This window comes from uncultured Algibacter sp. (assembly GCF_947490405.1).
Lineage (GTDB): Bacteria > Bacteroidota > Bacteroidia > Flavobacteriales > Flavobacteriaceae > Algibacter_B.
In genome coordinates this window covers 230686-288356 of record NZ_CANLGU010000004.1, presented here as the reverse complement: position 1 = coordinate 288356, position 57671 = coordinate 230686, and the positions used below count along the sequence as shown (strand labels likewise).

At 33.3% G+C, this 57671-nt stretch carries 48 protein-coding genes and 3 tRNA genes (2 of these 51 only partly in view); 16 read left to right on the top strand and 35 right to left on the bottom strand.

Features of this window, described 5'->3' with window-relative positions; all coding sequences use genetic code 11:
* Both Q0772_RS11005 and katG read right to left on the bottom strand, forming a co-directional pair.
* Positions 1-348, bottom strand: the 5' portion of a protein-coding gene (locus tag Q0772_RS11005; protein WP_298344340.1) for an ankyrin repeat domain-containing protein. The gene continues 123 nt to the left of window position 1, outside the view; 348 of the gene's 471 nt are visible here — the first part of the coding sequence; the start codon lies at positions 346-348; its stop codon lies beyond the left edge, outside the window.
* 67 nt (positions 349-415) lie between these two features.
* On the bottom strand, positions 416-2635 hold the full coding sequence (gene katG, locus Q0772_RS11000) for a catalase/peroxidase HPI (RefSeq protein ID WP_298344337.1): 2220 nt from the start codon (positions 2633-2635) through the stop codon (positions 416-418).
* A gap of 502 nt (positions 2636-3137) precedes the next feature.
* Here katG and tpx point away from each other — a divergent pair.
* The 6 genes from tpx to ribB all read left to right on the top strand — a co-directional run bounded on the left by tpx (position 3138) and on the right by ribB (position 10306).
* Positions 3138-3644: a thiol peroxidase gene (gene tpx / locus Q0772_RS10995; RefSeq protein ID WP_298344334.1), complete on the top strand. Its 507-nt coding sequence runs from the start codon at positions 3138-3140 to the stop codon at positions 3642-3644.
* On the top strand, positions 3637-4005 hold the full coding sequence (locus tag Q0772_RS10990) for a diacylglycerol kinase family protein (protein WP_298344329.1): 369 nt from the start codon (positions 3637-3639) through the stop codon (positions 4003-4005). The genes tpx and Q0772_RS10990 overlap by 8 nt, the downstream gene beginning before the upstream one ends.
* Before the next feature lie 111 nt (positions 4006-4116).
* Complete coding sequence (locus Q0772_RS10985; RefSeq protein ID WP_298344326.1) at positions 4117-6507, top strand: DNA translocase FtsK; 2391 nt, start codon at positions 4117-4119, stop codon at positions 6505-6507.
* Positions 6508-6516: 9 nt separating this feature from the next.
* Positions 6517-7152: an outer membrane lipoprotein carrier protein LolA gene (locus tag Q0772_RS10980; protein ID WP_298344323.1), complete on the top strand. Its 636-nt coding sequence runs from the start codon at positions 6517-6519 to the stop codon at positions 7150-7152.
* A 9-nt stretch (positions 7153-7161) separates the two neighbouring features.
* Positions 7162-9126, top strand: coding sequence for an LptF/LptG family permease (locus tag Q0772_RS10975; protein ID WP_366105598.1), 1965 nt, complete (start codon positions 7162-7164; stop codon positions 9124-9126).
* Between the two features lie 16 nt (positions 9127-9142).
* Entirely contained in the window at positions 9143-10306 is a 1164-nt protein-coding gene (gene ribB / locus Q0772_RS10970; RefSeq protein ID WP_298344320.1) for a 3,4-dihydroxy-2-butanone-4-phosphate synthase, read from the top strand.
* Positions 10307-10315: 9 nt separating this feature from the next.
* Here ribB and Q0772_RS10965 read toward each other — a convergent pair whose 3' ends face one another.
* The 3 genes from Q0772_RS10965 to Q0772_RS10955 all read right to left on the bottom strand — a co-directional run bounded on the left by Q0772_RS10965 (position 10316) and on the right by Q0772_RS10955 (position 13918).
* Positions 10316-11863 carry a family 16 glycosylhydrolase gene (locus tag Q0772_RS10965; RefSeq protein WP_298344317.1) on the bottom strand — a complete coding sequence of 516 codons (1548 nt, stop codon included), beginning with the start codon at positions 11861-11863 and terminating at the stop codon, positions 10316-10318.
* An 86-nt stretch (positions 11864-11949) separates the two neighbouring features.
* Positions 11950-13143: a DegT/DnrJ/EryC1/StrS family aminotransferase gene (locus Q0772_RS10960; protein ID WP_298344314.1), complete on the bottom strand. Its 1194-nt coding sequence runs from the start codon at positions 13141-13143 to the stop codon at positions 11950-11952.
* 145 nt (positions 13144-13288) lie between these two features.
* Positions 13289-13918, bottom strand: coding sequence for an NAD(P)H-dependent oxidoreductase (locus Q0772_RS10955; protein ID WP_298344312.1), 630 nt, complete (start codon positions 13916-13918; stop codon positions 13289-13291).
* A gap of 189 nt (positions 13919-14107) precedes the next feature.
* Between Q0772_RS10955 and Q0772_RS10950 the strand changes: the two genes are divergently transcribed.
* Positions 14108-14192 (top strand) — tRNA-Ser (locus Q0772_RS10950).
* A 239-nt stretch (positions 14193-14431) separates the two neighbouring features.
* Positions 14432-15679, top strand: coding sequence for a site-specific integrase (locus Q0772_RS10945; protein WP_298344309.1), 1248 nt, complete (start codon positions 14432-14434; stop codon positions 15677-15679).
* Here the strand turns inward: Q0772_RS10945 and Q0772_RS10940 are convergent.
* Positions 15676-15873 (bottom strand): hypothetical protein, encoded by a 198-nt coding sequence (locus Q0772_RS10940; protein ID WP_298344306.1) that lies wholly within the window; start codon positions 15871-15873, stop codon positions 15676-15678. The two genes, Q0772_RS10945 and Q0772_RS10940, sit on opposite strands and share 4 nt — an antisense overlap.
* A gap of 158 nt (positions 15874-16031) precedes the next feature.
* Here Q0772_RS10940 and Q0772_RS10935 point away from each other — a divergent pair, with 158 nt between their 5' ends.
* Genes Q0772_RS10935 through Q0772_RS10920 form a run of 4 tightly spaced genes read left to right on the top strand, consistent with a single transcriptional unit; the run spans position 16032 to position 17607 of the window.
* Positions 16032-16787 (top strand): hypothetical protein, encoded by a 756-nt coding sequence (locus Q0772_RS10935; protein WP_298344303.1) that lies wholly within the window; start codon positions 16032-16034, stop codon positions 16785-16787.
* Positions 16787-17182: a DUF5675 family protein gene (locus tag Q0772_RS10930; protein ID WP_298344300.1), complete on the top strand. Its 396-nt coding sequence runs from the start codon at positions 16787-16789 to the stop codon at positions 17180-17182. The genes Q0772_RS10935 and Q0772_RS10930 overlap by 1 nt, the downstream gene beginning before the upstream one ends.
* Before the next feature lie 4 nt (positions 17183-17186).
* Positions 17187-17432: a hypothetical protein gene (locus tag Q0772_RS10925; protein WP_298344298.1), complete on the top strand. Its 246-nt coding sequence runs from the start codon at positions 17187-17189 to the stop codon at positions 17430-17432.
* Positions 17422-17607 (top strand): hypothetical protein, encoded by a 186-nt coding sequence (locus Q0772_RS10920; RefSeq protein ID WP_298344295.1) that lies wholly within the window; start codon positions 17422-17424, stop codon positions 17605-17607. The genes Q0772_RS10925 and Q0772_RS10920 overlap by 11 nt, the downstream gene beginning before the upstream one ends.
* Positions 17608-17831: 224 nt before the next feature.
* On the opposite strand, the gene Q0772_RS10915 is transcribed toward Q0772_RS10920, so the two are convergent.
* From Q0772_RS10915 to Q0772_RS10820, 20 genes are all read right to left on the bottom strand, one after another.
* A complete protein-coding gene (locus Q0772_RS10915; RefSeq protein ID WP_298344292.1) occupies positions 17832-18167 on the bottom strand; it encodes a hypothetical protein in 336 nt (111 codons plus the stop codon).
* A 785-nt stretch (positions 18168-18952) separates the two neighbouring features.
* On the bottom strand, positions 18953-20311 hold the full coding sequence (locus Q0772_RS10910; RefSeq protein ID WP_298344289.1) for a hypothetical protein: 1359 nt from the start codon (positions 20309-20311) through the stop codon (positions 18953-18955).
* Between the two features lie 5 nt (positions 20312-20316).
* A complete protein-coding gene (locus tag Q0772_RS10905; RefSeq protein WP_298344286.1) occupies positions 20317-22671 on the bottom strand; it encodes an ATP-binding protein in 2355 nt (784 codons plus the stop codon).
* The gene (locus tag Q0772_RS10900; RefSeq protein ID WP_298344283.1) at positions 22668-23888 is read right to left on the bottom strand and encodes a DNA cytosine methyltransferase; all 1221 of its coding nucleotides are present in this window, start codon (positions 23886-23888) and stop codon (positions 22668-22670) included. Before Q0772_RS10900 ends, Q0772_RS10905 begins: the two co-directional genes overlap by 4 nt.
* 112 nt (positions 23889-24000) lie before the next feature.
* On the bottom strand, positions 24001-24684 hold the full coding sequence (locus tag Q0772_RS10895; protein ID WP_298344280.1) for an ATPase: 684 nt from the start codon (positions 24682-24684) through the stop codon (positions 24001-24003).
* The gene (locus Q0772_RS10890; protein WP_298344277.1) at positions 24681-25337 is read right to left on the bottom strand and encodes a hypothetical protein; all 657 of its coding nucleotides are present in this window, start codon (positions 25335-25337) and stop codon (positions 24681-24683) included. Before Q0772_RS10890 ends, Q0772_RS10895 begins: the two co-directional genes overlap by 4 nt.
* 8 nt (positions 25338-25345) lie before the next feature.
* On the bottom strand, positions 25346-25618 hold the full coding sequence (locus Q0772_RS10885) for a helix-turn-helix domain-containing protein (RefSeq protein WP_298344273.1): 273 nt from the start codon (positions 25616-25618) through the stop codon (positions 25346-25348).
* 355 nt (positions 25619-25973) lie between these two features.
* Positions 25974-26681 carry a DUF2490 domain-containing protein gene (locus tag Q0772_RS10880; protein WP_298344270.1) on the bottom strand — a complete coding sequence of 236 codons (708 nt, stop codon included), beginning with the start codon at positions 26679-26681 and terminating at the stop codon, positions 25974-25976.
* A gap of 2 nt (positions 26682-26683) precedes the next feature.
* Positions 26684-27517 (bottom strand): RteC domain-containing protein, encoded by an 834-nt coding sequence (locus tag Q0772_RS10875; protein ID WP_298344268.1) that lies wholly within the window; start codon positions 27515-27517, stop codon positions 26684-26686.
* Positions 27518-27666: 149 nt separating this feature from the next.
* Positions 27667-28689, bottom strand: a complete 1023-nt coding sequence (locus tag Q0772_RS10870) for a UDP-glucose--hexose-1-phosphate uridylyltransferase (RefSeq protein WP_298344265.1) — start codon at positions 28687-28689, stop codon at positions 27667-27669.
* A 15-nt stretch (positions 28690-28704) separates the two neighbouring features.
* Positions 28705-29736: a UDP-glucose 4-epimerase GalE gene (galE, locus tag Q0772_RS10865; RefSeq protein WP_298344262.1), complete on the bottom strand. Its 1032-nt coding sequence runs from the start codon at positions 29734-29736 to the stop codon at positions 28705-28707.
* A gap of 26 nt (positions 29737-29762) precedes the next feature.
* Positions 29763-31118, bottom strand: a complete 1356-nt coding sequence (locus tag Q0772_RS10860; RefSeq protein ID WP_298344260.1) for an MFS transporter — start codon at positions 31116-31118, stop codon at positions 29763-29765.
* 129 nt (positions 31119-31247) lie between these two features.
* Complete coding sequence (locus Q0772_RS10855; protein ID WP_298344258.1) at positions 31248-32192, bottom strand: glycerophosphodiester phosphodiesterase family protein; 945 nt, start codon at positions 32190-32192, stop codon at positions 31248-31250.
* A 66-nt stretch (positions 32193-32258) separates the two neighbouring features.
* The gene (locus Q0772_RS10850; RefSeq protein WP_298344256.1) at positions 32259-32516 is read right to left on the bottom strand and encodes a hypothetical protein; all 258 of its coding nucleotides are present in this window, start codon (positions 32514-32516) and stop codon (positions 32259-32261) included.
* A 60-nt stretch (positions 32517-32576) separates the two neighbouring features.
* Complete coding sequence (locus Q0772_RS10845; protein ID WP_298344253.1) at positions 32577-34055, bottom strand: PQQ-binding-like beta-propeller repeat protein; 1479 nt, start codon at positions 34053-34055, stop codon at positions 32577-32579.
* A gap of 86 nt (positions 34056-34141) precedes the next feature.
* Positions 34142-35638, bottom strand: coding sequence for a PQQ-binding-like beta-propeller repeat protein (locus tag Q0772_RS10840; protein ID WP_298344250.1), 1497 nt, complete (start codon positions 35636-35638; stop codon positions 34142-34144).
* A gap of 11 nt (positions 35639-35649) precedes the next feature.
* Positions 35650-36759: a glycerophosphodiester phosphodiesterase family protein gene (locus Q0772_RS10835; protein WP_298344248.1), complete on the bottom strand. Its 1110-nt coding sequence runs from the start codon at positions 36757-36759 to the stop codon at positions 35650-35652.
* A 19-nt stretch (positions 36760-36778) separates the two neighbouring features.
* Positions 36779-38197 (bottom strand): RagB/SusD family nutrient uptake outer membrane protein, encoded by a 1419-nt coding sequence (locus Q0772_RS10830; RefSeq protein WP_298344244.1) that lies wholly within the window; start codon positions 38195-38197, stop codon positions 36779-36781.
* Between the two features lie 12 nt (positions 38198-38209).
* Positions 38210-41596, bottom strand: a complete 3387-nt coding sequence (locus Q0772_RS10825) for a TonB-dependent receptor (protein WP_298344242.1) — start codon at positions 41594-41596, stop codon at positions 38210-38212.
* Positions 41597-41752: 156 nt separating this feature from the next.
* Positions 41753-42919, bottom strand: coding sequence for a FecR family protein (locus tag Q0772_RS10820; protein WP_298344239.1), 1167 nt, complete (start codon positions 42917-42919; stop codon positions 41753-41755).
* A 125-nt stretch (positions 42920-43044) separates the two neighbouring features.
* Here Q0772_RS10820 and Q0772_RS10815 point away from each other — a divergent pair, with 125 nt between their 5' ends.
* Entirely contained in the window at positions 43045-43629 is a 585-nt protein-coding gene (locus tag Q0772_RS10815; protein WP_298344236.1) for a sigma-70 family RNA polymerase sigma factor, read from the top strand.
* Between the two features lie 268 nt (positions 43630-43897).
* Here the strand turns inward: Q0772_RS10815 and Q0772_RS10810 are convergent, their stop codons facing one another.
* The 4 genes from Q0772_RS10810 to Q0772_RS10795 form a co-directional block, all read right to left on the bottom strand.
* The gene (locus tag Q0772_RS10810; RefSeq protein WP_298344233.1) at positions 43898-45145 is read right to left on the bottom strand and encodes an FAD-dependent oxidoreductase; all 1248 of its coding nucleotides are present in this window, start codon (positions 45143-45145) and stop codon (positions 43898-43900) included.
* Between the two features lie 7 nt (positions 45146-45152).
* Entirely contained in the window at positions 45153-46163 is a 1011-nt protein-coding gene (locus Q0772_RS10805) for a 4-hydroxyproline epimerase (RefSeq protein ID WP_298344230.1), read from the bottom strand.
* 19 nt (positions 46164-46182) lie between these two features.
* Positions 46183-47706: an aldehyde dehydrogenase (NADP(+)) gene (locus Q0772_RS10800; RefSeq protein ID WP_298344227.1), complete on the bottom strand. Its 1524-nt coding sequence runs from the start codon at positions 47704-47706 to the stop codon at positions 46183-46185.
* Between the two features lie 198 nt (positions 47707-47904).
* Positions 47905-48861 carry a dihydrodipicolinate synthase family protein gene (locus Q0772_RS10795; protein ID WP_298344224.1) on the bottom strand — a complete coding sequence of 319 codons (957 nt, stop codon included), beginning with the start codon at positions 48859-48861 and terminating at the stop codon, positions 47905-47907.
* A 131-nt stretch (positions 48862-48992) separates the two neighbouring features.
* Here Q0772_RS10795 and Q0772_RS10790 point away from each other — a divergent pair, with 131 nt between their 5' ends.
* A complete protein-coding gene (locus Q0772_RS10790; protein ID WP_298344221.1) occupies positions 48993-49835 on the top strand; it encodes an AraC family transcriptional regulator in 843 nt (280 codons plus the stop codon).
* A gap of 90 nt (positions 49836-49925) precedes the next feature.
* Here the strand turns inward: Q0772_RS10790 and Q0772_RS10785 are convergent.
* The 3 genes from Q0772_RS10785 to Q0772_RS10775 form a co-directional block, all read right to left on the bottom strand.
* Positions 49926-50000: transfer RNA gene (locus Q0772_RS10785), tRNA-Pro, on the bottom strand.
* A 30-nt stretch (positions 50001-50030) separates the two neighbouring features.
* A tRNA-Ser gene (locus Q0772_RS10780) sits at positions 50031-50119 on the bottom strand.
* A 97-nt stretch (positions 50120-50216) separates the two neighbouring features.
* Positions 50217-52271, bottom strand: a complete 2055-nt coding sequence (locus tag Q0772_RS10775; RefSeq protein WP_298344219.1) for an HDIG domain-containing metalloprotein — start codon at positions 52269-52271, stop codon at positions 50217-50219.
* Positions 52272-52390: 119 nt separating this feature from the next.
* On the opposite strand from Q0772_RS10775, the gene Q0772_RS10770 reads away from it, so the two are divergent.
* Both Q0772_RS10770 and Q0772_RS10765 read left to right on the top strand, forming a co-directional pair.
* On the top strand, positions 52391-53569 hold the full coding sequence (locus tag Q0772_RS10770) for an acetyl-CoA C-acyltransferase (protein WP_298344216.1): 1179 nt from the start codon (positions 52391-52393) through the stop codon (positions 53567-53569).
* A gap of 9 nt (positions 53570-53578) precedes the next feature.
* A complete protein-coding gene (locus tag Q0772_RS10765) occupies positions 53579-54328 on the top strand; it encodes a C40 family peptidase (RefSeq protein WP_298344213.1) in 750 nt (249 codons plus the stop codon).
* Positions 54329-54381: 53 nt separating this feature from the next.
* Here the strand turns inward: Q0772_RS10765 and Q0772_RS10760 are convergent, their stop codons facing one another.
* Together Q0772_RS10760 and gyrA are read right to left on the bottom strand one after the other, a co-directional pair.
* Complete coding sequence (locus Q0772_RS10760; RefSeq protein WP_298344210.1) at positions 54382-55635, bottom strand: tetratricopeptide repeat protein; 1254 nt, start codon at positions 55633-55635, stop codon at positions 54382-54384.
* Between the two features lie 30 nt (positions 55636-55665).
* On the bottom strand, positions 55666-57671 hold the 3' portion of the coding sequence (gyrA, locus tag Q0772_RS10755; RefSeq protein WP_298344208.1) for a DNA gyrase subunit A. 532 nt of this gene lie beyond the right edge of the window; 2006 of the gene's 2538 nt are visible here — the last part of the coding sequence; its start codon lies beyond the right edge, outside the window; the stop codon is at positions 55666-55668.

Here is a 57671-nt window from a genome sequence, read left to right as displayed (position 1 = left end):
AGTTTGATTGTACATGGTTGCAAAAATTAGAGATGTCACACCATTATTATTTTTAGCATTAATATTTGCTCCGTGTTTTATCAATAACTTTGCTAAACTTGTATTTCCTTTAAAAGAAACACCAATTAAGGCTGTATTTCCTGAAGCATCAGTTGCATCAATAGGCGTATTATGATTCAATAATAGTTTAACAATAGCCTCTTTATCAAAATAAGAGGCAAAAATTAAAGGCGTAAAACCTCTAGTGTCTTTTACGTTTACTAATTCTGGATTTCTTTCAAGTTGCGCTTCAATATTTTCAATATTTCCTTGCTGAATAGTATTAAAAAACAATTCTGTTTCGTTCATAGTTATATTTCAAAAATAAAAAGGATGAGCATAAAAACTCATCCCTTTCAATCTATAAATTCAATATTTATTTTAAATCAAATCGATCTAAATTCATCACTTTAGTCCAAGCTGCAACAAAATCGTTTACAAATTTATCTTGTCCATCGTTAGCGCCATACACTTCGGCAACAGCTCTTAACTCTGTATTCGAACCAAAAATTAAATCTGCTCGTGTGCCTGTGAATTTAACGGCTCCTGTTCTTCTGTCTCGTCCTTCAAAAATAGTATCATCATCAGAAGTTGCACTCCAAGTGTAAGCAAAATCTAAAATATTTGAAAAGAAATCGTTAGTTAAACTTCCAACATTATCAGTAAAAACACCATAATTAGAACCATCATAGTTTGTTCCTAATACTCGTAAACCACCTACTAAAGCTGTCATTTCTGGAATTGACAGTGTTAATAAATTTGCTCTATCTACCAATAAATCTTCGGCAGCTACTTTTAATTTTGGATTCATGTAATTTCTAAACCCGTCAGCTAAAGGCTCTAAATATCCAAAAGATTCTAAATCGGTTTGTTCTTGAGACGCATCTCCTCTACCTTGTGTAAATGGTACAGATATATCATGCCCTGCATTTTTAGCTGCTTCTTCAACACCCGCATTTCCAGCCAAAACAATTAAATCTGCCATTGAAATGGTAGTCGTTATATTGTTTTGAATACCTTCTAAAACATGCAATACTTTATTTAACTCCGATGGGTTATTAACTTCCCAACTTCGTTGAGGTTCTAAACGTATACGAGCACCGTTGGCACCACCACGCATATCTGATCCTCTAAATGTTGAAGCCGAAGCCCAAGCCGTTTTTACTAATTCTGACACACTTAAACCAGAAGCTAAAATCATTTTCTTTAAAGATTCAATATCTGAATTACTTAATGTATAATCTACTTTTGGAATTGGATCTTGCCATAATAATTCTTCTTTTGGTACTTCAGGTCCTAAATAACGATTTATAGGCCCCATATCACGATGTGTTAATTTATACCATGCTCTTGCAAAAGCGTCTTCAAAAGCTTTATGGTCTTTATGAAAACGTTTAGAGATTTCTAGAAACCCTGGATCTTTTTTTAGAGCCATGTCTGCTGTAGACATCATTAAAGCTTGTGTGCCGTTTCCACCAGCTGCTGGTGCTTGTTTAGCGTCTGCATTTTTAGGCGTCCATTGATGTGCTCCTGCTGGACTTTTCGTTAATTCCCAATCGTAATTTAACAGCACATCAAAATACTCATCATCCCATGTTGTTGGACTTGGTGTCCACGCACCCTCCAATCCACTGGTAATTGTATCATCTAACACTCCAGAATTGAAAGTGTTTTTCCAACCTGTACTCATTTCTTCAATAGAAGCACCATGTGGCTCTACCCCAACATATTTACCTGGATCTGCAGCTCCATGGGCTTTTCCAAATGTATGACCTCCAGCAACTAAGGCTACTGTTTCTTCATCATTCATAGCCATACGACCAAAAGTGATTCTAATATCGTGTGCAGATTTTAGTGGATCTGGCTCGCCATTGGGGCCTTCTGGATTCACATAAATTAATCCCATATGTACAGCTCCCAAATGGCCTTCTAAATCACCATCACTTGTATCATATCTATCATCATTATCTAACCAACCTGTTTCACTTCCCCAATAAATATCTTGTTCTGGTTCCCATACATCTTCTCTTCCAGCTGCAAATCCGAAGGTTTTAAAACCCATAGACTCCAATGCACAGTTTCCTGCAAGAATCATTAAATCTGCCCAAGATATTTTATTCCCATATTTCTTTTTTACTGGCCATAATAATAATCTGGCTTTATCTAAGTTTCCATTATCTGGCCAACTATTTAAAGGTGCAAAACGGTGTGTACCTGTTCCTGCTCCTCCTCGACCATCACCTACACGATAAGTACCAGCACTATGCCACGCCATACGAATCATAAAGCCTCCATAATGGCCATAATCTGCTGGCCACCAATCTTGCGAATCTGTCATTAAATTAATTAAATCTTGCTTTAGCTCATCGTAATTAATACTATTAAACGCCTTAGCATAATCAAAATCTTCTCCTAAAGGATTTGATTTTGGCGCGTGTTGCCTCAAGATATTTAGCTTTAATTCATTAGGCCACCAGTCTCTATTACTAGTTCCTCGACCTGCAGTTTTCTTTTGGTCGCCACTTAAAAAAGGGCATTTGCTGGCATCAGAGTTATTAATATCAAATGCTTCTCCATGATGATTGTTGTTATCCATTTTTATGTTTTATAATTTAGTGAGTTATTCTCAGTTGTAATTGAATGAAATAAAATTAAGGATTATATGCCCTCAAAAAACATGAATTATATTTTTTAAAGCTATATTTGGATTGATAAAACTTATCACTAAATACTATTTAATAGTTTTTGAATATCATTGATTCATTTTTTACTAGTTTAAAAAAGCAAAACAAAAACAAAAAATACTATTACTGGTACATTAGTATATAGCCTAATACCTTTGGGATTGTAGTGAAATATTAATATTCATGAACTCATTAATATGAAACATAAAATAATGAATAAAATCTCACAAATTTTAGGTTTTAGTGGAACAGCGAGGACTTGTAGTGAATTACACGCCAATTGTAATAAGATCAAAAAGATTTTAATTTTTATCCATCAATATATCAGTATGCCTTTATAAAATTTATTAAGTAATAATGAATGAATAAGATTAAATATTCATATTTTAGAAGCTTAAATTTAAACATAAAAAAATGGCTGCAATTACATTAAAAGGAAACGCAATAAATACATCGAGTAACTTACCTGAAGTTGGCACCAAGGCTCCAGACTTTTTACTAACCACAACAGATTTGGACGTACATAATCTGACGAATTATAAGGGAAATAAGGTTGTTTTAAATATATTTCCGAGTGTGGATACTGGAACTTGTGCTCAATCTGTAAGAACATTTAATCAAGAAGCTAGCGAATTGGATAACACGAAAGTACTTTGTATTTCTAGAGATTTACCGTTTGCTCAGGCTCGTTTTTGTGCTGCGGAAGGTTTAGAAAATGTTGTTAATTTATCGGATTTTAAAGATGGTAGCTTTGGAAAATCATATGGTTTAAACATTGTTGATGGTCCACTAGAAGGTTTACATTCGCGCTGTGTTATTGTTTTAGATGAAAATGGTACTGTAAAATACACTGAACAAGTTGGTGAAATTGTTGATGAACCAAATTACAAAGCTGCTTTAGAAGCGCTACAAGATGCCTAAAAAAGACTCTTTTTTAGTAAACCGATTAAAAAGTGTTAGTTATGCTTTTAAAGGGGCGCTACTTCTTTTAAAAACTGAGGCTAGTATAAAAATTCAGTTTGTTATAGCTTTAATTGTTACTATTGCCGGGTTTTACTATGAAATTTCTCATAGTGAATGGATAGTTCAAATTTTAGCGATTGGTTTAGTTATGAGTGTTGAAGGTGTAAATACAGCCATAGAAGAAATAGCTAACTTTATTCATCCAGAACGCCACCATAAAATTGGCTTAATAAAAGATATTGCTGCAGGGGCTGTTTTTATAGCCTCTGTTTTTGCTAGTATTATTGGGCTTGTTATATACCTACCTAAGATTTTTTAAAATACTAATACCTTAGGATAAACGTTAGTAATTTGTATTTTTGTTGCATTGCTAAAATCATTCAATAACAATCTTATTTTTAGATTATTTTTTGAAAACAACAAACCGTTAATGGCCAAAAGCAAACCCAAAGCTAAAAAAGCACCTAGAAAAAAAATAAAAGCGCCTAGTTTTAAATTATCTAGCCAGCAAAAGTTGGTATTAGGTAGTTTTTTAGTTATAGCGGGTTTGTTACTATTTATAGGGTTTGTATCCTATCTTTTTACAGGAGAGGCAGACCAGAGTACACTGTCTAATTTCACTTCTAGAGACGTAAAAACACAAAATTGGTTAAGTAAATCTGGAGCTTGGTTAAGCGATTTTTTTATTAATCGCGGGTTTGGTGTAGCGTCTTTTATATTTTCTGGTTTAATCTTTTTATCTGGTGTTTATGTTTTAATGAATATTAGTAAAGCAAAACTAAGAAAACACTGGTTTTGGGGTGTTTTAATAATTATTTGGCTATCTATCCTCTTAGGTTTTTTCGGAAACAAAAACGATATTTTAGGAGGCACTATAGGGTATGAGGTTAATAGTTTTCTTCAAGATTATATAGGTAAAATTGGTACTGTTTTATTACTTGTATTTGGCTTAATAACTTATTTAGCTATGCGTTTCAAAGTTACTTTTGAAAGTATTGCCAATATTTTTAAGTCGGCTAAAAAAGATATAAAAGATGAGCTTTCTGAAATGAAAGAAGATATTGTTGTGCCTTTTGATAATAATTTATCTGAAGAAGCTGAAGCTATAAAAACAGCGCATGAATTATCTTTAGAGAAGATAAAAGTTGAGACTAAAAAACCTATTGAGACTAAATTAGAAACAGCTCCCCTGGAGGTGAAAATTCCTGAAGCTGAAATTGAAGAAGAACCCGAATTACAAATAAAAGTTGAAGACGTAAAAGAAGAAAAGTCTGAAACTGATAATCTAGCTGATAAACTTGTTGAAGATTTTGGGCAGTTTGACCCTACTTTAGAACTCGCAAAATACCAATTCCCTACCCTAGATTTGTTAAAGAAATATGACACTGAGGGCATCACCATTAATCAAGAAGAATTAGAAGAAAATAAAAATAGAATTGTTGATACTTTAAATAATTATAAAATTGGAATTTCAAGTATTAAAGCAACTATTGGCCCTACTGTAACACTTTATGAAATTGTACCTGATGCAGGAATTAGAATTTCAAAAATCAAAAACCTTGAGGATGATATAGCTTTATCACTTTCTGCACTAGGAATTAGAATTATTGCTCCAATCCCGGGAAAAGGCACTATTGGTATAGAAGTACCAAATAAAAATTCAACAATCGTTTCCATGCGCTCTGTAATTGCTTCTAAGAAGTTTCAAAGTTCAGAAATGCAATTACCAATAGCTCTGGGTAAAACAATTAGTAATGAAACTTTTGTAGTCGATTTAGCAAAAATGCCTCACTTACTTATGGCTGGTGCTACTGGTCAAGGTAAATCAGTTGGATTAAATGCGGTTTTAACATCACTACTTTATAAAAAGCACCCAGCCGAAGTCAAGTTTATTTTGGTTGACCCCAAAAAGGTTGAATTAACACTTTTTAATAAAATTGAACGTCACTATTTGGCAAAACTACCTGATAGTGAAGATGCTATAATAACTGACAATACTAAAGTTATAAATACATTAAATTCATTATGTATTGAGATGGATAATCGTTATGAACTTCTTAAAAATGCATTTTGTAGAAATATTGCTGAATACAACACGAAGTTTAAAGCTAGAAAATTAAACCCAAATGATGGGCATCAATTTTTACCATATATTGTTTTAGTTGTTGATGAGTTTGCAGATTTAATCATGACGGCGGGTAAAGAGGTAGAAACACCAATAGCACGTTTAGCCCAATTAGCTCGTGCTATCGGGATTCATTTAATTATAGCAACGCAACGACCATCAGTAAACGTTATCACTGGTATAATAAAAGCTAATTTCCCCGCACGAATAGCCTTTAGAGTAACCTCTAAAATTGATTCACGTACTATTTTAGATGGTTCTGGAGCAGACCAACTTATTGGTAGAGGTGATATGCTATACACACAAGGAAATGATTTAATACGTGTACAATGTGCATTTGTAGATACCCCCGAAGTTGAAAAAATAACAGATTATATTGGCTCTCAAAAAGCTTACCCAGAAGCCTACATGTTACCTGAATATGTTGGAGAAGAAAGTGGCACAAGTCTTGATGTAGACATATCAGACAGAGACAAACTATTCAAAGATGCTGCCATAGTTATTGTAACCGCACAACAAGGTTCTGCTTCTTTATTACAACGAAAACTAAAACTAGGTTATAATAGAGCAGGCAGATTAATTGATCAGTTAGAAGCCGCTGGAATAGTTGGTCCTTTTGAAGGCAGTAAAGCGAGACAAGTTTTAGTCCCAGATTTAACTGCTCTGGATAAACTTTTAGAAGATGAATTATTATAAATTATAACCATGAAAAGATTAATTGCAGTAATATTAATAACACTATCAGTAAGTACTTTTGCCCAAAATAAAGCCAAAAGCTTATTAAATGAAGTATCGGAAAAAGTAAAAAATTACGATAATATTTCTTTGGATTTCAAATATGCTTTAGAAAATCAATCTGAAAACATAAAACAAGAAACTAAAGGTGATGTTGTTATGCAAGGTGATAAATACAGATTAAATATCCTTGGTGTTACTCGTTTGTTTGACGGAAATAAACTCTATACAATTAGTACCGAAGATGAAGAAGTTACCATTTCTTCAGATAGTGAAGATGAAATAGATGCTATTACACCCAGTAAAATGTTATCATTCTATGAAGATGGATACACTTACAAACTTGATATTACTCAGAATATAAATGGAAGAAAAATCCAATATGTAAAACTTACACCTATTGATTCAAATTCTGAAATTAAGAGTATTCTTTTAGGTATTGATGCACAAACAAAAAACATATACAACTTAATTCAAATAGGTAAAAACGGTACAAAAACAACACTTACTGTTAATTCTTTTAAAACTAATATACCGTTATCAAAAACCTTATTTACCTTTGATGCCAATAAATATAAAGATTACTACATCAATAAATTAGATTAGGTTCTTCGTTTGAAAATACTAGACCGTTACATACTAACCACTTACCTTAAAACTTTTATCAGTGTGTTTATAATACTCATGCTGATTTTTGTTTTACAAACTATATGGCTTTACATTAAAGAACTTGCTGGCAAAGACCTAGATATTATTGTAATTGTAAAGTTTTTAGCGTACTTCATGCCAAAACTTATACCCTTAGTACTACCCCTAACCATTCTTCTAGCATCAATAATGGTATTTGGTAGTTTTGCTGAGAACTATGAGTTTGCTGCAATGAAATCTACAGGTATTTCATTACAACGTGCCATGTCTGGATTAAGTGTTTTTATTGTTATATTAGGAATTACGACGTTCTTCTTTTCTAACAATGTCATACCCTGGGCAGAATTAAATTCTTATAATCTTAGAAGAAACATAGCAAAGCTAAAACCCGCCATGTTACTTGCTGAAGGACAATTTAACACTGTTGGAAATTATAATATCAAATTTGTTGACAAATATGGAGATCGTGACCAATTCCTAAAAGATGTCACAATTCATGTCAAAGGAAAAGATAATAGATCTAACGCTACAGTTATTAAATCTAAAACTGGTGAACTTGCTAGCGAAAAAGACTCAAACGTCCTCAAACTTATTTTGAATGATGGACATTATTACAGTGATGTATCTCCAGAAAATAGAAAATCTCGAATTAGAAAACCTTTTGCTAAAAGTACGTTTGAGACCAAAATAATCAATATAGATTTATCCAAATTAAATAATGTTGATTTTGATGAGCAATCTAAAACTGACAAATACAACATGTTAGATGTTAGCGGATTGAACAAAACTATTGACTCGCTAGTTGTTAAATATGGAGATGAACACAAAACGTTTTCAAAAAATTTACATTTAAGATCTGGTCTCAACAGAAATCAAATACCAAATAAAAAAGAAATCGATTCCATTAGCTATACCGGACCAATACTGGATCTATTTAATACCAAAGAGAAAGTAAAAATGGTTGATGTTGCTAGTAAATCTATGATTAGCTCTAAGCAATTGGTTATTTCGAAAGATAATACCATGAAAAACTCAAAAACATGGCTTAATCGCCATGTTATTTCGCTTCATGAAAAATTTGCTTTAGGTTTTGCTTGTGTTATTTTATTTTTTGTAGGCGCTCCGCTTGGAGCATTAATTCGTAAAGGCGGTATAGGTTTGCCTATGGTCATTGCCATTTTATTATTTTTAACCTACCATTTCATTGGAATATTTGCAACAAACAGTGCAAAAAATGGAGGTTTCAATCCTATTATTGCACCGTGGTTTTCCACTTTGGTTATGCTTCCTCTTGGTATATTTTTAACCAAAAGAGCAACTGCTGATAGAGGGTTATTTGATTTTGACGGTATATTAGAACCTATAAAACAAGTCTTTAATATTAAAGGAAAGAACAATGTAGACTATAAATTTCTAACTGATTATAAAGAAGATGAATTAATAGATACTATTAATAACTATGACGCTTTAGGTCATGACGAGAATGTAAGATTCAGTGCAATTGAAATATTACACTCAAAAGGGCTATCCACATTAGATTTAAGAATAAAAGGTTTAAAAATCAGTAAAGATTATGATACCACAGAAGCTTTAAAAAAGGATTATAATGAACATTCTAGATTTGCTTGGGTACTGTATCTTATTGGAATTTCATTATTGATTTTATTCTTTGTATTTAAAAATAATAAGTTAAACTCATTAATATCACCAGCTATAGAATTAAGTATCACATCACTTGTAATGTATGTTATCTATTATATCAAGTCTATTATAAATACTTTTCAGTTTTACACATACATTGGTAAAACTAAGAAAAAACCTAACATACTACTTTTAATTCTTGGGCTTCCTTTTTATTTTATCACCTATTTGTTTTTAAATCAAAAAATGAAAGACGACCTTAGGTTAAATTGTTTAGAATCTTTAAAATAAGCCATATCTTTGCATTATGATGGCAAATACTATGACACCAAAGACAATAAAACAAGAATTTAAACTAGATGCTATTCAAGAAGCTATAGATGATATCAGAAATGGTAAAGTTATAATTGTTGTTGATGATGAAAATCGTGAAAATGAGGGTGATTTTGTTGCTGCCGCTGATAAGGTGAGTCCGGAAATGATAAATTTTATGGCAACCCATGGTCGGGGTCTTATTTGCGCTCCATTAACTGAAGGCAGATGTAAAGAGCTAGAACTTAATATGATGGTTAGGAATAATACTGACCCCATGGAAACCGCCTTTACAGTATCAGTAGATTTAAGAGGCCATGGCGTTACCACTGGTATTTCTGCAAGTGATAGAGCTAAAACTGTACAAGCACTAATCAATGATAATACAAAACCTTTTGAGCTAGCTAGACCTGGTCATATTTTTCCTTTAGTTGCAAAAGATGGTGGTGTTCTTAGGCGAACAGGACATACTGAAGCTGCTATAGATTTTGCAAGATTAGCGGGATTAAATCCTGCCGGAGTCATTGTAGAAATTATGAATGAAGATGGCTCTATGGCTCGTTTACCTCAACTTTTTGAAGTCGCAAAAAAGCTAAGTTTAAAAATCGTTTCTATTGAAGATTTAGTGGCTTATAGAATGCAACACGACTCTTTAATTGAGAAAAAAGAAGATTTTCAAATTGAAACACGTTTTGGAAGTTTTAGATTAAGGGCTTATAAACAAACTACTAATAATCAAGTTCATATTGCTTTAACTAAAGGACATTGGAGCCCCAATGAAGAAGTCCTAACCAGAATTAACTCTACTTTGTTTAATAATGATATTTTAGGTACACTTACCAACAATGCAGACCAGCAGTTAGAAAACATGTTTAAGGTAGTTAATGAAGCAGGGAAAGGTGCTGTAATTTTTATTAATCAAGAATTACAATCAATGAATATATTAAGTCGCCTGTCTTTTTTGAAAGAAAACCAAGTTGAAGCTCATGTTGCCAAAGCACCTAGGATAAATATGGATACTCGTGATTTTGGCATTGGCGCACAAATATTACATGACTTAGACATTCATAAACTACTGTTAATTTCTAATACAAAACATACTAAACGTGTTGGTTTAATTGGTTATGGATTAGAAATTGTTAATTATGTAAATTATTAAAGAATCTTTTTACTCAATAATTATTCTTTTTGTAATAATGTTCTGTTCGCCGCTATATGCTTTTAAAATATATAACCCAGGTTGTAATTCTGATACATCTATTGATTTTTTAGGATCAACTTTTGTTACTATTTTCTTTCCTAGCATATCAAAGATTAAAATCTTATCAAGATTTAGATGAGTTTGCACATGAAGTGTGTCTGAAGTTGGGTTTGGGTAAAAATTTATATTATTTATACTGTTGGAATCAACACTCAAAGCGTTATTTTGATAAACTCTTACATAATCAATAATCATTGCACTTTCTGTAAAACCTGAATCAATAGTTCCAGATATACCGCCCATAGCCACATTTAATATGAGGTACTGTTCTAAATTAAACGGCCAAGTACTAGCATCTTTAACTGCTGGGTTGTAAGTGTAGTAACCAATACCATCAACCATAAACGTAATTTGATTTGGTGACCAGTTTACTGAATAAACATAAAAATTATTAGCTACATCATTTAGAACTTGAGATTCTGTATTTACAGTGTTACCAGAACTGGAAGGTGTATGAATTGCACTTGATGTATGATTAGTAGCACCTAAGCCATGTTCCATAATATCAATTTCTCCGCAAGCTGGCCAACTTGTTGTACCAAAACCTTGCGTTTGCCAATACGCCCCAGTTTCATTAATATTTTTACCAAGTGTCCATATTGCGGGCCATGTTCCATTTCCAAAAGGCAATTTAGCTCTTACATCAACTCTTCCATGAGTAAATGCTAATTTAGAATTTAATCTTGCAGACGTGTAATCTAAAATAACCCCATTTTGCTCAAAACCTTCTTCTTTTTTGGCCACAATATTTAAAAATCCATTTTCAACAAAAGAATTATCTAAACTGTTTGTATAATGTTGCTCTTCTCCATTGAACCATCGTCCGCCATTAGGTCCAAAAGTTTGGTGATGCCATTTGGAGTTATCTACGGGAGTCTTTCCTGGTGTGTTAAATTCATCTGACCATACTAAATCTGAATATATTACATCCAGTGCATTAGGGTCTGTTGCTATGTTGCCATCATTAATATCGTCGATTCTAAATGCTCCTGGTATAGTACTACCATCATCAATTCTAATCGTTAATCTACTATATTGACCTGTACCACCAACTGTTGAAAAATCAAACGTTAGATCTGACCACGCATTTTGATTTGAAGGCGCAGTTACAAGTACTTCAACGTCTGGATTGGTTCCATTCTCTAATTTAACTATAACATCGTGCGGATTTGTGTCAAATGAGTGAAATCTTAAGGTAATCTCATCTTCAGTATCCAAATCAATAGATCTACTCAAATCTATATAATTACCTTGTTCTAATGCTGAACTACTGCGAAAAAATTGTCCAGTATCATTATTAGAATCTACTGGTCCTGGGAGAATAATAAATGTACTACCGCCCCATGAACTAAAGTTATGTGAATTAGATGAAAAGTCTATAGGTGTTTGCTGCGAAAAGCAAAACAGCGAAACTAAAAGCATGGTTGCTATGTAGTGCAAGGTGTTTTTTGGCATGGGTTTACTTTTATTGTAAAATTAGTTAACCTATGCCTTTAAAAAAGAATTTTTAACCCATACAAAACCAATACAAATCCTAAAAACTATACGTGATCTCTAATAACTTTAGCCATTTTTAAAGCTCTAGACAATACTTCATCTTCAGTCCAAGAGAGTTTTATTAAACAGGATATGTTTCTACCTATATGATAATCGGATTTTGAGAAATCTTGTTTATTTAAATTTGACAACCCTTTTTTTATCTCCTCAGAGATGGGGTAAAGTGATTTTAAATCTTTAAGATGCTCCCATTTTCTGATATAATGCCAGCTATTATTATAGTAATTCCAACAAACATCAATACCATTTGTTTTGAAGGCTTCTGATACTTTTGTGGCTATTTCTAGATCTGGTAACGAGAAGTTTAAAAAGGCACAACTTTCTTCGCCACCTTCTGGAACCGTTCTAAAAGTCACTTCTGGAATTTGTGATAAGGCCTCTCTGAGTATATTGAAGTTTCTTTTTTGAATTTCTAAAAATTCAGGCAAACGTTTTACTTGTGCCAGCCCAACTGCGGCATGTAGTTCTGATATTCTAAAATTATAACCCAGAAATGGATGAGATTCAGCTCCCCTATCATTACCGATATGATCATGTCCGTGGTCGCTATAATGATCTGCATTTATGTAGTAATCTTTGTTGTTTGTTACTACTGCTCCACCTTCACCACAAGTAATGGTTTTAACAAAATCGAAGGAAAAGCATCCTAAATCGCCGATGCTTCCTAGTGGTTTTCCTTTGTAAGTGCCGCCAATAGCTTGACATGCATCTTCAACTAAGATTAGATTATGTTCAGTAGCAATAGTTTTTAATGCGCCCATATCTGCCATACTTCCACACATTTGCACCACCATAATGGCTTTTGTTTTTGGTGTAATGGCTTTTTCCACGGCTTCAGGATTTAAACAAAGTGTATCATCAATATCTACTAAAACAGGTATGGCTCCCAGCATCATAATGGCCTCAAAACTGGCCACGAAAGTAAACGTTGGCATGATGACTTCATCGCCTGCACCAACACCTGCTGCTGCTAGTGCTACGGATACTGCTGCGGTTCCGCTTGATACTAATTGCACATGTTTAGATTGAAAAGTGTTTTGAAGTTCGGATTCTAACTCTTTAGCTTTCCAATGGCCTTTACGCATACCATCGAATCCATAGCGCATAAGCACGCCATTATCAAGCACATCGTTTACTTCTTTTCGTTCTAAATCTCCAAATAATTCAAATCCTGGCATATTGTATGTTCTTTAATGTTGAAATGGGCCTACTTACTGCGTTAGGGATTGAGGTTTTGTTGAAGCTCTTTTTGTGTTGTTGCACCTATGCAACACAAAAAAGCGACTACCGAAAGCCCGACCCTTGCGGTAACGCCCAAATACTTTATATTTTTATTACGGCTTCTTCTATTGGCTTTCTAACTTTTTTGAATGTTGAAAACATATCGTCTTCTGCACGATAACCGATTGGAAGAAGTAATACTGATTTTAACCCTTTTTTGTCTAATTTAAGAATTTCATCGTATTGATCTGGTAAAAACCCTTCCATGGGGCATGCGTCTATACCCTCGATAGCACAAACGGTCATTAAATTCCCGAGAGCTATATAGGCTTGATTGGTTGACCATTGCTGCCGCTCTTTTACCGTTTTATCTTGCATCATTTTAATTAATTCGTCTCGGTAGGGTTTTAATATGGTTTCTGAGGTATTACGTATAGATTTTATGTTGTTGTAGTAGGTAGTTACATCGGTATCTTCAATGTTTTTCTGTATACAAATTACTAGTAAATAAGATGCATTTTGAACTTGTTTTTGACCAAATGCAGGAGCTACTAAAGCTCCTCGGATGTCTTTATCTTCTATAACAACTAGCTTTATGGTTTGAAGCCCAAACGAGGTTGCAGTAAGGTTAAATGCTTGTAATATAACATCTAACTTAGCCTTTGATAAAGTTTTAGTGGTATCAAATTTTTTTGTTGCATACCGCCACTTGAGCTGTTTTATTGTATCCATTTATGGTGTAATATGTTTTTGCAAAAATAAGGTATGTAGTTTTCATTTTTAGTGTATTGGCCAATAAAATCTAAGCATTGGGAAATACTCAAAATTTATTGTGAAAAAGTTAGATTTTTATTTGATAGAATGAAAAAGGACATTATATTTGCACCCGCATTCAAGCAAATAGCTTGATGAGGCACTCAAGGAGAAATGGCAGAGTGGTCGAATGCGGCAGTCTTGAAAACTGTTGAGGGTCACACCTCCGGGGGTTCGAATCCCTCTTTCTCCGCTAAGAATTTACTAAATTCTACTAAAAGCCCACAAACACTATGTTTGAGGGCTTTTTTAATTCTTAGTACAATCATCTAAAATCATCTAAAATCAATCAAAAAGTAACCTATTCGGTTGCCTATTTTGATTTTATACATAGGTAACCGAATTTCATTAAACACCTATAAATACTATGATTAACAGTAGGTTGTAAATATAAAAATCATTATATTTATGTAGAATTTATATAGGTAACCGATGTATCACACTTTTTCTATTCTTTTCTTCTTGCAGAAAAACAAAGCGACTTTAGATGGTAAAGCCCCTATTTATGCACGTATAACGGTAAATGGCAAAAGAGCACAGATAAGTATTCAACGAAAGGTACTTGTAGAAAAATGGGATTCTACCACTGGTAAATTAAAAGGTACTAGTGCTGAATCCAGAACTATCAACTCATATATTGACAGTATTAGACATAAGCTTCAAAAACTACAAGAGCGCTTTATAGATGAAGGAAAGACCGTTACTGCGTTAGCCATTAAGAATCGATACTTAGGGAAGGACAGAGTAAATAAAATGCTTATAGAGATATTCCAGGAGCATAACAATAAAGTAAATAGTTTGGTTGGAAAAGACTTTGCCCCTGGTACTGCTGAGCGTTATAGAACAGCGAAAAGACACATACAAGAGTATATTCAAAAAGAATATAACACGGATGATATTCCTGTAAAGGATGTTAATCACAAATTTATTACTGGATTTGAATATTATTTAAAGACTACCCGTAAGTGTAGTCATAACACAGCTATTAAATACATTACTAACTTCAAAAAAATCATTCGCATAGCTTATGCTAACGATTGGATAAGCAAGGATCCATTCTTTAATTGGAAAGCTAAATTAAAAACGATAGACCGAGAATTTCTTTCAAAAGAAGAAATACAAGTAATGGTTGAAAAGGAATTCTCCATCCCTAGATTAGAATTAGTAAAAGACATATTTATATTTTCTTGTTTTACTGGTTTAGCTTATGCTGATGTAAAAAAGCTATCTAAAGACGATATAGTTGTTGGAATAGATGGCAAACGTTGGATTAAAACTAAAAGAAGTAAAACAGATACTAGAAGCAATATTCCAATTTTAGAGATACCAAAAGAGATTATTAGGAAGTATGCTGAGCATCTAGATGTAATTGATAGTGATAACTTATTGCCTGTTCTTAGCAATCAAAAAATGAATTCTTACCTTAAAGAGATTGCAGATAGTTGTGGTATTACAAAAAATCTTACGTTTCACTTGGCACGTCATACATTTGCAACAACAGTAACCCTTACCAATGGTGTACCTATAGAGTCCGTTAGTAAGATGTTAGGACATAAATCACTTAAGACTACACAACATTATGCCAAAATTTTGGATAAAAAAGTCAGTGATGATATGGCCACACTTAGGGAAAAGTTTTCATCTAACCCTATTGCAACAATAAATAAGCAAACTTCTTAGTCTTTAAGGTACTTTTCTATGGTAATCATATTTATACCGCTATACTCTGAAAATTCTTCTGCTGTGATAAATTGATATGGCATCTTGCCAAAGTGTGCTTTAATGTCATTTAAAAGCTTACGTCCGTAGCGCTCACTTCTTCCTGTGATGCGTTGGATGTCTTTCGGATATATGCAAGCTCTTATTATTCTCATTTAATACTTTATCTATACTTAGTCCATACCTCATCTTGGTATCGTCTATATGTATTGTATTGGCATAAAACGAATCAATCGGAATGGATGTGTAGATGTTTTTGAATTCTTTTATAAAACTACTGTCTTTTGTTTCAAAATCAAAATTTTAGAACATTATGGCTAAACAAACAGGTATTATTAAATTGAAAGGAACTATCGGTGATATTTCCTTCTACAAAAGTGCTGACGGACACCTAGCACGTTCAAAAGGTGGTGTCGATAAAAATCGTATTGCTAATGACCCAGCATTTCAGAGAACGCGTGAAAACGGTTCTGAATTTGGACGTGCAGGAAAAGGAGGAAAACTGATTAGAAATGCTATTCGTGTGCTTTTGCAGAATGCAAAAGATAAACGCGTAGTAAGTCGTTTGACAAAAATCTTAGTTGCAGTTACTAAAACTGATGCAGTAAACGAGCGTGGACTTAGAACCATCGAAAATGGTGATATGAACACTTTACTGGGCTTTGAGTTTAACATCAATGGTAAATTAGGTGCGACCCTTTTCACGCCATATGTGACAGCATATGATCGTGTTGCAGGAAATGTAGATTTGGATATTGCTGCATTTGCACCAACGGTGCGAATTGCTGCACCAAATGGTACAACGCATTTTAAAGTTGTAATGGGTGCTGCAGAACTTGATTTTACAAATGAAGCCTCTGTATTCGAAAGCGACGAAACTGCAATCCTTCCTTATAATGGCGCAAACACAGCTCCAATAGACTTATCTGTAGCTCTTACAGCTAACTCAGTACTTCCAGTATTACAAGTTGTTGGTATTGAGTTTTACCAAGAGGTAAACGGACAAATGTATCCGTTGAAAAACGGTGCATTTAACGCTTTATCTATTGCGCAAGTAGATACAATCTAATGAATGTATTGCTCCATAGGACCTATTTTGAAGAGGGCACGAATAGTGCTCTCTTCTATAATGGTCAATTTTTAGGTTTTACTATTGAATTGCCCTGGTTGAATAACCAAAGAAATGTGTCTTGTATTCCGGAAGACGAATATGAGTTGAAAGCGAGGTATTCTACAAAGTTTGGACATCATTTACATATTGCAAATGTGAAAGGTCGTAGCCTTATACTTCTGCATCCAGCCAACAATGCGAAACGTGAGCTTCGTGGTTGTATTGCACCTGTTACGCAGTTAACAGGCATTGGAAAAGGTAGTAATTCAAAACCATTACTTCAAAAATTAGTATCGCTATGCTATCAAGCATTCGATAGAAATGAAACTATATTATTAACTATTAAATCTTAAACAAATGAATATCGTAGATCGTTATAAAAAACCAACACCAAAGTTCTTTAGAACTTTAAGAAATATTGGCATCGCATTGGCTACAGCTGGTGGTGCAATTATCGCAGCACCTATTAGCATGCCTGCTTTAGTTATTACTGTTGCAACTTATATGACCGTTGCAGGAACTGTTGCAACTGCAGTCAGTCAAGCTGTGACTATTGATGATGAGACTGAAATCCCTAAGACAAGTCAAACAGATGAGCAATAACTTATCTCATCTTAAATTTTCAATTATTGGTGGAACAATATCTTCAACATGGATTCATATTACTTCAGATGATATTATTAAAACCATCATAATGGCTATTTTAGGTGCTGTTGTTAGTTATATTGTTTCTCTTGTGTTGAAATGGTTTCATCAATTTCTTAGAAAGAGAAAGTAGAAAGAGAGTTTCAGTAGAGGCTCTTTTCTTTTAGCGAGAACTTTCAGAAGTAGCACAAAACCCTTCCAATATTTTTTTAGAAAAACAAAAAAGACAACTATCTCATTGTTGGTGAGGCAATGCTGTCAAGCTTTTTGGGGAAAATAATGCGCCTGAAATAAGGTTTAAAAAAATAGTACGCGCTTTTTAGCGTATTATTTTTTTTAAAACCTTTGGCTTGAGCTTTATAGCATTATGGCGGCGGACGATGGAAGCCAGCTATATTTGTGACCTTTTTTATTATAACCTCCACTTAATTCATAATAACGTAGCCATTTATTTTTCTTTAAATTTTGGCTTATAATAGGTTGAAGTGCATTTTCAATTTTTTGCTTTTCTACTATAGAAAGTTCAGTTTCTTCTAATTGACTCAGAATTATATCACTGCAATTGGACACATATTCTTGTTCAATTTTTTGAAGCTTATCTTGCCCCATTTTAGGAAAATAATTATTTTTTCGTAAAACAGTATCTAGCTTTCCATCCAACGCATTACATAATATAAGGTAGGTTTCTATCATTGAATTAATTTTTACAAATGTCTTGAAATATAATTATACTTACAATTCTGTCACTTTTATTCATGATAGTTAAGCAGGTAATCCAAAAGGCGCGAGCCGACTGCGAGATTAGCAAGGTTGTTGTGAGTGAATGCCTTTAGGGACGGAAGGCACTCACGACTATGTTGAAAACACTAGGTTGGCGCAGTTTTTTGATTCGGATTATACCTTAACGCAAAGGTTTTTAGGATATTCATTTTTCAAATACACATAAGGTATCATTAAAATGATTTCAAAAAATGTGACAACCGTTAAAGACCGCAGCGACACGCAGGCTCGCAAAACATTAAATAGCGCTTGTACCTTAATTTTTAAATCTTGCGCATAGCGCAAAACTACTTTGGATTTTAAGGTACAAGAGTAGCTATGGGTGAGGAATAGAATAATGTGTGCAATAGTGCAAGTAAATAGTGCTGCGAGGACGTTTCGCCGCAGTAGTAGTATTTACGGTAAGCACAAATGCGACGATAGAAGCGTTTTTGATTATGTACTATGAAACTAAATGGAACGACTGACGAACTCCTTATTACCTGCCTTCCTAAATTTTGATACTATTACTGAATATTAAACAAACGATTAATTGAACGTTGGCAAAAAATACTGGTTATGGGAATGTAGCGTCTGTCCGATAGGCAGGTGCAAAATGGACATAACTAGTATTGCGCGGAATTGGAAGCTCTTGCGATTGAGTGAATGTAGCTTTTCGCGAAATGAAAGAATGAGTATGTGCTGGAAGTGTGGAGTTGTTAAAAGCTAGTAATACCAATTCTTGAAATGTGACTAGCATATTTATTCCCAATCATATCCATTATTTCTTTTTTCAAAATAAACCTAACCTCCCCTAATCTATCATCATTGGTTGAGCATCCAAATACATAATTTAAATTTAACCATATTTGAAAAGGTCTATTTTCAAAGGAAAAAGTACAACCTCCAATATGATAGCTACTATCTGGCCTTCTGTCATTGTCAATACATTCCTTAACATCAAAACTTGGTGTAATAAAACCCAAAATGTATTTGTTTATACGCTTTTTCTTATTTGAATAATCACACGCAGCACTTAATTCAATTGCAACTAGCTCTGAAGCATCTCTTACTTCTCGTTTAATCGCTTTTGCTGAAGGCAGAAAAGGAATAAAACTATTGAACCATTCAACAGTATTGGTAATATTAAAAGTATCTAAAATATTTTGGTCTGCATTATTAACATTTATAACAGCACCTCTTATATCCTTTTCATTACTTGGTAAATCAATATGGAATATTCCATTTACATTTTCTTGAATAGACTCATCTGGAAGGCTAAGTTCGTTTAATCTTTCTGCAGCAAATAAAGGTGCTAATATAGTTCCCCAATTTGTGCCACTTTCAGCTTTGCTAATCTCACTATTAAGAAGTGGGATTAGACTTTCATTAACCGCCTTCAAAGGATTTTCTTTAGCATATTCAAAGCCTAAAGTAGAAGAAGCCAATTTAGAAAGTACCTTGCCTAAATTATCAATGAATGCTTTTGAATCTCCCCAAACTTCTCCTTTTGGGATAATATTAAAAAACTTATTGATAGTTTCTGAGCTAGATTTGTTTACAATACTTTCAAAATCAAAAAGAAACTTAACTGAATCATCATTTATTATATCTAAAATTCTATCTGACAAATCCTGAGTTTCTGTCTCATCTGTAAACTCATTCTTATCAATACAGCCTATAAATACTGGAAAAGGTGTTTCACTATAACCTCTTTTTGGGTTTTGAACATATTCAATAAAAGCATCAATTACATCCTTATTAGCAGTCCAAAATATTAATGCAAAAGGTCCATTATCTTTGGCAATATATTGGTTAATAGCCCTAGCTAAATCATTAAATACTGCACTATTATGTTTAATTATTTCTGTTGAACTATCATATTTATGATCAACACTTCTCTGTGTCAAGTTTATATCAAAAAAAGCTATACGTACGTTCTTAAGTGGCTCGTCATATTCTGGTGAATATTCAAAAGTTCTACATCCCAAACCGTTCTTAAAAAATGCTTTCCCTAGTTTTTCTAATTGATTTTTCTTGTCGTCAACTATTATTATCTTATTCTGGATTTCAAACATATTTTCTATTTTGGAAATACTAAAGCTATACAAGCTCCTACGTAAACTTTTGGGATTTCTAAATCTTGATTATCTGGAAATATTAATTTTCCACCCAACATATTCATTACTAAATCTGTGAAATATAGACCCAATCCCATACCTCCTTCTCGTTTTGTTTTAAAAGGTTGAATTAGAAATTCAGGGTCAACTGAAAAGCCATTACCATTATCTGCAATTATAATTGCAGGACCATCGAAAGAATGCAAATCTGTTGTTATTATTATACCAGGCTTAAATTTGTCATCATTTAATTCTCTAGCTGAAGTTGTCCAATAAATTGAATTATCTATTATGTTGGAAATAGAACTTATTAATAAGCCTGTTGGCCCTTTAAATTTAAAATTATCAGATTCCCCAGAAATAAGAGGCGATGAGAAAATTACTTCATGGAAACCAAATCTATTGTTATTTATGTTTTTTGCCTTTTCAACTATATATTTAGCGTTTGTAGCAACACTTTTATTCTGTCTTAAAATAGGTGATAAATTGTCGAGAATGTGCATCAAGTTTTGAACCCTACTTTTGACTTCTTCAATATCTACTTCATCTTGAATTAAGTCTATATTGATAAACTTCATTTCTCTTTCAACTTCGTGAAAAGCAACTCCTAAATTAAGCCCTGTCATTCCTGAATTAACCATTATATCCCTCATTTCAACGTAATCTTTATCAATACGCTTTAAATAAGGTGTCAATTCTTTTTCTAAATCTTTTTCTCTTAATTTTTCTTCAAGCTCTTTAATTGTTTCTCCAAAACCAACTTTTTTAACTGGCTTAGTACTGTCTATAAATTCATCTATTTTCTCTTTATCGTCTGATGCTTCTGATTCAAAAAATCTAAACACTTCTTTTACAATCAACTGAAACCTTTTATAGCTTTCATCTTCAATGAACCCTTCTCTATTGGTTTTTTCTTTTAATCCAATCAAACTGTCGTTAAGATCTAACTCAATTGCACCAATAGTAACTTTTTTACCAAAATGATCTCCAGCTCTTTGTATTTTATCTAAATCTAAACTTAACCAATCATCAAAAGGCTCGCCATAATTGTAAACTCGGATATTATCACGATAAATCTTTACACCATTATTATCTCTTATATAATTTTTAACTCCATTAATTTGACCACCAAACCTCATTCTGAGTAATGCGCTGTTTTGATTGAAAACAAAAAACTTCCCCTTGATTGTACCTAAATCTTTAATATCTTTATTTCTAAGATATTTTGAAGGCTTTAGACTATCATCTATTTGTTTAAATATTTCTCCTATGTGAAATATATTTTCATTGGTAAGCTTATTTGCATTTGGTTTGAAATTTTCATCATTTGGCTCAATTCCTGTTTGCTTTGGTGGATTAAAATCATAACGCCATCGAAATTCTGCGAAATCATTCTCAAAGTCTTTAGAATCTTTTTTATGCCATTGACTAATTTCAAATTCAAAACTATAAAGGCTATCCTTTAATATTTCTGTAGATGTTTTAACCTCTTCAATCCATTCCTGGTGAAAATCATTACAACTTATTTCTACATCAAAATCTTTAAACTCAGCAAAAGGATTTTTTATATTTTCAATTTTTCTAACTAAATCTTTTAAAGCCTTTTTAGTCCACTTTTCAGTAGTCAAATTGCTCAATATAATCCTTGTACCATAGCCCTTTTCAAAAGTATCTGCTTCTAACTCAAGAATTTCTACTTCCAATTCTTGAATGTATTCTTTAGACTCAATTAATTCTTGCCAATCAATAGTCAATTGGTGTGCAATTTTTTCTCCAACCGCTTGTGTCTCAAGAGTAACAACTTTAGCTAGTTTATGAATTGCCAAACGACCAACACCTTTATTTCCAAATGACACTCTTTCAAAAATCTCACTTATTTTCCTATTTCTACCTCTTTTAAAATCAGTACCAATTGTTAACCAAATGTTTTTGATTTTATCATAGGTCATACCTTGTCCATCGTCTTCAATTATAATCTTTTGATTTTGTGTATTTAAATCTATAAAGCTAATCGAAACCTTTTCTGCATCAGCATCATAAGAGTTTTTAACTAACTCAAAAATAGCGAGGCTATCACTACCTATCAATTCATTCCCTAAAAGGCTAAGAATATGACTTTTTGCTTTAAATGAACTTGATTTTAGTTTTGTTTGAATAGAAGCTAGAAGTTCAGTTTTGTTAATCTGAGAGTTGAATTCTTTATGCTGTAATATTAAATCTATAGAACCATCTAATTCTTCTTCTTTTATTTTTAAAGGATCAGAAATTAAAGCAATAGTAGCATTAGCCGCTCTATCTAGTATTTTAGTTTTGTTCATATATTTAGTTCAGCTATTTTATTTGCTATTGCTTCAGCCATTAAAGGTGGTACAGCATTACCAATTTGCCTAAAAGCTGCTGTTCTACCTCCCTCAAAGTAAAAATCATCTGGAAATGACTGGATTCTTGCAGCTTCTCTGACTGAAAGTGAACGCACTTGTTTTAAATCAGGGTAGATATAATGATGTCCATCTTTGGCAATATGTGCAACCATTGTATGAGAATGTCCGTTAATATTTACTACCTTAAATCTATCTAAAAACGATTTTTCATTTTTATGTGTTTTTAATCTTTTTGGCAGGTCAGGATACTTTAGTTTTTTCCCTTTAATAAATTTGTCGATTGCTATTTTATATATCTCTAAATCTCTTTCATTGTGTGGTCTTGCAATATGTTGAGTAACAAAATCCACTCCATTTCTTAACTTGAAACTCTCTAAATATTTTGTCGTTTTAGATTTATATTTAGTGACATTATTTTTCTCTCCAGGTTTTAATATTTTTAAATCTTTAAGGATTTCATCTAAAGTCCAATTATTTTCTATTTTATCGAAAACAGGGTATTCTATCTCTATATCTTTCTTCCAACCAATGAGGATTAAACGCTTTCTCTTTTGAAGAACTCCATAATCTGCTGAATTTTGGATTGAATAATCTATTTCATAACCTATTCTTTTAAAATAAGCTTTCATGTTTTTAAAGAATTCCCCTTTCTTAGCAGTAATCAACCCCAATACATTTTCAAAAACAAAAACTTTCGGCTTATATTCTATTAAAAACTTAGCATATTCTTTATACAAATAGTTTCTGGAATCATTGAGCATGCTATCCTTATCTCTTGCCCTACCTATTAAAGAATAAGCCTGACAAGGTGGACCACCAATAATTAAATCAACATTTAAATCTGGTTTTAAATTATTTATTAACCTGAAAATTTCTTTATTATTTTTACCTCCAATACTTAAATTTATTACTGAAGAAGTAATTTCTTTATCCCCATATTTCTTAATAAAACTTTCTCTATCAAGTTTTCCTTGGATGTAATTGTAATAAGGTCTTAGATTATCCTCTTTTTCTAATTTATGAAAAATAAGTCTTGTTTCTAGTGTATTGCAAGCATGATTATCCATTTCAACATGGGCAATGGGATTAAATCCTGCTCTAATAAAACCCTCAGAGAGACCACCTGCGCCAGAAAATAAATCAATAAAGTTCATAAAAAGTGTTTCGAATAACCAAAAATATATATAAATCTTATAATAACCTGGTGTTCTATACGAAATTTTTGTGGAATAATCTGAGACTTGAAAATTATTATTTAATAACTGATTAAACTCTTTTATCCACACTTGCCTTATCAAAAGCAATCAAATTAAACATCTCCCGCATCCTCGATCTAATACGTTCCCCATATTTCACTTGAAGCTCTTCTGCATTAAGATTAGTTGTTATATGGGTTAAAACCTCTCTTTGTCTAAATACTTCATATCTTGATATGAGTATTTCTCCCATTACGTTACAGTCTTTTCCGTAATGTCTGCCTATATGTTCGACACCCAAATCATCGAAACAATATGCTTTATCATCGCTGTAGTCTTCAATTAATTTGAAACCAATACCATTGAATCCGAAAACGATATTCCTGCAAGGGATGAAGTTGTAGGACTTTTTATGTGGTACGAGATGAGGTAATAATCTCATCAAAGTAGTTTTACCACATCCAACTGGACCAGATAGTAGAATACCCTTTCCTGTATCAATATCTAACTTTTTGCAATACTCGTGATCTTGTATAAAATAGCTTGCTAGTTTAAGCAAGAGCTCGTAATCGTCTTCATAAATTTTAAAATTCTTTCCATAAAGTAGTTTTCCTTTTGAATCAAGGTATTTGAGGATTTTAGGAAAATCATACGAAATAGATTTACCATCAAATGTCCCTAATTCAAACTGCGTAGCACCTTCAATAAGAATATGTGGCTTTTTAGGATTATAGTATGTTGCCGGATGCTTCATAAAGGTTGATTGTAATTTTTATTTCTTACAGTATGTAAGTTGTCTTGATTTTGGGACACTTCCTTTTCTGTTTTCATTTCTTCAGATTTAAGCATCCAATTTTTAGCTGAAGCATGCCAATTTTCCATTTTAATTTTCCCTCCAACTTTCCAACCTATGGCCTGGTAATGATTATAAAATTTTTGCGCTTCTAATTCTGGCCAGTTTTCTTTTTTGAAAAAATCTAAAACTTCAATTTCATTTTTAGGCTTTGGTAGTTTATAACTATTTTCTAATGTTTGTATATGTTTATTAGAAGGTACCAGTGCTTGTCCTTGATTTGGGACACCTAAGTCCACAGCTTGTCCAGAAGTTGTCCCGAATATGAGCATCTTAATAATTGACCCCTTAAATGGATTATGAGATGGTTCATAAATAAGATATTTATAATGATGTAGCTCCTTTGTGCACCTGTGATAGGTTGATTTTGAACCTATTTTAGATAACTTCATTATATCGTCACGGTTAACATGGAAACTATCGCGAAAGCGATTGTAATTCCATATTTGAAAAAATGCTAGATACAAACTGATATGAGTTGGATTAAGCCTGCTATCTTTTGAGAACTGACCAAATACTGCGTTGAGGTGCTTGATGTAATTAACTTCTGCCAAAGCATAACTTATGAAGCTACACGATTCTCTTTGAGTACTTTTAGGATTTCTTCATACTCATAGAGTATAATGCCTCCAATTTTTGTGTAAGGTAGTGTACCGTTAATTCGAAGATTTTGTAATGTTCCTGGACTTACTTGTAGCATTTCCATTACCTCAGCAGATTTAAGATATTTCTTTGGTGCTGAATGTGGGTTTTCCGCAATTAGTTTTTTGAGTTCTCCGAATAATTCTTGTTTAAATTCATAGAGATCGTCTGTGGTTAAAATTTCTGTTGCCATTGTAAAACTGGTTTTAGTTAAAAGCTACCACCTCGAACTTGTAGTCTCAATGGTAGCTATTAAATTGATTTAGCTCACAAACTTTTATATTTTAATAAATATGTGTTCGTGAATCTGTCGATTTGACTTTCGTTTGGCAAAATTCAACAGTATTAATGGTTTTTACACAGAGTCTCAACCGAGTTCGGATATATCTTTATAATCATATTTTTGATGCCTTTTAGTCTTAATCAAAAGGTTTTATTATGACATCATAGACTCAAAACGCCTAAATTTTATGTAGAAATGGAAAACCGAGTTTCAACCGAGTTCGGTAGTTTATATGAATTTGGATTGATAGTTATAGCTTTCTCAATTATAGTTTCAAATGAAGTGATACATATGAAAACAACTGATTTCCTTTAGTATTTGTAATATCCAATTTTCGATATTCAATCAAAAACTGAATTTTAGCATCGTTTAATAAAAGCTTTCCTATTCCCAACATAAATCTACCATCGTATTCCGGATTGTTTACTTTGCTTAAAGAAGAAATCATTTCTAAATTGATAATACTATATAACTCACCTTTATCTAATTTTTGACCTTTTAATGGAAAATCAATAGCAAACCTGTAACGAAATCTAAATATTGTAAGCAATCTCAAGAATCGTTCTTCTACTCGAAATCTATGTCCAAAACGAATTACCGTATGTCTCGCATTAAAATTATATTGTTGGGTAAGCCGAAATTCATTTGAGTCATTTACATCGAAGAATTTAATATTACGGTACATCGCACCCAAGCTTAACTTGCTTTGGCTACTTAATGCCAAAGTTGAAAAGTGAGAAAAATCAAATTGACGTCCCTTATAGCCCCACTTGTCTTTATATAAAAAAGACCTATGGGCTAGTGAGAAATTTTGAGAATACAGTTTATCAGAATTCAAATTGAAACTAATTTGAGGTTGGATTAATATTTCTGTTCTTTGTTGTGCAGATAGTTGGTATTGAAATAGTACACCTAAAATCAAAATGAATTGAATTGAACTATATTGATTCTTTAGTTTAGTGTTTATTAACATATTTAATCATTAATTTTTTCATCTTCGTCTTCCATTTTCTGAAGTAAGCGCAGACCTGTTTCCTCGAAAAATTTGATTCTTGAATTTTTACGAAATTTTATTTCATTGTAGGTTCTAGAAGGGTTTCCGCCTTCAATACCTAAAAACTGACCTAGAGCTTCAACAATTTTGATTGTTTCTTTATTTCCATTATTAAAATATCCCATAGCTTGACACCCGTATACAAATTCTATAAATCCAGCATAAGTGCCCGTCCAGATTATTTCCTTATCGATGAAATCATTCATCCTCCTCTCTATCTTTAATTTTCTTTGGTAAATAAATTTTTCAAATAATTCAAAACCACGTATTCTAGCAAGCAAAACATCATGAGATGTATTGAAGTTTGGGTCTTTGTAATAAGGATATGTTTGGATTGGCTGAATTTTATCTATATACTTACGTGAATAATAATATTTATCCAAAAGCGTGTGTCCTTGTTTTATATAAACTAAGAACTCTTTATGTTGATGAAAAAACGAATTCACTTCTTGTTCTCGCTTTTCTAAAAATTGTATTTGCATATTACTACTGCCACTAGGAATGCTCAATTCACAAGAACGCAGTTCTGAATAATAGATTAAATATTGCATAGGAATGACCTTTACGGATTTGAAAAAGTTAATCTCCATATCCATATCCTTGAAGCCATTATTTTCAACAGCTCTTTGGAATTTCGCTAAGGAGAGAGTACAGAGAGCAATTACTTGATTTGCTTCTTCCATAGGTGATGAAATCCTAAGATGAATATCTTTTAATTTTTCATTAAAAGATTTTAGTAATTCTTCATATAACATATCCAAGAGTTAGGGGTGTTACCTTGGGTCGCTATTAATGTTCTTAAAGAAGAATTATTTTTTAAATTTTCATGTTATATATGCGTTATTTATCTTCTAACTTTTATTGAAAGCCATATAATTAATAAGAATAAGTGTTATTTTTTCATTTAGTTTATTAAGCTTTTTAATTTTGCAGCTGCAATTTCGGCTGTTATATCTCTTTGAGGAGACCCAAACATTTCATAGCCAACCATAAATTTCTTTACCGCAGCACTTCTTAATAATGGTGGATAAAAGCTCATGTGCCAATGCCAGTGGTTGTTATCTTCACCATTGGTTGGGGCTTGGTGAATACCGCTTGAATATGGGAAGGAAGTATTAAATATCTTATCGTATGCTTTGGTTAAAACCGAAATAGCTTCGGCATATAATAAGGCTTCTTTATCATTCATGCCCAAAATGCTTGATTGATATTTTTTGGGCACTATCATAGTTTCAAATGGCCATATTGCCCAGAAAGGTATTAAAACCACAAAACCATCATTTTCAAAAATAATACGTTCCTTTTTCTCTAATTCTTGTGCTAAATAATCACCTAGTAAACTACTGCCATTCTTTTGGTAGTAGTTTAATTGTTGCGTATTCTTTTTGTCAACTTCATTAGGTAGTGTAGATTGACTCCAAATTTGTCCATGTGGATGCGGGTTACTACATCCCATTACAGCCCCTTTGTTTTCAAAGATTTGCACGTAGTTGATTGAATCATTATCACCTAATTCTTTATATTCTTTTTGCCATGCGAAAACCACTTTTTGAATTTCTTCTGGGGTCATATTAGCTAAACTTTTAGAGTGATCAGGACTAAAGCAAACTACTTTACAAATCCCTTTTTCACTTTTAGCGATTAATAATTCGTCATTTACCTGAAAATCTGGTGAATCACTTTGAAGTGCCGCGAAATCGTTAGTGAAAATGAAAACATCATCATAGTTAGGGTTTACTTCACCATTAATTCTGGTGTTACCAGCACATAAATAACAAGACTCATCATACGTTGGTCTCTTTTCGTTATTTACGGCTTCATTTTGCCCTTGCCATGGTCTTTTAGCTCTATGAGGTGATACCAAAACCCATTCACCTGTTAATATATTAAATCGTTTATGTGAATAGTCCTGTAGATTAGATTTCATATTAAAGGTTTGTAGTTAATTTTGTTCTTGCCTATAATTTTGTTCCCATTTCCAAGCCGTTGAAATCATATTCTCCAGATTTCTTTTAGCTACCCAACCTAATTTTTCCTTTGCAAAAGCTATATCGGAATATAATATAGGCACGTCTCCGGGTCTTCGCTCGGTTATTGTATAATTAATTTTTTGATTAATTACTTTTTGAAAGGTGTTTATTATTTCCAATACTGAATAGCCATTCCCTGTACCTAAATTGAAAGTCTCAAAAGAAGTTTCTTGTTTATTCTCTAATAGCCGTTGAACCGCAATAACATGTGCCTCTGCTAAGTCTATCACATGAATATAATCTCTAATAGGTGTACCATCTTTAGTAGGATAGTCATTACCAAACACACTTAAAGTTTCCCTGACACCAACCGCTGTCTGTGTTATATAGGGCATCAAATTATTTGGAATGCCATTTGGTAGTTCTCCTAATTGCCCAGAATCATGAGCACCAATAGGATTGAAATACCGCAGTGAAATAGCTGTAAAATCTTTATTTGAGTTTGTAATATCAGCAATTATTTCTTCTGCTACTTTTTTTGTGTTACCATATGGGGAAAATGGTCTCTGGGTTTTATTTTGCTCAGTAATTGGAAGTATCTCAGGATTGCCGTAAACTGTGGCCGAAGATGAAAAAATAAAATTATTAATGTTATACTTCTCCATAGCCACTAATACATTTATTAATGCATAGAGATTATTATGGTAATACATTAATGGCTTTTCAACAGATTCTGATACTGCTTTATGCGCAGCAAAATGAATTACTGCCTCAATATTTTTATTGTAGCAAAACATGTTGTCACATAAAAAGCTATTCTTTAGATCAACCTCTAAAAGCTTTGGTCTTGTACCTGTAATAGTTTTTATTCTATCAAGAACTTCTTTATTGGAATTAGATAAATCATCAAGTATTAAGACTTCAAAACCATTTTCTATTAAAGCAACTACAGTATGCGATCCAATATAACCGCAACCTCCTGTTACCATTATTCTCTTTTTCATAATAAAAACTTAATTATTTAATTAGTTCAATCTTTAGCTTTTGCATTCCACACCAACACTGCTAAAACCATTGAAAGTATAGCCGCTCCTAACCAAAATATCCTTATCTGTGAAAAATCATAGGTCATTACTCCTTCTACCATTAATGAAGAGTCTCCTATATATATCCCACTCATAACCTCTTGTATACCTGCTCCTGCGTAACTAGCTATACCTATCAAGCCCATTGCTGCTCCAGCTGCTTTCTTTGGCGCCAAATCTACTGCCATTAAACCTCCTAAAAAAGTGATTAAAATCCCAATAGCAAATCCATGCACAATCATTGAAATTGAATCTGTCAATACATTCGCATTTGGATAAAACAAAAAGACTGATATGGATAGGACATTGAGAATTCCTGCCACCAAAGCCGGTACATTTCTACTGCCTTTAAAAAACCTGTCTGATATAAATCCAGACACCACCGTTCCAATAATTCCCGATATAGCTGTCAATCCAATAATTTGCGCCGCTTCAACATTAGTGTAACCTTTCTCTGCCTCTGCATAGAACACTCCCCAACTTTCAATAGCATAGCGGATGACATACATCAGAGCTGATGATAGCGCAAGTAACCAAATAGCGGGGTTCTTTAATATGGCCTTTTGTGAACTACTTACATCTTTGGATTTATCTTCAAAGATTTCTTCTTCTCCTTTCTCTTTCTGTTCTAGTGATACTACAGATGGTAATCCTTTGCTCTCAGGGCTATCATACAAGAATATCTTTACCATAATGGCTCCCATTACCCCTACAATTCCTGCGCCCCAGAACCCCCAACGCCAACCTCCAATACCAATCAAGAATGGCAACAGGGTAAAGGCAATCGCCTTACCAATATTATGACTAGCGCTCCATGCTGCATAATAGGTTCCTCTTTCTTTTGCTTTAAACCATCTAGTAAGTGCTACAACACAAGGTGCTGCTCCCTGTGATTGGAACCAACCACTCAACCCCCATACGATAATGAATACTACAAAAACAGGAAAAAAGCCCAAAACTAAGTTGGCCAAAGCTGTAAAAAGTAATCCTATAGAAATAAATTTATTGACGTTTAGATGATCTGATAAAAACCCATTAACCAACTTACCTATGGCATAGGAAAAGAATAATGCTGAACCTATTTGCCCTAATTGTGCTGGATCAAATATCTCTGCATCGACCAGTGGTTTTTTTATTACGCTTAAGCTTAACCTGCATACATAGAAGAAAGCGTAACCAAAAGTAGCAGAAAGGAAAACACTCCATTTGGAAATCTTATATTTTCTAGTTAATTCTGTTACATCATTTATCTCTTCTTTTGCTGGAAGTGGGGCAAAGAATTCTTTAATAATTTTAATCATAATTAAATTTTTAGATTTTTAGATGAGATTTTCTGAAAGGATATTATTTAGAAAAAGCGCAGCAATACAACTGCGCCATTTCACTTTCAACTAAACTAAATTAAGACTAACTCATGCTATTAATAGTTCTTAGTTATGAAGTCCTTTGCTCCTTAAATACTTCAATAATAATTCAGGTCTATCGGTTTGAATGATATCAATATTGTTATCTATGAACCAATCATATATTGAAAGGTTTTGAACTGCCTTTTCATCATCATGACCTGCATTGTGCTGTGGCCATAGTGCATTGACCCATACACTTGAACCTCTACTCCTGATATTTTTAAATTCTTTTATGAATTTGATACTATCATGTTTCACTGTAAATTCAAATGCTACAGGAATGTTTCTAGAAGACAAATACTCTTCAACTATTTCATTTGCGATATTATTGGGCAATCCCAATATTGGCATAAAATGAACCTTATCTAAATAGTCTCCAAATTCTCTTTCAACATCAGATAATGGTTTTGCCCCCTTGATGACGACTTGATTTTGCATTCCAGTCTCTTCAATAATCTTGTAGCACTTATCAAAAATATGATAACTCTTATCAAGGTTGACGAGTATTTTTCCTTTAGCCATATTCAGAGCCTCTCTCAAGGTTGGAATTTTATGTTGAGTTTCAACACCTAAACCATCAATAAGACTCAATGTTCTTAAAGAATCTAAAGTCCATTCTTTTACAAGACCTTGCCCCGTTGTGGTTCTATCAATAGTTTTGTCGTGCATTAAAACCAACTCTCCATCTTTAGTTTCTCTAATATCAATCTCAACCATGTCAACACCCATTTCAATACAATTTTTTATGGCTTGCAAACTATTTTCTGGAGCATTACGCCAATCTCCTCTATGTGATACAACAATAATTTGATTGTTATTGGAATCTTCTAGATTTGCTATTTTTTGTTGAATAGAAGTAACTGTTTTACTATCCTCATTTTTGGTGACTTTAGATTGTTTATTGTCCTTGCATGAAACTAGTACAACAATTAAAATCAATATTGTATTTGCAAAAAATTTAAACTTCATGTGCTTATTATTTTAGTTTAATTAACTATTGGATATTGGAGTGTTTCAGACCAATATCTTGTGCCATTATCTCCATTTATTGATAATATGGATTTGATATTTTTCTTTTAAAATCTGCATATTATCTGTATCTCCATATATATTATCTCCAAGCCAAATCCATAAATCAGGGTCATTGTTGATAATATCATCCCAAAGGAGTTGAGGCTCATTCTGTTTATTGCAAGACCCAAAATTTATAACAAAATCCTTATTCAAATCAGATTGGGATAAGCATAATAGACTAGTAAATAATGCTAAATGAAGAAAGATATTTTTGCGCATAAAAAATACACTTGAAAAGCAGGTTTGCAGAACAAACCTGCTTTCTTATTTCAATAAAAATTATTTTATAACCAATTTACTTGTTGCCAACTTATTATCCTCTACTACCTTCAGAATATAAATTCCAGCTCTTAGATTTGATGTTTTTATCGCTTCATTTGCTTCAACACTTTTTGAATACACTTGCTTACCTAGCATATCAAAAATTTGAATAGTTTTAGCTGTATTTGAAGCCGTTGAAACATAAAACTCACCTGTAGTCACTGGGTTAGGGTAAACATTAAAGCCTTCGATATTAACTTTATTAGTTGATAAGGTTATGGCGTTTACATTAGACGTGTGTTTTGCATTTTTACCATACATAGGCCAGCCTCCTACTTGTAAACCTGTTGCAGAAGTAGTTAAGGCACTTAATTTACCCGCAGAAGCTGTTTCAACACCAACGTAAATTGTACCATCTGAATCAATGGCTGCTGGAGATGTAATTTTAGTTCCTAAACTTAAAGGCGTGTAAGCGTCTGTACCATCGCTATTAAGCACATAAAACATTCCACTAGTGTCACCAAAATATAATCTGCCCAGGTTATCAATAGCAGGTACAACTTCAATTGCTGAACTTGCTGTGTAAGTCCAAAGTATATTTCCATTTAGTGGATTAAATGCTTGCATCTTTCCGCCAGCATTACCAAAGTACACAGTACCATCTGCAGCAACTGCTGGCCCTCCTTTCTCAGCATTTTCACCTGTAAAGGTAACAGACCACTTTTCAGTACCATCTGCTGGGTTATACGCTTTTAAAACACCATCACCTGCCCCATTTAGTTTGGCTGAAGCATAAATGGTGCCATCATCTGCAAGGGCTATTGCTGAACTGGCATAACCACCTGACCCATATGTTGCAGACCATTTTTGAGTACCATCTGGATTAATTGCATAAATATTATCGTTAGTTGCAATGGCATAAATAGTTCCATCAGATGCTATAGCAGGTACACAATTAAAATCAGTTCCTGTTTCAAAAATCCAATTTTGTGTTGTCAAATCAAGAGTGAAGTTTCGGGCTCCTCTATCATTGTTATTACGAGTCATTATATAAACTTCTCCATTTGAGGCAAAAGCTGGAGCTGAATAACGTACTCGAGAGTTCATATAAAAAGTACGTAAAGTATCCCCCGTAGCAGCATTAAATCTATGTACGCGCCTTCCATAATGGCCACTTATATAAACTGATCCATCTGCATTTATTGAGGGACTTGATATAATTTGATCTACTTTATCTTGTAAAGCACCTTCATTTACATGTCCTTGCCATTTTAGCGTATTGTTGGGATTTATGGCAAATACATTTTCTGGTGAGGTTTCATAAGTTAATGTATTTCGTGTGGCATAGTCACAAGCTATGTAAATTGTACCATCGTCCGCAATAGCTGGACCTGAATAAGCAACTTTATCTGGTAATGTGTAAGACCAGCTTTCAACTAATTGACCGTAAGAGGCCATAGATAAAAATAATCCTAATAGTGTGTAAAATTTTTTCATAATATTTAAGTTTTGAATGTTAGTTATCTAGACGGCTCTTAAAAAGAACCGTCCGATATTTATTGAATAAATTGGTTTTGAATACTTTACCTACCCGTATGCTTAGCATCCTTGGCATACATAGGCCAACCTCCATTTGCTAATCCTGTAGCTTCTGTTTGGAACGCATAAACTTTTCCAAAATCACCATCATTTGCAGCTACATATATAGTGCCATCTGAACCTATTACAGCTGATGAATGAATTTCATCCCCGAGCTTCACAACTTTATATAGTTTTTCTCCATCTGGACTTATGACATGAAAGAATCCAGCAAGGTCTCCAAAATATAGGTTACCTTCATTATCAATGGCTGGTACAGTCTCTATTGCTCCATTTGCTGTGTAAGACCATTTTTCAGTACCATCTGGGTTGTAAGCAATCATTTTTTCCTCATAGCCACCAAGATAAATGGTTCCATCTGGAGCTATCGCTGGACCTCCTTGGTTAGCTTTAGCTGGTAAGGTCTTACGCCATTTTTCCGTACCATCTGCTGGATTATAAGCAATTAACACGCCTTCAGAACCATTTTCCCCTGCGAAATAAACAGTTCCGTCTTCTCCTATGGCTATTGCAGTTGCTGCCCAAGTTCCATAAACCGCGCGCCATTTTTCTGTTCCATCAGGATTGATGGCATAAACATTATCATTGGTTGAGCTTACATAAATAGTTCCGTCAGATGCTATCGCCGGAGTCGAGTTAAAGTCTTCTCCTGCTTCAAACACCCAGTTCATAGTATTTAAAGATGCATCTAAGGAATAAAAACCTTTTCCTGCTTTGTTGTAACCACCAACATAAACTGTACCATCAGCTCCAAAAACAGGACAAGAGTAACGTATTCTAGCATCTGTATTGTATTCTCCTTCAATAGCACCTGTTGATGCATTAAGACGCCATATTTTTCTACTGTAAAAACTAGCTGTATATATAAATCCATCAGCTGAAATTGAGGGGGACGATCTTATTTGATCTGACTTATTTTCAGATCCTTCAAAAAATACTTGATCCCAAACTTTGGCGCCATTTTTAATCGCAATAAAATCTGGTCCTTGATTTTCTCTAATCGCTTGATTAAATCCAATAAACAACGTGCCGTCATCTGATAATGAAGGTGATGAATGGTTCAATTTACCTTCCAAGGTATAGTTCCATAATTCAGTTGGAGGTGTACTTGATAATGATTGTTCCAAAGTAATGGTTTTAGAGGTTAAAATACTTGAGCTTCCAGTATTGTCAACAACTGTTAATGTAATGACGTATTCACCTCCATCTGCATAAAAATGTTCTGGAGACTGCTTTTGTGAGTTTTCGCCGTCACCAAAGTCCCAATTCCAAGATGTTATAAATCCATCTATATCAGATGACTTGTCTGTAAAAACTATTTTTTCTTCTGCTCTAAATTTTTCTGCCGTAACTAAAAAATCTGCTACTGGTTTAACGGTTTCTGCCCTTCCTACAGCAGCTACATCATCACTTTCACAAGATGTAAATGTATATATCGTTAATGCACCAAAAACAAGTGCTAATGTTATTATTTTTTTCATGATTAATTTATTTAATTAATATATTGTTTTACCAAAACCGGATAATCGGTTTGTATAATATTTCCCTTTAGATTGACAATTTTGCTAATGTGATTATAGTTATCATCTTCTGGACCAGTACTGGTGTTTACATAAGCATTTTTCAGAATATACCAGCCCTCTCTTTTTGCTTTATCAACTAGATTTTGATTAAAAGAAGCATCAGTATAATGCACTACTTTAACACCCGTATCTTTATAGGCGTTAAAATCTGACTCGCTGCTAATGTTAGGCATCGCAAGCGCATTGACATCCTTACTTATTATGCTGTTGATAACCGCAACATCTTTAGAATAAAACAACACTTGTTTTACCATGCCGTATTGTTTTATATCGGCATAGACTTTTTCAAAAGGTGCCTTGTTATGAATGTCTAGATCTATATAAAGCTTTCCTCTAGATATTGCCAAAACTTCTTTTAAAGTTGGAATTCTTTCGTTTGTTAAAACACCATTACTATCGTAAAGTTTGAATTCTTTTAACTCCTGAAGTGTAAAATCTGAAACATTACCTGAACCATTAGTTGTTCTGTCTATAGTTTTATCATGCATTAACACCAACTCACCATCTTTTGATGTTCTAACATCAATTTCAATCATAGTGATAGAATTGGTAATGGCTTCATTGATTGAGGCTACAGAATTTTCAGGATGTACATTATGGCTTCCTCTATGCGCACAAATGAGTATTTCATCGTCACTCAATTTATTTATTAGGTCTTTTCTTCCACTAATATCGTTACTATAATATACCTTAACATCTTGTGAAACCACTGAAGTATTATTGCCGTTTTGTAACGTCAATGTTACCTCATAGGTTCCTCCCCCAATTTCAGTGTATGCATGGGATGGGGTTTTGGAGCTAGAAGTATTTCCATCCCCAAAATCCCATGCATACACTGTATTTTCATCAATCCCAATAGAGTTACTTGTAAAATTAACGGGTATACCAATCTGCACTTCGGCAGGCTGAAACGAAAATGATGCCGTTAGTTTTTGCGTACTTGTGTCATCGGTACTACAAGATTGAAACACCGTTAATAATATCAAACACCCTGCTATTAAGAATACAAACTTTTTCATCTATCCTTTTTATATTGTTCTAGTATCCCGGATTTTGCGACATACTATCAGGGTCCGAATCAATTTGTGCCTGCGGAATTGGAAGCAAAAGGTCATCTTGATCTATAGTGATGTTGGCTGTAGATGGCATACCATCAAAATGAGTATTCATGATGCTAATAGGGTCTCCTAACCTTTTAATATCTAACCAACGATGCGGTTCATGAAAAAGCTCATGCCTTCTCTCTTCTAACAAAGCTGTAATAAACTCTGTTTGATTTGTAACAGTAGCTGATGTTAAACTTGCCAAACCTGCTCTTGTCCTTATTTGGTTTAACAAGTCAAATGCTTCACCATCGGCTACATACCCTTGGGCATTCAAAGCCTCTGCCAACATCAATAATACATCGGCATACCTCAGTACTATAACATTGTTATCTCCATCATCCACTACAGGCTGATCAACATCAATATATTTAGTTGAAATAAAAACAGTTGGGGTACTGGCATCGGGAACTATTTCATCCCTTCTTAAGTCGCCCGCTTCAAAAGAACTCGCTAAATCCGTAGTAATAATATTGTTACCGCGAGATCCTGGGTTAGCTTGAGAAGAAAATCTTGTGGCGAATTTGCTACCTTCAGAGTTTCCGTTTACATCAGACTTGAATTGAATCTCAAAAATAGATTCAGATCCATTTTCATTATTCACTCCAAAATTATCTGCATAATTATTTAAAAGAGTATAACCGGTTACTGCTCTTAATGCTGTTTCTGCTGCTTGCGGATTACCATTGGTTAAATACACTTTACCCAGCAAAGCATTAGCAGCTCCTTTAGTTGCCCTACCAGTATCATTCAACTCGGGCAATTCATTTTGTGCTTCAGATAAATCTGTTATTATTTGAGCAAATACTTCGGCTTTAGATGTTCTTCCTTGTCCAAAAAAGTCAGTAGGGTTTGTTGTTTCTTGGGTTACCAAAGGTACATCTCCATATAGATTTACAAGGTTATAATAAATCAACGCACGTATAAACCTAGCTTCGCCTTTTCTTGTTGCTTTTGTTGCTTGGTCCATATCGGTTATAGCATCAATTCTATTTAATACGATATTAGCCGTTTGAATAGCAATATAAGAATCACTCCATGTTGAAGTAATAACTGGATTTGTTGTAACCCTATTAAACAAATCCATATCACCATAACCACCTGAATTTGAAGGCTCTTCCTCAAACGTATTGTCAGAACGTGTTTCTAATAAAATGTGATAATTATAACCATAAAGGCCATCTCGTTGTAACGCACCGTACATGGCATTAACAGCTGCTTCTAAATCTGCTGCATTTCTGTAAAACCCAGCTGAAGTGTTTTGATCCTCAGGTGCTACATTAAGGTCGTCTTCGCAAGATGCATTCATGAGCATCATTGTAACACTAAAGAATATATATTTAAGTATTTTCATTGTCCTTTTTTTTTAAAATGAAACATTTAATCCTAAAACAAACGATTTATTTTGAGGATAACTACCTTCTGTATCACTAGGGTCTAAAGGATTAGACCTAGATTGTTCTGGATTAAATCCTTTAAAATCTGTGAATATAAATGGATTCTTTGCTGTAGCATATAATCTCATTCTTTGCAATCCTATTTTTGAAGTAACAGACTCTGGTAAATTATACCCTAATGTTATGTTCCTTATTCTTAAAAAAGAGCCATCTTGCAAGAATGCCGATGAGACATTAGCTCTTCCACGTTCACTTGACTGCGTGTAATCAGGTCTTGCTAATGTTCCGTTTGGATTATTTTGAGGATGCCATCTGTTTTCAAAATACCATTCTAATTGGTTTGAGAACCCTTGACCATTAGTAGCATTTCGAACGGTACGCGACAACACCTTATTACCTTCTACACCATCAATAAATATATTTAGATCGAAGTTTTTGTAAGCAAAACGGTTATTGAATCCATATGTGAAATCTGGTAAAGCAGACCCTATTACAGTCCTATCATTGTCATCTATAAAACCATTATTGTCGACATCTACAATTCGCCAATCTCCCACTTTTACCGTGGTACCACTTTGCGGAGAAGTATCTATTTCTGATTGCGATTTATAAATACCATCAACCACAAAACCATAAAAATCACCTATAGGATGACCAACCCTTGTTATATTAGTTCCTCCTGCTATAATCTGATCTTGACCAGAAGCCAGCGAAGTAACTTTATTTTCTACTTTAGAAAAGTTAAAACTTGAGTTCCATTTTACCTTTCCTAAATTGATGTTTGATGTAGATAGTATCAATTCAAGTCCTTTGTTTTCCATACTACCAATATTTTGTAATGAAGTACTAAAACCAGACTGTAAAGGTACTGGCACATTCAATAGCATGTCTTCGGTTTTTGCAATAAAATAATCTGCACTTAAATTAAGTTTGTTGTCAAATAACCCGATATCTGCCCCAAAATTATTTGTTATTGACGTTTCCCAAGAAAGGTCTGCGTTAGGTGCTGTACTAGGTCTTTGCCCACTTACAAAGCTATCATCTAAAATTCCGTTTAATTGTCTTAAAACAGCAATAGAACCGTAATTTCCTATTTGGTTATTTCCTGTTTTACCCCAACTGTATCTAAACTTTAAATTAGTTAAAAAGCTATCTTCAGGGAAAAAATCTTCTTTACTTACTACCCATCCACCTGAAAGTGAAGGAAAGACTCCAAATTTGGTATTTGCACCAAATCTAGAAGACCCATCTCTTCTTATAGATGCACTAAACAGATATTTAGAATCATAATCATATTGTAATCGACCAAAGTAAGATATAAGAATCCATTCCGAAATATTTTTATCAGTCGTAGTTGTTGCCGTTCCAGCGATATTGGTAATTTCATTACTATCTAAAACAGGAGCATCGACCTCAGTTTCTTCAAATAACTCTTTTTGGTATGAATAACCTCCTAGTAAATTGAAATTATGATTATCAAATACTTTAGTATATGTTAATGTATTTTCTGTAATCCAGTTTTTTCTAACTCTTGTTCTCTCACCTGCAGATGGAACAGAAGCTACTACATCTCTTCTATATCTACCAATAGTTGAAGGTCTAAACTCCTCTCTAAATGAATAATCAAAATCTCCTCCTAATAGGGTTTTAAAAGTTAATCCTTCGATTATATCAACTTCTAAAAATGTGCTTCCAAAAAGTCTAAATTTATTTTTTTCATCTGTTCTTTGTAAAGCAATAGCAACTGGATTCTCTACAAGAGCTCCATCGGTACCACCATTATTATGCCATCTGATTTGCTGACTAATATTTAAGTTCCCTTCATCATTATAAGGCGTAAAGAACGGTTCCATTAATATAGCCTGTTGCATTGGGCTATCCGTCCAACCTTCTACTACCGAATTCTGATTTGAAACACTTGGAGTAAGGTTTATTCCAAATCTTACTTTATCACTAAACTCTGTTTCTAAATTAATTTTGGCGGTAAAACGCTCAAAGTCTGAACCTATTATTAAACCTTCTTGACTAAAGTATCCACCAGAGGCAAACCATTTGGTTTTCCCACTCTTACCTGAAGCTGATAAATTATAACTCTGAATTTTTCCATCCTGAAAAACATCATCTAACCAATTGTTATCAGTTAAACCTGGCGTGCCGGATAAATATTTTTCTATATTGTTAGGAATTAAATTTCTTGGTCTAGCACCATTTGCCAATCTTGTTGCTGTATCATCATTTTCACTCCTATTAGTGGGGTCATCTGACACATAGCCCCAGTCTCTTGCTTCTTTTACCATTTGTGCATACTGAGAAGCATTTAAGAATTTCATAGGGTTTAGCACAGATTGAAACCCCGTATAAGTTTCAAAACTAAAAGAAGTTTTTTCTGTCTTGGCACTTTTGGTGGTTACAAAAATAACCCCATTAGCACCTCTAGAACCATAAATTGCTGTAGAGGCTGCATCTTTTAAAACTTCAATTGATTCAATATCAAGTGGGTTTATTGCATTCAAATCACTACCTTCAGTTAGCGGGTAGCCATCTACAACAATAAGAGGTGATCTACCAGCCGTGATAGTACCAACACCTCTAATCTTTATTTGAGAACCTGTTCCAGGCGCTCCAGGTGTTACCACCTGTACCCCAGCTACTCTTCCTGCAATTGCCTCATCAACACCGCCTACAGGTAATTGGCTTATATCCTCTGATTTTACAGAGGCTACAGCTCCAAGTACTTTAGCCCTTGACAACGTACCGTAACCAACTACAACAACCTCATCCAAAGCAGCAGTATCTTCAACTAGAACAATTGATAAGTTGGTTTTATTATTAAGAAGTACTTCTTGGGATTTGAAACCTAAATATGACACTACTAAAATAGCATTGGCGTTTGCCAATTCTAAAGTAAATTTACCATCAAAATCCGTTTGTGTTCCATTAGTAGTACCTTTTTCAATAATATTGGCTCCTGGAAGAGGCTGACCATTTTGATCTATAACTGTTCCCGAAACCTTTATCTGTTGCTTCTTATCACTTTTTCGGGCTGAGTTTTCATTCTCCTCAATTATAATAGTATTGTTCTTAGAAAGTTTAAAATTGACATTACTACTTGAAAGTGTATGATTAAGTAGTTTAGATAATTCTATAACCCCTTTTTTTAGTTGTACTTTTGGAGCATCATCAAACAAACTTTCCGGGTATAAAAACCTGTACTTTGTTTGTTTTTTAATTATTCGAAAGACTTGATGAACAGATACCTCTTTGTCAGCACCAATAATTACTTTTTCTTGAGAAAATCCATCAATTGAATTGAACCCAAAAACAGCAGTGCATAGTAAAAAGATAAATGTTCTCATAATAAGCATTAGTAGCCGTTTTCGAATGAGGAAACGGACATCAATAAATTTAATTTCCATAAATTTGCATAGTGTTAGTTAGTTATACATTAATTAATACATTATCAAAAGGTCGAAGTTTGTGACACCGCCAAATGTTCAACTTCGATCTCTTTTTTATTTTAAGATTATAGTTTTTCCTTTTATTTCATAGGCTTCAATTATTTTAAAATTCTTAATAGTCTCCAATATTTCTTCTATTTTTTGATCTTTCCCTAGAACACCAAAAAACTTAACTTCCTCTAATGATTTGCTGTCAAAGAATATGTCAACATCATACCATCTAGACAAGACCTTCATAATGTCCTTCAATGGTTTTCTTTCAAAACTAAAAACACCATCTTTCCATGATATTTCATTGTATACATCTACTTCTTTTACTAAGAAATTTTTGGTATCCACATCAAGGCTCGACTGTTGATTAGGCATTAAATTTTGTTTTCTATTTTCATAATTAACCGTAACCTTACCTTCAACTAATGTTGTATAAATATTAGTCTCGCCTTTATAAGCTTTAATATTGAACTCTGTTCCTAAGACTTCTACTTCTTGAGATTGATTAAATACTTTAAATTTAGCTCCTTTGTTTTCTGTACTTGGTGATACCTCAAAATATGCCTCACCATAAACTAGCTCCACTTTACGTGTTTCTCCTTCAATAAACCTTACAGGATATTTGAGTTGTGATTCGGAATTTAACCAGACTTTTGTGTCATCTGACAATACAACAAAGAATTGCCCGCCTCTTGGAATGGTTAAATAGTTATATACTAACTCTTTAGTATTAATTTGGTTAGCTTTATAAATAATCTCTTCTCCATTACTGTTAGCGTTTTGTGTCTTTAGGTATTCTCCTTTTTCTAATGCAATTTGAGAACCATCGCCTAAAGTTAGTGTTGCTTTATCTGTTCCTGGTTCGACAGTATTAGTGTCTACTATTATTGGAGTAGTTTCAACTGACTTGCTGAATATGTTATCTTTAAAAAAGTATGTTGTTGCAATTATACCAACAAAGATTGCGGCATATTTCATTACCCTGGTATACTTGCGAAATCTATATTGCTTTTTCTCCTTATCAATTAATTCAAGCAATTCTTTTTTTGAGTCATCGGAATCAAACATTTCCATATTTAAATCAATTAAGTAGTTAATCTTAACGTACTCCTTAAACATCTTATAATTATCATGGGCTTCTAGCCATAATTCTAGCTTATTCCGTTCTAAAAGAGTAGCTTGCCTAGTCAGATATTTTATTATTAGCCTTTGTATATCTTGAGAAATCATTTTAACGCATATACTACTATAACACAACAATTTTACACAACCCTAACTTTTTAGCAACATTTTTTATTATTTTTGCATTAATTCACTCCTGTTTTTATCTAATTCTTAATTTATATTATTGCTAAATGAACAACATAAGTCTTATAAATGGTCTTAAAAAAGGAGATTCCAAAGCCTATTCATTGTTAGTTGATACTTATCATAATAAATTATGTGTTTATGCTTATCAGCTTACAAATGACCGTGATTATGCTAAAGATGTTGTTCAAAACGTGTTTATTAATATTTGGAGAATACGCTTAAAGCTTAAAGATGACTTCGCAGTTAAAAGTTATCTATATAGATCCGTATATAATGAATTCCTTAACCAGGAAAGAAATAGGGTGCATGCCATTCCTTTAGATAAAAAAAATATTGACGCATTAAGTTCTATTTTGGAAGAAGAAGATGAAAAATCGTTAGACAGACTAATGAATTTGGTAAAACGAGAAATCGAAAACCTACCCCCTAAATGCAAACAAACATTTTTATTAAGTAAGCAAGAAGGTCTCACAAATATTGAAATTTCTGAATATCTAAATGTTTCTATAAAATCTGTTGAAGCTCATATGACTAAAGCTTTTTCCATATTAAGAAAAACCGTAGGCGAAAAAATGCAAGGGATTCTATTTTTGTTGTTTGGATTTCCTAGAGAAACGCAGTTTAATTAAACCCCTTGAAATTCAATTTTAAATTCTTTTCAATACTCAAATACTACCAAACAACATTAATCAATTCGGTTTCTTATTCGGTTACCTATCATTTACAAAGTTGTTTAATTACTTTAATATAAAGGGATAAAGAGGAACTGGATAGTTCCTCTTTATCCGCAATATTTTTAAAAAAACCTCTTGATTAATCAAGAGGTTTTTTTTGTGAACTAAATAAACGACAATAAAAAATTATAGAAATCAAATTTTGAAAGTCTCAAAACACAGATTAAAACTTTCTATCTGGATGAAATGTTGATATATCAAGAGATGTTTGCTTCTCTGATATAAGCTCTGAAACCAGCATACCTGTTGCTGGCCCTAAACTCCAACCCATCATGGCATGACCAGAGGCTACAGTGAAGTTTTTACATTTTGAAGACCTACCTATATACGGAAGTCCATCTGGACTACAAGGACGTAATCCACATTTTGCTTGTGACTTTTCTTCTAAAGTGATATTGAGGTTATTATAATAAGATGCACTTGCTTTTGCTATAGCATTTACACGCACAGGGTTTATATTATGATTTACTCCTGCTAATTCCATGGTTCCTGCAAAACGTGTGAAACCATCCATAGGTGTAACCGCAACTTTAGCTTCGCATAATATTGATGGTATCGTAATTTTAGTGTTAATTTTAGCATTAATACTATAACCTTTTCCTGCTTGAAGCAACAGTTTTAAACCAATTTTTTTGCTGAGTTTTGGGCTCCAACTTCCTGCTGCTAAAACAACTTCATCACATTCTAAATCCTGTTTATCTGTTATCACTTTTGAAATATTTTGCTTATTGATAGCAACATCAACAACAGTTTCATTTTTAAAAATAGACACACCGCTTTCCTTTAAAAATAGTAGCATTTCTTGCATGAAATTATTTGGTGTCATGTGTGCATCAGAATGATAATATACAGCACCTTTAATATTCAAATTAGCATCAGGTTCTATTTCTGAAACTTCTTTAGCTAATAAATGCTCAACCTTCAATCCTTCTTCTATACCACGTTTACCAACTTCCCATTCTTCTTCGCCTACCTTATCGGTTTTGTAGCACATTAAAAGTCCTTTTCTTTCATAATGAAAGTTGAAGTCTTTGGACTTTTTCAGATCTTCATATAAATCTCTACTTAACAAATTAATATCTAATAAAGGTGTAATTGATTGTTCTACTTTTGAAGCTGTAGCCGATTTTTTAAAAGCCCACGCCCATTTCATAAAATCCACATCCAATCTTAGTTTTATGTAAAGTGGACTCTTAGGATTAAACATCCATTTAATGCCTTTTGAAAGCATACCAGGAGAAGCCAATGAAACAAAGTGACTCGGGGTAATGTAGCCAGCATTAACATAAGATGCTCCTGAATCCATATTAGATTTATCGATAACAGTAACCTGATGACCTTCTTTTTGAAGATAATAGGCGGAACACAGCCCAATAATTCCACCACCAATAATGATTACATGCTTACTCATACCAAAATTAAATTACTTGAAAACCATGTGCATAAGGATCGTCTTCATCATCAATAGTTATGGTATTATAGCCGTAAATTTTTGCCCAACCTTGAATACTTGGAATAATAGCTGGTTTATCTGAGACAGAAGTTTCTGCAGTTACACACCCAATAAATTTACTTCCTATAAAACTCTCATGAATAAATTTCTCTCCGAGTTTCAATTTACCTTTAGCATAAAGCTGCGCTATTCTTGCAGATGTTCCTGTGCCACAAGGACTTCTATCTATAGCTTTATCGCCATAAAACACTGCGTTTCTTCCAGATGATTTTGAATCCAATGGTGTTCCTGTCCATAATAGATGAGACACATTTCTAATAGTATCATTTTCTGGATGAATAAATCTATCAGGATATTTTTGATTGATGGCTTGCCTTAATACTTGTGAATATTGAATCAGTTTACTTGCTGAGAAATCCTGAATACCTGAGAAGTTTTGTTGAGGGTCGATAATAGCATAAAAATTACCACCGTAGGCCACATCAAATATTAATTCACCTAGTTCTGGACATTCTATGGTTAAACTTTCATCAGCTAAATAGCTTTTTACATTGGTGAGTCGTACCCAATCTACTTTATCGCCAGTTCGTTGGTACTCAATTTCCACTAAACCTGCTGGTGCTTCCATTTTAATTTTCCCTGGTATTTTGGGTTTTACCAAGCCTTCTTCAATAGCAATAGTTATAGTGCCAATAGTACCATGACCGCACATAGGCAAACAGCCTGAAGTTTCAATAAATAAAATGGCAAAATCATTTTCGGGATTATGCGGTGGATATAAAATACTACCACTCATCATGTCGTGCCCACGAGGTTCAAACATTAAACCTTTACGTATCCAATCAAATTCCTTGAGAAAATGCTGTCGCTTTTCGCTCATGTCCGTACCAATCAATTCAGGACCGCCATGTTTTATAACGCGAACGGGGTTTCCGCAGGTATGCCCATCTATACAAACAAAAGTGCTTCTTGCCATTTTAATAAAATTTATTTCATCATTTTATAGCTTCTGGTAATAATTCTTTTGGAAAAGATTGGTAGCTTATCGGACGAACCCAACGTTTAATTGAATTGGTTCCAACAGCCGTAAACCTAGAATCTGTAGATGCAGGATATGGTCCTCCATGTTGCATAGATGGACATACTTCAACGCCTGTTGGCACACCGTTAAATATTAAACGTCCTACTCTATCTTCAAGCGCATCAACTATATCATGAAGTTGCGCGTATTCGTCCTCTTCTGCAATAATTGTTCCTGTTAGTTGACCTTCTAAACCGTTGATGATATTAATTAATTCTACTTCATCTTTTGCTTTTACTACCAATGAAAATGGACCAAACACTTCTTGTTGAATTTTTGGATTTTCTAAGAAGTCTTTTCCTGAAACACTTACAATTTGTGACGGAGCATAATTTGGTGCAACATCACTTTCAATTTTGGCAACGGTCTCTGCACCATTTTGTGAAGATACTTTTGCTCCATTTTCTAAAAAACCTGCTTTAATGTTTGGATGCAACATGCATTGCGCCTCAATGGCTACGGTTTTATCTGCTAAATCATTTACAAACTGTTCTGTTTTTTCACTAGCTATGGTTAGTAACAACCCCGGATTGGTACAAAACTGACCAGTTCCTAAAGTAATAGAACCTGCATATTGAGATGCCAAAGCTTCTGAACGCTTCTCTAAAGCTTGAGGTGTAATAATTACAGGGTTTATACTTCCCATTTCAGCAAAAACAGGGATAGGTTCCTCACGCTCAGCCGCAAGATTAAATAAAGCTCTTCCTCCTCCAACACTTCCTGTAAAACCAACTGCTTTAACTTTTGAGTGTTTTACTAATGCAGAACCTACTTCTACACTTTTTCCGTTTAAATTTGAAAACACGCCATTTGGCATTCCTGTATCTTTTGCTGCTTTAATAACTGCATTAGCAACCAATTCTCCTGTTCCAGAATGCATTGGGTGCGATTTTACAATTACAGGACAACCCGCAGCCAAAGCACTAGCTGTATCTCCACCTGCAGTGGAAAATGCCAGTGGAAAATTACTTGCTCCTAAAACAACTACAGGTCCTAATGGAATAGAGGTTTTTCTTAAATCTGCTTTTGGCAATGGTTTTCTATCGGGCTCTGCGGCATCAAAAATATTATCTCTCCAAATTTCATTCTCAATTAATGCAGCGAAAGATTGTAACTGGAAAATAGTTCTACCACGCTCTCCAACCGCTCTTCCTTCTGGCAAACCAGATTCTGACATATACATGTCGATTAATGTTGTGTCTAAAGCTAAAATCTCATCGGCTATAGCGTTTAAAAAAGCAGCACGCTTTTCTCCTGAGACTTTTCTGTATGTTCTAAATGCATCCCAAGCTAAGTTTACAGCCTCATTTACTTCAGCTTCCGTAGCATCAAAAAACGGTGTTGGGTTTTCAATATTTAGTTTAGGGTTTACGGTTTTATAAGTACTATTACCTGAGGCTTTAAGTGTTTGCCCGATATAGTTTTTTCCTGTAGTCATTGTTACTTATTTTTAAATGTTTTTTAATTTACTCGTTTGTAAACTACTTTTTTTGATAATAGGTATTTTTACAAAATACCTTAAAATGAAAAATCTTTTCTCATAAACATCTCTATAATTGTGATAAACGTGTTATAAAATCTACATATTTGTTTTCTGTAAAAACGAAGTTTTCTCATTTTTAAATATTTAAAAAGATCAACTTATTAAGTCCAAAACTTCAAGTCTTTCTTTTGCCAGAATATATCTTGCATGGACATCATCAATTTGCTGTTTAGTTAATTTCTTACCAAAGGTACGCAGCCCTCCAGCAACATCATTATGGTGAATTCCCATAGCAAGTTTTAGATATTCCAAAAGCAACGGCTGAGCATCCAGATAGGATATGGAATTTAAAGCCTGAGAAATTTTGTTTGCCTTAGCCCATTCCCCATTTAAAACATACTCCTGCATGGTAACACTAGCTTTTGGAAAGATACAACCAACACCTGTAATACCACCACACGCTCCAGCGAGTCCTGCATGTACAGTAACTGTATCTACTCCTGCCAAAACTTTTAAATCTTTGTTTTCTAGCATCAGTGTTTCAATAATTGAAACATCTATAGTCGATATTTTAAGAGCTGTCACATTAGGAAGCACAGAAAGCCTTAAAAGAAGATCCGTTGAAAGCGAATGATAACCAGCTGCATCAGGATTGTTATAAGGCATCATTGTTATACCTATATCCTTTGCAGTTACTTCAGAAAACGCATAATACTCATACATCTCTTTTTCAGAAGGAATCTCCTTAGTTTTTGGCGGCATAACCATTACTGTATCAACTCCTACTGTTGCAAGCCCTTCAATGATTTTGGCAAGTTCTTCCTTAGTTTCTGCTGAAGCTCCGCTGATTAACGGAACATTGTATTCCTTAGCAACCTCAGAAAGGGATTTAAGTAAAGAAAGGCGCTGTTTGTTACTCAAATAGCTATTCTCGCCCAGAGTACCAGAACCAACAAGTCCGCTCATTCTGCTTCCGCCCTTTCCTTGAGCTTTTAAAATACCTGCGGCCTGTTTTTGTGTTGTATCAAAATCAATTTCAAGAGTACCAGATTTTGACGCTTTCAACCATGTAAAAACTGCAGGCATTACACCATCCCAATTGGATTTCATTTTTTATTCTTTTTAATGAGTTATAAAACTATATAAATATTACCATCAACAATACTATTAAATTATTCGTTTTTAGTATTATATTATCCATTCATTCAAATTATATTTATATTTTGAATATTTTTGTATTAATGAAAATACACCCTTTTAAAATACCAAAGCCAGAAAATAGCGCATTAGTTTATCAAGAAGATATTGAAGCTGTTTTTTATGATAAGTTGCATCAACATAATGAAATTCAGCTTAGTTTTATAGAAAAAGGAAACGGAACACTACTGGTAGGTGATCATATTTCTAGTTATGTAGAAAATGATATTTTTATTATTGGCAGCAATTTACCACACGCTTTTAAAAGTGACAAACACGGTGTAACTGAATCTAAAATGTTGAGTTTATTTTTTACTGAATCTTCTTTTGGTGATACTTTTTTTGAATTGAGTGAATTTACAGAACTTAACCGTTTTTTTGTAAAATCTACGCAGGGTTTGGTTGTAAAAAACAATAAAAGTGAAATTATAGAATGCTTTAAAAAACTAAAAAAATCATCTAAATTAGAACGATTTATTTTGTTTTTAAAAATTTTAAAACATATTACTACTGCTAAATCTGAAACACTTTCCACTTTTATATATGAAAAAACCTATTCTGATAACGAGGGTAACCGTATGCGCCATGTTTTTGAATATACGATGACTAACTATCAAAAAGACATTTCATTAGAAACTATTGCAAATGAGGCGAATATGACTAAAAATGCATTTTGTAAATATTTTAAAAAACGAACTAATAAAACTTACGTTACCTTTTTAAATGAAATACGGGTAGAACACGCTACAAGACTTTTAAAACAACACGTAGATTTACCTATTGTTGAAATAGCTGAATTATCAGGGTTTAACAATTTGTCTAATTTTAATAGGCAGTATAAAAAAGTAAAAGGATACATTCCTTCTTTTGTTAGGAAACGTAAATAGCGTTCCTTACCCTAATAATTAAACAATTGACATAAAAAACAAAAACTTGATGAATATAATTATCATCAAGTTTTATTTGCTTTTATAAAGTCGGGGTGGCAGGATTCGAACCTGCGACCTCCGCGTCCCAAACGCGGCGCGATAACCGGGCTACGCTACACCCCGAATTGGTTATCTAATTTTAAAAAAAAAATGCGGAGAGACAGGGATTCGAACCCTGGGTACCTATTTCTAGGTACGACGATTTAGCAAACCGCTCCTTTCGGCCACTCAGGCACCTCTCCAATTTAGTTAAGAACTACACATTTTATTTAAATGCGGATGCAAATTTAGTTTTTCATCTGAAAGAACACAAACATTTTCTTCCTTTTTTTTTAGTTTTTATTCTGGGTATTCTATTCGTAAATGATAAATATTTGCAAGCTTGTGCTTTAACACTTTTTTTATGGATTGAATCTCCTTGAAAGTAATGTTAGCATTAAGAAACTGTCCTTCTTCAATTTGCTTGTTAATTATATTTTCCACAAAAGCATCAATTTTTATTGAAGTAGGCTCTTTCAAACTTTTTGATGCAGCCTCGACACTATCACACATCATTAAAATAGCAGTTTCTTTACTAAAGGGTTTAGGTCCAGGGTAACTAAAATCTACCTTACTTATTTCTATATCTGGAAAAGCCTTTTGCGCTTTCATATAAAAGTAATATACTACACTAGTACCATGATGTGTTCTTATAAAATCAATAACCCTATCAGGTAAATTATTCTTTTTAGCTATTTCAATGCCGTTGATAACATGATTTGTGATGATTTCAGCGCTTTCTTTTGAAGAGAGTTCATCATGTGGGTTAATTCCTGTAGATTGATTTTCAGTAAAAAATGTTGGATTTTTCATCTTTCCAATATCATGATATAAAGCACCTACTCGAACCAACATAGCATTTGCTCCAATCTCATTAGCTGAGGCCTCTGCTAAATTGGCAACATTTAAAGAATGATGAAAGGTCCCAGGAGCCTTATTAGATAACTCCTTTAATAATTTAGTATTGGTATCTGATAGCTCTAATAATGAAACATCTGAAACTAAACCAAAAAGTTTTTCATAAGCATAAATTAATGGCTGAACAAATAGCGTTGCTAAACCACAAAGAATAAACCATATAAAGGTTTCCCAATTAAGTGTCTCAACACTCCCCTCATGAATTACAAAAAAAGCAAAATAAGCTATAATATAAATGAGTGTAATCTGACCGACTGAAATAAAAAGATTAGCGCGTTTATACAACTCTGAAACTGTTAAAATAGTTACTATACCCGCAATAATCTGAAGAAACATATACTCATAACTGTTTGGTACAATAAACCCTAACAGTAGTACTGTTAGTACGTGGGCAAATAAACCTAATCGCGCATCAAAAAATGCTTTAAACACTAATGGCAAAATACAAATAGGCACAATATAAATATACTTTGAATCATAATTAACCACTAAAGTTGTTATAAATATCATCAAAGAAATATTAAAGAAAATAAAAGTGACTTTTGTATTATTTTCAAAAACCTTTACTCTATATTTTCGCAAAAAGAGAAGCAACATTAATAATGCTAAAGCAACAAGTAAGGTATATGCAAACAAAACCCAATTATAATTTGATTCATTCCAAACTTGTGATTCATATTCAGATTGTAACGACTTTAAAACCTGATACTTATCACCTTCAACAACCTCTCCCTTTGAAACAATTAGAGTTTCTTTAGCAACACTTCCTCTGGTAAAAGAAATCTGATTCAAATCGTCTTCAATGACCTTATCGGTAAACGGTTTATTAAATACCAAGTTAGGCTCGACTAAATCAAAAAACAATGACACAAATTCAGTTTCATAAACTGATAGATTATTTTTAGCCAATGTACTATTGATGACATTTTTAACATCATTTTGTTGTATTAGACTTGAATAAAAACCTTCTTTTTTATTTTCTCTCCCATCTAGAATAACAATAGACTTATTGTCAGGGAAATCATAATTTTCGTTTAAAACACCATAACTATAAAGTTCTCTAATAATATTTTGACCTACACCAAATAATTTATCATTAGTATATCTTGGTAAGGTATCTGAAAAAACTACTTTAAACGTAGTTTCATAAGAATATTTAACTTTTTCTTTTATTGAATTATCAATATCAAAATAAAGCTTAGCATTACTGACTATACTTTTTTTCTCTAGAGCTATTTCATCATTTGTTTTCTTTATAGCGAAATTAAATGGCGCCTGAAGGCTTTCAGATTGCCAAGGCTTTCCCTTTTCAAAATTGTATTTAAACTTTCCGCTTTTAGGAAACAAATACACAATTAAAAAGGTTGTAGACAGAAATAACAACCCTTTATAAATCAAAGAATGGTTTTTATATAGTTTATTTATAAAGTCTTTCATCTTGAAACCAAATGTAATAAAATTAAAAGCTTTTACCATTTTTTATATTGCGGTTATCTTTCAAAATTCTACCAAAAAAATCATTATTTTCGCAAGTACTAAACTAAAATATTAGAATAATGAGCAAAGAAGTCGTTATTGTATCTGCAGCAAGAACTCCTATTGGGAGTTTTCTAGGGGCTTTATCAACTGTTCCTGCTCCAAAATTAGGCGCTATCGCTATACAAGGTGCTTTGAAAAAAATTAAACTAAAACCTGAATTGGTTGAAGAAGTTTTAATGGGCAATGTAGTTCAAGCTGGCACAGGTCAAGCACCTGCTAGACAAGCTGCGATATTTGCAGGTATTCCAAACAAAGTACCTTGCACGACTGTTAACAAAGTTTGCGCTTCGGGTATGAAAACTGTTATGCAGGCAGCACAATCAATTGCTTTAGGAGATTCTAATATTGTTGTTGCAGGAGGCATGGAAAACATGAGTCAAATTCCTCATTATTTACATGCGAGAAGTGCGACAAAATTTGGGCCAGCAACTTTAATTGATGGCATGCAAAGAGATGGTTTAGTTGATGCATACGACCAGAATGCCATGGGGGTTTGCGCAGATGCTTGTGCCACAAAATATGAGTTTTCGAGAGAGGACCAAGATGCTTACGCCATCCAATCTTACAATCGGTCTGCAAAAGCATGGGAAACAGGTAAATTTGACAATGAAGTAGTTCCTGTTAAAGTACCACAACGTAGAGGTGAGCCTAAAGTTATATCGAAAGATGAAGAGTATACCAATGTGAGAATAGAAAAAATTCCGCAATTGCGTCCTGCTTTTACTAAAGAAGGTACCGTTACAGCTGCAAATGCATCAACCATTAATGATGGTGCTGGTGCTATGGTTTTAATGAGTAAAGAAAAAGCGGATGAGCTAGGTTTAAAACCATTAGCAACAATAAAAAGTTATGCTGATGCTGCTCATGAACCAGAATGGTTTACAACTGCACCTGCAAAAGCTCTTCCAAAAGCACTAGATAAAGCTGGAATTTCAATAAATGATGTTGATTATTTTGAGTTTAATGAAGCTTTTTCTGTTGTTGGTTTAGCTAATATGAAAATTCTTGGGCTTACAGATAGTAATGTTAACGTAAATGGAGGTGCTGTTTCGTTAGGACATCCACTTGGGTGTTCTGGCGTTAGAATTCTTATTACTTTATTAAATGTTTTAGAGCAGAATAATGCCAAAATTGGAGCTGCTGCTATTTGTAATGGTGGTGGTGGCGCATCTGCATTAATCATTGAACGTAACTAAAAAATTTTAATGCTATACGGTATTTGTAATTTAAGTATTGTTCCGCTTCGAAATGAACCTACTGACACAAGTGAATTAGTTTCACAAGTGATCTATGGTGATTTCTTCAAAATATTAGAACAACGCAAAAAATGGAGCAAGATAAGATTAGCTTTTGACAAATATGAAGGCTGGATAGATAACAAGCAGCATATTGAAATTAACGAGAGTGAATACAAAACTCTATCAAAAGAACCTCTAAAACTATCTACTGATTTAGTTGAGTTTATCGAAGATGAAAACCATCAACTTTTCCCAATTCCTATTGGAGCTCAACTAAATGGTTTATCATTATTAAACCATAATTACGAAGGCAACTCTATTAACGATAAAGCAACCAAACCTAACATTGTTAAAACTGCTTTTACTTTCCTAAATGCTCCTTATTTATGGGGTGGAAAAACACCTTTTGGTATAGACTGCTCTGGTTTTACGCAAATGGTATATAAATTAAATGGTTATAAACTCTTGCGCGATGCATCTCAACAAGCTACTCAAGGCGAAGCATTAAGTTTTATTGAGGAAAGCCAACCAGGTGATTTAGCTTTTTTTGATAATAATGAAGGTAACATAATTCATGTTGGCATAATAATGAAAGACAATTATATTATTCATGCTCATGGTAAAGTACGTATAGACCGTTTAGATCATTCTGGGATTTATAATGTTGACAAAAACATCCACACGCATAAGTTAAGAGTTATTAAAAAAATTATATAAAAAAAGCTACTTAAATAGCAGCTTTTTTTTATTCTTAGTATGTTAGGATTATATTATTGACCACCATCTATGGCATCAATTTTAGCTGCTACTTCTTTAGATTTTTCAACCTCGCCAAGAGCACTATATATGTTTTTCAACTGAACTAAAACATCTACACTAGCTTCAGGATTTTTACCAATAAAATCAGTTAAAACATCGGCGGCTTTTTGGAATAAAGCATTCTTTTCAACTTTTAATTCCTCATATTTAATATTATCTGCTTTACTCAATCCCAATTTACCCATTTCTTCAATTTGAACATTTCCTTTCTCTATGTATATGTTAGATAAATTTAACGCTGCATCAGAATTTTTAGAATCTAAGCCAAGTACCGTTTCAAAAGATTTTTTCGCATCTTCAATGTTTCCTTTATTCATATTAACAACACCAACGTTGTAATGAAGTGCCGCATTATTTGGATCTTTTTCCAATGCTTGTTCAATTACTTCTTTAAATTTATCTTCATCTTTCAATTGGAAATAAATATTGGCTTCGTTAATTATTAAATCAACATTTTCTGGATTTTCTAATCTTGCCTCTTTAATAGCTGCTAATGCTTTTTCGTTATCTCCTTTAGTAATATAAATTAATGCTATGTTCTTTACAATCTCTGGCTTTTTAGATTCTGATATACGCTCACCTGGCTTAATATGACTTCCTGCTTTCACATATAAATCTCTAGTTTTCTTATCTAGAATCACTTCTTTACCTGTATCCTTATCTGTGGCATAATATTCTTTAGCTATTCCAGTATAACCAATATCCTTAAGCTTGTTATATAGTTTTAAAGATCTATCATAATCTTGAACATTAACAGCAGTTAATGCGGAATAATACAAAAAAATCGTATCCGTTTTTCTTGCTTTATATGTTTTTTCAAAAAGAAGAGATGCCTGCTTGTAGTCTTGAGCTTCGTAAGCCTTATTTCCTTTTGTTAAAAAATCATTATACATACCATCTTTGATTTTTTTAACCTCAAGCTTGTACTTTCCTTTCACTTTCTCAAAACTTGCAAAAGCTTGCTCAACGTCAAGTTCACTGCCTTTTCCATCAGCAAACAATGTTACCCCATTAAGATAATAATACTTAGACTTCATATCCTCATTCATAGAAGCTAATAAGGGTTCAGCAATTTTCAAAGCTTCTTTTGCGGCGGCATAGTTTTTACTTTTAACAGCTTTTTCTAAGGCTTTCAATTCTTTTTTCTGAGCAAATGAAAACGCACTAATCGTTAGTGCTAAAGCTATAATAATTTGTTTTTTCATTTTAATTAATATTAAGTTTAACTTTTAGTGTTATTTATCGTTAGTATCATTATCAATAGTTGTGCCATCCTCTGATCTACTAGTGTTTTCAGGTCCTTCAAGATCTTCTATACTATCTACTTCATCTTCATCATGCATCACTTTTGCAACAGCCGCAATAGAATCTTTACCTTTTAAATTTATTAATTTAACTCCTTGTGTAGCTCTCCCCATAACTCTTAAATCTTTAACCGCCATTCTGATAGCGATACCAGATTTGTTGATTATCATTAAATCGTCGTCATCAGTTACGTTTTTTATTGAAACTAAGTTTCCAGTTTTTTCAGTTATTGATATGGTTTTTACACCTTTACCGCCTCGATTAGTGATTCGGTAGTCTTCTAAACTTGAACGTTTACCATATCCATTCTCAGAAACCACAAGTACATTACTCTCCATGTCATCTACAGCTATCATACCAATAACTTCGTCAGTTTTTTCATCTTGTAAACGAATCCCTCTAACACCTGAAGCACCTCTTCCCATAGGCCTTGTTTTGGCTTCTTCAAAACGTATAGCTTTACCTGATTTTAATGCTAACATTACTTGACTCTCACCTGTAGTTAATTTAGCTTCTAATAAAACATCATCATCTTTAATAGTTATGGCATTTATACCATTTGTTCTAGGACGAGAATATTGTTCTAGAGAGGTTTTCTTGACCTGTCCCTTCTTAGTAGCCATAATCACATAGTGGCTGTTAATATAATCTTCATCTTTTAAATCTTGAGTACAAATGAAAGCCATCACTTTATCATCCTGCTCAATATTTATAAGATTTTGAATAGCACGCCCTTTTGAAGTCTTACTTCCTTCTGGAATTTCATAAACACGCATCCAGAAACATTTTCCTTTTTGCGTAAAAAACAACATATACTGATGGTTAGTACCAACAAATAAATGCTCTAAGAAATCCTCATTACGTGTAGTTGATGCTTTCTGACCAACACCTCCTCTATTTTGAGTTTTATATTCTGTTAGTGATGTACGTTTAATATATCCAGCGTGCGAAATTGTGATTACCACTTTTTCATCAGGAATCATATCTTCAATACTTAAATCTCCTCCAGCATATTCAATAGTAGATCGACGCTCATCACCATACTTATCTTTAACTACTTGCAACTCTTCTTTTATGATATCCATCCTACGGTCTTTTTTCTCTAGGATATCTTTCAAGTCTTCGATAGTCTTCATCAACTCCTCGTATTCTGCACGAAGCTTATCTTGTTCTAAACCAGTTAACTGACGTAGCCTCATCTCAACTATTGCTTTAGCTTGAATTTCTGATAGCTTAAAGCGTTCAATTAACTTCTCTCTAGCTTCATCAGCATTTGCAGAAGCTCTAATTAAAGCGATAACTTCGTCAATATTGTCTGAAGCAATAATTAAACCTTCTAAAATATGCGCTCTTTCTTCAGCTTTGCGTAATTCATAGGTTGTTCTTCTAACTACAACTTCATGTCTATGCTCAACAAAATAATGAATCAAATCTTTAAGATTCAATAATTGCGGTCTACCATTAACTAATGCAATGTTATTTACACTAAATGAAGATTGTAGCGCTGTGTATTTAAATAATTTATTTAACACAATGTTAGGAATAGCATCACGCTTTAAAACGTATACAATACGCATTCCATTTCTATCAGACTCATCACGAATTGTAGCAATTCCTTCTAGTTTTTTGTCGTTTACCAAGTCAGCAGTTTTTTTAATCATATCTGCTTTGTTAACCTGATAAGGAATCTCATCAACTATAATACACTCACGCCCATTAACCTCTTCAATATTCGCTTTCCCTCGCATAACGATTCTCCCTCTTCCTGTTTGAAAAGCTTCCTTCACACCATCATAACCATAAATAGTCCCTCCTGTTGGAAAATCTGGCGCTTTAACGTGTTTAATAAGCTCATCAATCTCAATATCATTATCTTCAATGTACGCTATAGTTCCATCAACCACTTCTGCTAAGTTGTGAGGCGGCATATTTGTTG

What these genes read in the sequence shown, in the direction of transcription:
- katG (WP_298344337.1), bottom strand. Translation starts at nt 2,635, where the DNA reads ATGGATAACAACAATCATCATGGAGAAGCATTTGATATTAATAACTCT.
- tpx (WP_298344334.1), top strand. Translation starts at nt 3,138, where the DNA reads ATGGCTGCAATTACATTAAAAGGAAACGCAATAAATACATCGAGTAAC.
- Q0772_RS10990 (WP_298344329.1), top strand. Translation starts at nt 3,637, where the DNA reads ATGCCTAAAAAAGACTCTTTTTTAGTAAACCGATTAAAAAGTGTTAGT.
- Q0772_RS10985 (WP_298344326.1), top strand. Translation starts at nt 4,117, where the DNA reads ATGGCCAAAAGCAAACCCAAAGCTAAAAAAGCACCTAGAAAAAAAATA.
- Q0772_RS10980 (WP_298344323.1), top strand. Translation starts at nt 6,517, where the DNA reads ATGAAAAGATTAATTGCAGTAATATTAATAACACTATCAGTAAGTACT.
- ribB (WP_298344320.1), top strand. Translation starts at nt 9,143, where the DNA reads ATGATGGCAAATACTATGACACCAAAGACAATAAAACAAGAATTTAAA.
- Q0772_RS10965 (WP_298344317.1), bottom strand. Translation starts at nt 11,863, where the DNA reads ATGCCAAAAAACACCTTGCACTACATAGCAACCATGCTTTTAGTTTCG.
- Q0772_RS10960 (WP_298344314.1), bottom strand. Translation starts at nt 13,143, where the DNA reads ATGCCAGGATTTGAATTATTTGGAGATTTAGAACGAAAAGAAGTAAAC.
- Q0772_RS10955 (WP_298344312.1), bottom strand. Translation starts at nt 13,918, where the DNA reads ATGGATACAATAAAACAGCTCAAGTGGCGGTATGCAACAAAAAAATTT.
- Q0772_RS10945 (WP_298344309.1), top strand. Translation starts at nt 14,432, where the DNA reads ATGTATCACACTTTTTCTATTCTTTTCTTCTTGCAGAAAAACAAAGCG.
- Q0772_RS10940 (WP_298344306.1), bottom strand. Translation starts at nt 15,873, where the DNA reads ATGAGAATAATAAGAGCTTGCATATATCCGAAAGACATCCAACGCATC.
- Q0772_RS10935 (WP_298344303.1), top strand. Translation starts at nt 16,032, where the DNA reads ATGGCTAAACAAACAGGTATTATTAAATTGAAAGGAACTATCGGTGAT.
- Q0772_RS10930 (WP_298344300.1), top strand. Translation starts at nt 16,787, where the DNA reads ATGAATGTATTGCTCCATAGGACCTATTTTGAAGAGGGCACGAATAGT.
- Q0772_RS10925 (WP_298344298.1), top strand. Translation starts at nt 17,187, where the DNA reads ATGAATATCGTAGATCGTTATAAAAAACCAACACCAAAGTTCTTTAGA.
- Q0772_RS10920 (WP_298344295.1), top strand. Translation starts at nt 17,422, where the DNA reads ATGAGCAATAACTTATCTCATCTTAAATTTTCAATTATTGGTGGAACA.
- Q0772_RS10915 (WP_298344292.1), bottom strand. Translation starts at nt 18,167, where the DNA reads ATGATAGAAACCTACCTTATATTATGTAATGCGTTGGATGGAAAGCTA.
- Q0772_RS10910 (WP_298344289.1), bottom strand. Translation starts at nt 20,311, where the DNA reads ATGTTTGAAATCCAGAATAAGATAATAATAGTTGACGACAAGAAAAAT.
- Q0772_RS10905 (WP_298344286.1), bottom strand. Translation starts at nt 22,671, where the DNA reads ATGAACAAAACTAAAATACTAGATAGAGCGGCTAATGCTACTATTGCT.
- Q0772_RS10900 (WP_298344283.1), bottom strand. Translation starts at nt 23,888, where the DNA reads ATGAACTTTATTGATTTATTTTCTGGCGCAGGTGGTCTCTCTGAGGGT.
- Q0772_RS10895 (WP_298344280.1), bottom strand. Translation starts at nt 24,684, where the DNA reads ATGAAGCATCCGGCAACATACTATAATCCTAAAAAGCCACATATTCTT.
- Q0772_RS10885 (WP_298344273.1), bottom strand. Translation starts at nt 25,618, where the DNA reads ATGGCAACAGAAATTTTAACCACAGACGATCTCTATGAATTTAAACAA.
- Q0772_RS10880 (WP_298344270.1), bottom strand. Translation starts at nt 26,681, where the DNA reads ATGTTAATAAACACTAAACTAAAGAATCAATATAGTTCAATTCAATTC.
- Q0772_RS10875 (WP_298344268.1), bottom strand. Translation starts at nt 27,517, where the DNA reads ATGTTATATGAAGAATTACTAAAATCTTTTAATGAAAAATTAAAAGAT.
- Q0772_RS10870 (WP_298344265.1), bottom strand. Translation starts at nt 28,689, where the DNA reads ATGAAATCTAATCTACAGGACTATTCACATAAACGATTTAATATATTA.
- galE (WP_298344262.1), bottom strand. Translation starts at nt 29,736, where the DNA reads ATGAAAAAGAGAATAATGGTAACAGGAGGTTGCGGTTATATTGGATCG.
- Q0772_RS10860 (WP_298344260.1), bottom strand. Translation starts at nt 31,118, where the DNA reads ATGATTAAAATTATTAAAGAATTCTTTGCCCCACTTCCAGCAAAAGAA.
- Q0772_RS10855 (WP_298344258.1), bottom strand. Translation starts at nt 32,192, where the DNA reads ATGAAGTTTAAATTTTTTGCAAATACAATATTGATTTTAATTGTTGTA.
- Q0772_RS10850 (WP_298344256.1), bottom strand. Translation starts at nt 32,516, where the DNA reads ATGCGCAAAAATATCTTTCTTCATTTAGCATTATTTACTAGTCTATTA.
- Q0772_RS10845 (WP_298344253.1), bottom strand. Translation starts at nt 34,055, where the DNA reads ATGAAAAAATTTTACACACTATTAGGATTATTTTTATCTATGGCCTCT.
- Q0772_RS10840 (WP_298344250.1), bottom strand. Translation starts at nt 35,638, where the DNA reads ATGAAAAAAATAATAACATTAGCACTTGTTTTTGGTGCATTAACGATA.
- Q0772_RS10835 (WP_298344248.1), bottom strand. Translation starts at nt 36,759, where the DNA reads ATGAAAAAGTTTGTATTCTTAATAGCAGGGTGTTTGATATTATTAACG.
- Q0772_RS10830 (WP_298344244.1), bottom strand. Translation starts at nt 38,197, where the DNA reads ATGAAAATACTTAAATATATATTCTTTAGTGTTACAATGATGCTCATG.
- Q0772_RS10825 (WP_298344242.1), bottom strand. Translation starts at nt 41,596, where the DNA reads ATGAGAACATTTATCTTTTTACTATGCACTGCTGTTTTTGGGTTCAAT.
- Q0772_RS10820 (WP_298344239.1), bottom strand. Translation starts at nt 42,919, where the DNA reads ATGATTTCTCAAGATATACAAAGGCTAATAATAAAATATCTGACTAGG.
- Q0772_RS10815 (WP_298344236.1), top strand. Translation starts at nt 43,045, where the DNA reads ATGAACAACATAAGTCTTATAAATGGTCTTAAAAAAGGAGATTCCAAA.
- Q0772_RS10810 (WP_298344233.1), bottom strand. Translation starts at nt 45,145, where the DNA reads ATGAGTAAGCATGTAATCATTATTGGTGGTGGAATTATTGGGCTGTGT.
- Q0772_RS10805 (WP_298344230.1), bottom strand. Translation starts at nt 46,163, where the DNA reads ATGGCAAGAAGCACTTTTGTTTGTATAGATGGGCATACCTGCGGAAAC.
- Q0772_RS10800 (WP_298344227.1), bottom strand. Translation starts at nt 47,706, where the DNA reads ATGACTACAGGAAAAAACTATATCGGGCAAACACTTAAAGCCTCAGGT.
- Q0772_RS10795 (WP_298344224.1), bottom strand. Translation starts at nt 48,861, where the DNA reads ATGAAATCCAATTGGGATGGTGTAATGCCTGCAGTTTTTACATGGTTG.
- Q0772_RS10790 (WP_298344221.1), top strand. Translation starts at nt 48,993, where the DNA reads ATGAAAATACACCCTTTTAAAATACCAAAGCCAGAAAATAGCGCATTA.
- Q0772_RS10775 (WP_298344219.1), bottom strand. Translation starts at nt 52,271, where the DNA reads ATGAAAGACTTTATAAATAAACTATATAAAAACCATTCTTTGATTTAT.
- Q0772_RS10770 (WP_298344216.1), top strand. Translation starts at nt 52,391, where the DNA reads ATGAGCAAAGAAGTCGTTATTGTATCTGCAGCAAGAACTCCTATTGGG.
- Q0772_RS10765 (WP_298344213.1), top strand. Translation starts at nt 53,579, where the DNA reads ATGCTATACGGTATTTGTAATTTAAGTATTGTTCCGCTTCGAAATGAA.
- Q0772_RS10760 (WP_298344210.1), bottom strand. Translation starts at nt 55,635, where the DNA reads ATGAAAAAACAAATTATTATAGCTTTAGCACTAACGATTAGTGCGTTT.